The 57671-nt window shown below is 36.6% G+C and carries 45 protein-coding genes, 2 tRNA genes, 3 pseudogenes and 1 riboswitch (1 of these 51 running past the window's edge); of the genes and pseudogenes, 26 read left to right on the forward strand and 24 right to left on the reverse strand.

Annotated features, from left to right (window positions below):
* Positions 1-251 precede the first annotated feature (251 nt).
* The gene (locus F6K54_RS02995) at positions 252-1583 is read right to left on the reverse strand and encodes a Rieske 2Fe-2S domain-containing protein (RefSeq protein ID WP_293074248.1); all 1332 of its coding nucleotides are present in this window, start codon (positions 1581-1583) and stop codon (positions 252-254) included.
* A 38-nt stretch (positions 1584-1621) separates the two neighbouring features.
* On the reverse strand, positions 1622-1762 hold the full coding sequence (locus F6K54_RS03000; RefSeq protein ID WP_293074249.1) for a hypothetical protein: 141 nt from the start codon (positions 1760-1762) through the stop codon (positions 1622-1624).
* 463 nt (positions 1763-2225) lie between these two features.
* On the opposite strand from F6K54_RS03000, the gene F6K54_RS03005 reads away from it, so the two are divergent.
* Entirely contained in the window at positions 2226-2465 is a 240-nt protein-coding gene (locus F6K54_RS03005) for a hypothetical protein (protein ID WP_293074252.1), read from the forward strand.
* A 14-nt stretch (positions 2466-2479) separates the two neighbouring features.
* Entirely contained in the window at positions 2480-3637 is a 1158-nt protein-coding gene (locus F6K54_RS03010) for an aromatic ring-hydroxylating dioxygenase subunit alpha (protein ID WP_293074255.1), read from the forward strand.
* Between the two features lie 207 nt (positions 3638-3844).
* Here F6K54_RS03010 and F6K54_RS03015 read toward each other — a convergent pair whose 3' ends face one another.
* Positions 3845-4201: a helix-turn-helix domain-containing protein gene (locus tag F6K54_RS03015; protein WP_293074258.1), complete on the reverse strand. Its 357-nt coding sequence runs from the start codon at positions 4199-4201 to the stop codon at positions 3845-3847.
* A 1292-nt stretch (positions 4202-5493) separates the two neighbouring features.
* On the opposite strand from F6K54_RS03015, the gene F6K54_RS03020 reads away from it, so the two are divergent.
* Entirely contained in the window at positions 5494-6369 is an 876-nt protein-coding gene (locus tag F6K54_RS03020) for a DUF4437 domain-containing protein (RefSeq protein ID WP_293074385.1), read from the forward strand.
* Positions 6370-6557: 188 nt separating this feature from the next.
* Entirely contained in the window at positions 6558-7577 is a 1020-nt protein-coding gene (locus F6K54_RS03025; RefSeq protein ID WP_293074261.1) for a zinc-binding alcohol dehydrogenase family protein, read from the forward strand.
* 442 nt (positions 7578-8019) lie between these two features.
* Here F6K54_RS03025 and trpE read toward each other — a convergent pair whose 3' ends face one another.
* Positions 8020-9555 carry an anthranilate synthase component I gene (gene trpE, locus F6K54_RS03030; protein WP_293074264.1) on the reverse strand — a complete coding sequence of 512 codons (1536 nt, stop codon included), beginning with the start codon at positions 9553-9555 and terminating at the stop codon, positions 8020-8022.
* Between the two features lie 80 nt (positions 9556-9635).
* On the opposite strand from trpE, the gene F6K54_RS03035 reads away from it, so the two are divergent.
* The gene (locus F6K54_RS03035; RefSeq protein ID WP_293074267.1) at positions 9636-9908 is read left to right on the forward strand and encodes a hypothetical protein; all 273 of its coding nucleotides are present in this window, start codon (positions 9636-9638) and stop codon (positions 9906-9908) included.
* 7 nt (positions 9909-9915) lie between these two features.
* Here the strand turns inward: F6K54_RS03035 and F6K54_RS03040 are convergent, their stop codons facing one another.
* A complete protein-coding gene (locus F6K54_RS03040; protein ID WP_293074269.1) occupies positions 9916-10344 on the reverse strand; it encodes a photosystem I reaction center subunit II PsaD in 429 nt (142 codons plus the stop codon).
* A 1979-nt stretch (positions 10345-12323) separates the two neighbouring features.
* Here F6K54_RS03040 and F6K54_RS03045 point away from each other — a divergent pair.
* Complete coding sequence (locus F6K54_RS03045) at positions 12324-12653, forward strand: STAS domain-containing protein (RefSeq protein ID WP_293074272.1); 330 nt, start codon at positions 12324-12326, stop codon at positions 12651-12653.
* A gap of 16 nt (positions 12654-12669) precedes the next feature.
* Here the strand turns inward: F6K54_RS03045 and F6K54_RS03050 are convergent, their stop codons facing one another.
* The 3 genes from F6K54_RS03050 to F6K54_RS03060 all read right to left on the reverse strand — a co-directional run bounded on the left by F6K54_RS03050 (position 12670) and on the right by F6K54_RS03060 (position 16573).
* A complete protein-coding gene (locus F6K54_RS03050) occupies positions 12670-14748 on the reverse strand; it encodes a DICT sensory domain-containing protein (protein ID WP_293074275.1) in 2079 nt (692 codons plus the stop codon).
* A 445-nt stretch (positions 14749-15193) separates the two neighbouring features.
* Positions 15194-15511 carry a DUF2973 domain-containing protein gene (locus F6K54_RS03055; RefSeq protein ID WP_293074278.1) on the reverse strand — a complete coding sequence of 106 codons (318 nt, stop codon included), beginning with the start codon at positions 15509-15511 and terminating at the stop codon, positions 15194-15196.
* Between the two features lie 705 nt (positions 15512-16216).
* On the reverse strand, positions 16217-16573 hold the full coding sequence (locus F6K54_RS03060) for a DUF2605 domain-containing protein (protein WP_293074281.1): 357 nt from the start codon (positions 16571-16573) through the stop codon (positions 16217-16219).
* 349 nt (positions 16574-16922) lie between these two features.
* Between F6K54_RS03060 and F6K54_RS03065 the strand changes: the two genes are divergently transcribed.
* Positions 16923-17078 carry a hypothetical protein gene (locus F6K54_RS03065; protein ID WP_293074284.1) on the forward strand — a complete coding sequence of 52 codons (156 nt, stop codon included), beginning with the start codon at positions 16923-16925 and terminating at the stop codon, positions 17076-17078.
* A 131-nt stretch (positions 17079-17209) separates the two neighbouring features.
* Here the strand turns inward: F6K54_RS03065 and gloB are convergent, their stop codons facing one another.
* Complete coding sequence (gloB, locus tag F6K54_RS03070; RefSeq protein WP_293074287.1) at positions 17210-17983, reverse strand: hydroxyacylglutathione hydrolase; 774 nt, start codon at positions 17981-17983, stop codon at positions 17210-17212.
* 523 nt (positions 17984-18506) lie between these two features.
* On the opposite strand from gloB, the pseudogene iscB reads away from it, so the two are divergent.
* From iscB to F6K54_RS03095, 5 genes and pseudogenes are all read left to right on the forward strand, one after another.
* Positions 18507-19756 (forward strand): annotated as a pseudogene (iscB, locus tag F6K54_RS43695) (RNA-guided endonuclease IscB); the annotation flags it as partial.
* A gap of 332 nt (positions 19757-20088) precedes the next feature.
* Positions 20089-20496: a transposase gene (locus tag F6K54_RS03080; RefSeq protein ID WP_375341949.1), complete on the forward strand. Its 408-nt coding sequence runs from the start codon at positions 20089-20091 to the stop codon at positions 20494-20496.
* On the forward strand, positions 20483-20770 hold the full coding sequence (locus F6K54_RS03085) for a hypothetical protein (RefSeq protein ID WP_293074292.1): 288 nt from the start codon (positions 20483-20485) through the stop codon (positions 20768-20770). Before F6K54_RS03080 ends, F6K54_RS03085 begins: the two co-directional genes overlap by 14 nt.
* Positions 20771-21344: 574 nt before the next feature.
* Complete coding sequence (locus tag F6K54_RS03090; protein ID WP_293074295.1) at positions 21345-21557, forward strand: hypothetical protein; 213 nt, start codon at positions 21345-21347, stop codon at positions 21555-21557.
* 267 nt (positions 21558-21824) lie between these two features.
* Positions 21825-22661, forward strand: a pseudogene (locus F6K54_RS03095) (polyprenol monophosphomannose synthase); the annotation flags it as partial.
* A 419-nt stretch (positions 22662-23080) separates the two neighbouring features.
* On the opposite strand, the gene F6K54_RS03100 reads toward F6K54_RS03095, so the two are convergent.
* Positions 23081-23425: a hypothetical protein gene (locus tag F6K54_RS03100; RefSeq protein WP_293074298.1), complete on the reverse strand. Its 345-nt coding sequence runs from the start codon at positions 23423-23425 to the stop codon at positions 23081-23083.
* A 1280-nt stretch (positions 23426-24705) separates the two neighbouring features.
* On the opposite strand from F6K54_RS03100, the gene F6K54_RS03105 reads away from it, so the two are divergent.
* The 4 genes from F6K54_RS03105 (at position 24706) to F6K54_RS03120 (ending at position 31634) form a co-directional block, all read left to right on the forward strand.
* A tRNA-Met gene (locus tag F6K54_RS03105) sits at positions 24706-24778 on the forward strand.
* Positions 24779-26227: 1449 nt separating this feature from the next.
* The gene (locus F6K54_RS03110) at positions 26228-26836 is read left to right on the forward strand and encodes a peroxiredoxin (protein WP_293074301.1); all 609 of its coding nucleotides are present in this window, start codon (positions 26228-26230) and stop codon (positions 26834-26836) included.
* A gap of 631 nt (positions 26837-27467) precedes the next feature.
* Entirely contained in the window at positions 27468-28013 is a 546-nt protein-coding gene (locus F6K54_RS03115) for a redoxin domain-containing protein (protein ID WP_293074304.1), read from the forward strand.
* A gap of 1188 nt (positions 28014-29201) precedes the next feature.
* Positions 29202-31634, forward strand: coding sequence for a diguanylate cyclase (locus F6K54_RS03120; RefSeq protein ID WP_293074307.1), 2433 nt, complete (start codon positions 29202-29204; stop codon positions 31632-31634).
* A gap of 759 nt (positions 31635-32393) precedes the next feature.
* On the opposite strand, the gene F6K54_RS03125 is transcribed toward F6K54_RS03120, so the two are convergent.
* The 5 genes from F6K54_RS03125 to F6K54_RS03145 form a co-directional block, all read right to left on the reverse strand.
* The gene (locus F6K54_RS03125) at positions 32394-32579 is read right to left on the reverse strand and encodes a hypothetical protein (RefSeq protein ID WP_293074310.1); all 186 of its coding nucleotides are present in this window, start codon (positions 32577-32579) and stop codon (positions 32394-32396) included.
* Positions 32580-32680: 101 nt separating this feature from the next.
* Positions 32681-33043, reverse strand: coding sequence for a hypothetical protein (locus F6K54_RS03130; protein WP_293074313.1), 363 nt, complete (start codon positions 33041-33043; stop codon positions 32681-32683).
* Positions 33044-33106: 63 nt separating this feature from the next.
* Positions 33107-35851: an adenylate/guanylate cyclase domain-containing protein gene (locus tag F6K54_RS03135; protein WP_293074316.1), complete on the reverse strand. Its 2745-nt coding sequence runs from the start codon at positions 35849-35851 to the stop codon at positions 33107-33109.
* Positions 35852-36471: 620 nt separating this feature from the next.
* Entirely contained in the window at positions 36472-38232 is a 1761-nt protein-coding gene (gene recN / locus F6K54_RS03140) for a DNA repair protein RecN (protein WP_293074319.1), read from the reverse strand.
* A 231-nt stretch (positions 38233-38463) separates the two neighbouring features.
* Positions 38464-39675 carry a transposase gene (locus F6K54_RS03145; protein ID WP_293074321.1) on the reverse strand — a complete coding sequence of 404 codons (1212 nt, stop codon included), beginning with the start codon at positions 39673-39675 and terminating at the stop codon, positions 38464-38466.
* Between the two features lie 936 nt (positions 39676-40611).
* Between F6K54_RS03145 and F6K54_RS03150 the strand changes: the two genes are divergently transcribed.
* A complete protein-coding gene (locus tag F6K54_RS03150; RefSeq protein ID WP_293074324.1) occupies positions 40612-41949 on the forward strand; it encodes a hypothetical protein in 1338 nt (445 codons plus the stop codon).
* Positions 41950-41984: 35 nt separating this feature from the next.
* Here the strand turns inward: F6K54_RS03150 and F6K54_RS03155 are convergent, their stop codons facing one another.
* A complete protein-coding gene (locus tag F6K54_RS03155; RefSeq protein WP_293074327.1) occupies positions 41985-42209 on the reverse strand; it encodes a hypothetical protein in 225 nt (74 codons plus the stop codon).
* Between the two features lie 106 nt (positions 42210-42315).
* Between F6K54_RS03155 and F6K54_RS03160 the strand changes: the two genes are divergently transcribed.
* Positions 42316-42492 (forward strand): hypothetical protein, encoded by a 177-nt coding sequence (locus F6K54_RS03160; RefSeq protein WP_293074329.1) that lies wholly within the window; start codon positions 42316-42318, stop codon positions 42490-42492.
* Positions 42493-43795: 1303 nt separating this feature from the next.
* On the opposite strand, the gene F6K54_RS03165 is transcribed toward F6K54_RS03160, so the two are convergent.
* Entirely contained in the window at positions 43796-44962 is a 1167-nt protein-coding gene (locus F6K54_RS03165) for a SpoIID/LytB domain-containing protein (protein WP_293074332.1), read from the reverse strand.
* 289 nt (positions 44963-45251) lie between these two features.
* Between F6K54_RS03165 and F6K54_RS03170 the strand changes: the two genes are divergently transcribed.
* From F6K54_RS03170 to F6K54_RS03180, 3 genes are all read left to right on the forward strand, one after another.
* Positions 45252-46196 (forward strand): ribonuclease Z, encoded by a 945-nt coding sequence (locus F6K54_RS03170; RefSeq protein WP_293074388.1) that lies wholly within the window; start codon positions 45252-45254, stop codon positions 46194-46196.
* A gap of 218 nt (positions 46197-46414) precedes the next feature.
* Positions 46415-47029 carry a hypothetical protein gene (locus F6K54_RS03175; RefSeq protein ID WP_293074335.1) on the forward strand — a complete coding sequence of 205 codons (615 nt, stop codon included), beginning with the start codon at positions 46415-46417 and terminating at the stop codon, positions 47027-47029.
* A gap of 310 nt (positions 47030-47339) precedes the next feature.
* Positions 47340-47801 carry an MORN repeat-containing protein gene (locus F6K54_RS03180; protein WP_293074338.1) on the forward strand — a complete coding sequence of 154 codons (462 nt, stop codon included), beginning with the start codon at positions 47340-47342 and terminating at the stop codon, positions 47799-47801.
* Positions 47802-48112: 311 nt separating this feature from the next.
* Here the strand turns inward: F6K54_RS03180 and F6K54_RS03185 are convergent.
* Positions 48113-48196: transfer RNA gene (locus tag F6K54_RS03185), tRNA-Leu, on the reverse strand.
* Positions 48197-48900: 704 nt separating this feature from the next.
* Between F6K54_RS03185 and F6K54_RS03190 the strand changes: the two are divergent.
* Positions 48901-49287: pseudogene (locus F6K54_RS03190) on the forward strand (transposase); the annotation flags it as partial.
* A gap of 20 nt (positions 49288-49307) precedes the next feature.
* Here the strand turns inward: F6K54_RS03190 and F6K54_RS03195 are convergent.
* The 3 genes from F6K54_RS03195 to F6K54_RS03205 all read right to left on the reverse strand — a co-directional run bounded on the left by F6K54_RS03195 (position 49308) and on the right by F6K54_RS03205 (position 52317).
* Positions 49308-51242, reverse strand: coding sequence for a VCBS repeat-containing protein (locus F6K54_RS03195; RefSeq protein ID WP_293074341.1), 1935 nt, complete (start codon positions 51240-51242; stop codon positions 49308-49310).
* Between the two features lie 242 nt (positions 51243-51484).
* On the reverse strand, positions 51485-51898 hold the full coding sequence (locus tag F6K54_RS03200; RefSeq protein ID WP_293074343.1) for an Imm30 family immunity protein: 414 nt from the start codon (positions 51896-51898) through the stop codon (positions 51485-51487).
* A gap of 53 nt (positions 51899-51951) precedes the next feature.
* Positions 51952-52317 carry a type II toxin-antitoxin system HigA family antitoxin gene (locus F6K54_RS03205; protein WP_293074345.1) on the reverse strand — a complete coding sequence of 122 codons (366 nt, stop codon included), beginning with the start codon at positions 52315-52317 and terminating at the stop codon, positions 51952-51954.
* A 186-nt stretch (positions 52318-52503) separates the two neighbouring features.
* Here F6K54_RS03205 and F6K54_RS03210 point away from each other — a divergent pair, with 186 nt between their 5' ends.
* Positions 52504-52728: a DUF4926 domain-containing protein gene (locus tag F6K54_RS03210; protein WP_293074348.1), complete on the forward strand. Its 225-nt coding sequence runs from the start codon at positions 52504-52506 to the stop codon at positions 52726-52728.
* A gap of 49 nt (positions 52729-52777) precedes the next feature.
* On the opposite strand, the gene F6K54_RS03215 is transcribed toward F6K54_RS03210, so the two are convergent.
* A complete protein-coding gene (locus tag F6K54_RS03215) occupies positions 52778-52963 on the reverse strand; it encodes an Imm30 family immunity protein (protein WP_293074351.1) in 186 nt (61 codons plus the stop codon).
* Positions 52964-53195: 232 nt separating this feature from the next.
* On the opposite strand from F6K54_RS03215, the gene F6K54_RS42650 reads away from it, so the two are divergent.
* Together F6K54_RS42650 and F6K54_RS03220 are read left to right on the forward strand one after the other, a co-directional pair.
* On the forward strand, positions 53196-53366 hold the full coding sequence (locus F6K54_RS42650; protein ID WP_366558042.1) for a DUF6883 domain-containing protein: 171 nt from the start codon (positions 53196-53198) through the stop codon (positions 53364-53366).
* A 3-nt stretch (positions 53367-53369) separates the two neighbouring features.
* Positions 53370-53594, forward strand: a complete 225-nt coding sequence (locus F6K54_RS03220; RefSeq protein ID WP_293074354.1) for a DUF4926 domain-containing protein — start codon at positions 53370-53372, stop codon at positions 53592-53594.
* 27 nt (positions 53595-53621) lie between these two features.
* Here the strand turns inward: F6K54_RS03220 and F6K54_RS03225 are convergent, their stop codons facing one another.
* Together F6K54_RS03225 and F6K54_RS03230 are read right to left on the reverse strand one after the other, a co-directional pair.
* On the reverse strand, positions 53622-54764 hold the full coding sequence (locus F6K54_RS03225; protein WP_293074355.1) for a VCBS repeat-containing protein: 1143 nt from the start codon (positions 54762-54764) through the stop codon (positions 53622-53624).
* Positions 54765-55000: 236 nt separating this feature from the next.
* Entirely contained in the window at positions 55001-57178 is a 2178-nt protein-coding gene (locus F6K54_RS03230; RefSeq protein ID WP_293074358.1) for a VCBS repeat-containing protein, read from the reverse strand.
* A gap of 381 nt (positions 57179-57559) precedes the next feature.
* Positions 57560-57656, forward strand: a riboswitch (TPP riboswitch).
* A gap of 8 nt (positions 57657-57664) precedes the next feature.
* Here F6K54_RS03230 and thiC point away from each other — a divergent pair.
* Positions 57665-57671, forward strand: partial view of a phosphomethylpyrimidine synthase gene (thiC, locus tag F6K54_RS03235; RefSeq protein ID WP_293074360.1) — the 5' portion only. It continues 1454 nt past the right edge of the window; the window shows 7 of its 1461 coding nt (coding positions 1-7); the start codon lies at positions 57665-57667; its stop codon lies beyond the right edge, outside the window.

Here is a 57671-nt window from a genome sequence, read left to right on the forward strand (position 1 = left end):
CATGTCCGGATAATCAGTGATAAAAAAACCTTTTCCTTTCTAATCTTTTCTTTCCTTCTGCCTCCTGCCTCCAGCATAGCTGCCTTACCTCCTCCAAAGTGTAAGTATTCAACCGGACATGATATAACTCCTGTCTCCTGTCTCCTGTCTCCTGTCTCCTACTCCAGTAAAAAAACTTTATTCAGCAAACCCTAATTAATAATTAATAATTAATTGTTGAACACAGATTGTTGCATACTTTTGAAAGCAATTCATTTTTTAGCATGGATATAATCAACAAAGTAAAATTGAGGAATTAACCACAATTTCAACCAAGCATAAATTCCCATTCCTAAAAGTGCTGTAATTACTAAAGGTAAACCTATTTTAATCCGCAAATAATCTGGAAAAATAGCTACTCCAGACACAATAATTATGAAATAAGTTATAAGTAAAATTTGTAATCTTTGTAGATTTTTCAATGCCTGCCGACAACTACTACAATGCTGAGTATGTTGTTTGTAACGATCCAATAGGAAGGTATGATTATTATTTATTAGATAATTATTGGAATCACTAATTCCTACTTCACTCCAAGGTAATTTACTATTACAATATTTATCAAACCAATTTCTAAACTCAATTACTGAACGGTCTGCATTTGTAGGCAATTTATAAGCTGTTTTCCAACTTTCACTTGATTGTTTTTGTTGCAGTAAATGCTCCTGTTGATTTAGTAAAACCATATCCCCATCAAAAACCAAGTTGCGAATTCTAATGTGTTCCAACCAACGTGGTGTTAATCGATGAATTGTTTTCCCAAAGTTTCTAGAAAACTGAGCAATAACTCTAGACTTACCAGGAAATACTGGTAAAGCATAAATCACAAGTCCTAGTTTTTTTTCAGCATTACCGAAACTAATTTCATATTCTAAACGACAAGGTGGTTCAAAAGTAATTTTTACAGGTAAACTTCCGGGGCAAAAAACTTCAATTAAATTGATTGTTGATTCTAAAATATCTATAACTTTTGCTATAGCTCTGTTTCTATTACCTTGTACTCCGTGATGAGCAAAAGGAACATGACTAGGATCTATGACATTTTCTATGAGAATTTGCCAATCATATTCCAGATCGCGAACATAAGAAGACCACACAAAACCTTTTTCAGCATCTATTTGTGGTGATAATGGTAGAGATGTTGTAGCTGCTAGTTCTGGTGTTTTCGCATCAGGCCAAACCCAGAGTAAATCATTTTCCTGTCGCACTGGTAATGAAGTAACACAGAAATTTTGTTGATTTTTTGCTATAATTCCAGGATTTTCAGCTTGGGGAATATGAGTACAGATTCCTTGAGCATCAAATTGCCAACCATGATAACTACACATTAAATTACCAGTCTTTTCATCAACACGACCTTCGCTTAAAGGAGCTAGACGGTGAGGACAAACATCTAAAAATACTCGGTAATTCTCAGAATATCTTGGCTTCCAGATGACTAGACGTATTCCCAACAGAGTTACGGGAGTTGGGATTTCTGGATCGAGGTCTTCAATGGGAGAAAGAGGATACCAGTGCTGAAAAAAATTAAATTCCGTTTGCATTGTATTTCAGGTAGTAGGTTTTAGGTCAAGTTAATTAGTTATATCATGTCCGGATAATCAGTTATAAAAAAACCTTCTCCCTTTAAACTTTTCTTTCCCTCCTGCCTTCTGCCTTCTGCCCTCTGCCTTCCCTTCAAACCATTCAAAAATTGTTGCTGAATTTTTGCCAATGCAGTCATAACCAGCAACTCTCTATTTTTCCAGATCTAGCCAAAGCAACTTTTATTTTACCTCATTTCTGTCCCAACTTTAATTGAATTGAAATTATACCAATTCCCATGCATTAATGCTATACTTCCAATAGGACTTCAGTTATTAAGTAATAATAATGATTCAGTAATGAATGTAGAGGATTATCGGCATTAATCCAAAATATCTTATGCCTTTAAACCCTACTCCCTACTCCCTACTCCCTACTGCCTACTCCCAAGTAAATGTAGAAAAACTTTTGATAAATGGTATTACTATAAATGACACTCTTTAATATTTTTCTTGCGTTTAATGAAGCAACAATATCTAATTAATGCTAATATTTTGTTATGAAAAATCTAAAGAAAAAGTCATCAAAAGAAGAATTGCTAGATGCAGCAGCCGTCATACTGGTTGATAATTCCAGTACTTCTTTATTAACGAGGCAAAATAATGAACAAAATTAAATGGCGCACTATTCTCGGATTAATTTTGGTATGGGTTGGCACAATTTTAAATTGGGAGTGGATGTGGGGTATTTTATTTCTGATCTGGGTTATTTCTGACTTCTTTACTGGTGTAACTTACTTCATTGAGCCGATTACCAAAAAAGATAATCCTCTTCTCTATTGGCTAATTATGATTTCTTGGGTTGCTCTTAGTGTTTTAAGCATTGCTACTATTTTCAACTAAAATAAAATTGTCTCATGAACACAAACAAAACTATGCCCGTTCTTCCTATCGAAGCCTATACTTCTCAAGAATGGTTTAATAAAGAACAAAAATATATTTTTAGTAATACATGGCAGTTTGCAGGTTTTATCGAAGATTTAAACGAACCAGGAGACTATCTCACAGTTCAAGCAGGACTAAATAATATTCTGGTTATCTATGGTGAAGATCAGCAATTAAAAGCCTTTCACAATGTTTGTCGTCATCGGGGAACTCAACTATTACGAGCAGTTGGTAAGAGTAAGAAATTTATTACTTGTCCATATCATGACTGGACATACACTCTTGATGGTGAATTATCGGCTGTTCCCGAACGCAAAACTCAATTTCCAGATTTGGACATGAGCTTACTCTGTCTCCATAAAGCTTCTGTAGGAGTTTGGCGAGGAATGATTTTTGTCCATCCTGATGCCAATGCAGAATCTCTAAGTAATTGGTTTGGCGGTATTGAACCTTATTTGGGAGCTCATCAACCAGAAAAACTTGTGGAATATGAAGGGGCCAGAACCCGTCATGAAATCAATGCTAATTGGAAAATTGTGGTAGAAAACTACATTGATGGCTATCATCTAGCTCATCTCCACTCAGAAACTCTGTTTATGTATGACCATAGAAAACAACAAACAGGTTTTGTAGGCAACCATTTTTATTTTTATGAGCCTTTAGCAAAAGATTATGGTGCAGATATTCAAAATAATTCACCTTACCCTCTAATCGATCATATCCCTCCAGAAAAAATTGGAGCTTATGTACCGATGTTATTTCCTAATTTAGGATTATCAGAAACAGAATCAACTTGGTCGATTTTCCATATCATTCCCATCGCACCAGATAAATGTGTTGTGGAAATTAGAAGTAAAATCATGCCCGTTTCTAGTTGGGATTTTGCAGCTCAAGAATGGAAATCTTGGAATTATTTTAAATCTCGCCAAGGAGATAAGTATAAAACAAAAGATAAAAATGATCCCATGGCATCGGGTGATTTTATGGCAGAGGATATTTATGTTTGTGAACAACAACAGAAGTCATTGCAATCACCGTACTTTTCTGTTGGAGCAATTGCTAAAGATTTAGAGAAATCTGTTTATCAATATCAGAGAAATGTACAAAATTATATTGAGAAGCAATCCTAGTGCTGCTACCAGGAAGTCAAAATTCAAAAGTCAAAAGTCAAAAGTCAAAAGTATTGATTGGTAAAGCTTTTATGATTTTGTAACTGGTCAGTTATTTCCGCCATTCTGCACTATAGTCATTCCAGTTAAGATTGAGACAAGGGTTTCTTACTTTGAAAGAGTGTCAGCTGAAAAAGTGTTCCAGTCTTATTCAGAATGACTATAGTTTTATAAAGATGAGGACTCATCAGATTTTAAATTCATATGCTCGGCTCCCCAGTCTCTCATGGAAATCATAATTGGCTCCAGAGTACGACCATAATTTGTCAGGGAATATTCTACGTGTGGTGGGACTTCAGCATAGACTTTTCGCGCGACAATATTATCTTTTTCCAATTCACGTAATTGATTAACAAGCATACGCTGCGTAATGCCTTTAATTTTTTTCTTCAATTCGCCGAAGCGTAAGACATCATTCTGTAAGAGATTAAAAATAATCACAGGTTTCCACCGTCCACCAATCACCGATAATGTGGCTTCGACAGAACACCCATAGGGGCGATCGTAATTATTTTTCTGCGTCATAATTCTTTAAACCTTTCAATAGTTACTTTTTACTCACTATATAAAAAAAATGTACGTACTTGTCATTATTTGCATTTTTATTATACTTTTAATCATATAACTCATAAACGAAGGCAGAGGGCAGAAGGAACAATTGGTTTTAGTTCGCGGACACTTATGTAGCAATGAACACTGGTATATTTACAAATTGCAGGAGGGGCTAATATCAAATCCGGTAGCATCGGTGTAATAAGATAGTGAATTCAGAATCCAGAATCCAGCAATTCTGCAATCCAGAATTTAGAATCCAGAATTTAGAAGGGAAGAGAACTCAGAACTCTTTCCACTCTGGGTGAAGATGGAATATTTTTTTATACCGAATTAAACGGATTTGATATAATATCATGTCCGGTTGAACAGTTATAAATAAACACTCAGAATTCAGCAATTCTGCAATTGCTGAATTCAGGAGGGAAGAAAGAACAAAAGAAGGAGAAAGTTTTTTATCACGCTATTATCCGGACATGATATTACGCAAAAACTCTAATTGCAGGGTGTGTTGCAACGCACCATATATTAAGGCTATGGGATAATAGATAATTTTGCGTAAGTCTTCTGATGACAAAAAAAATCAAGTCTCAAGCCTCCCCTTTGAAGAGGATAAAAAAGAAAGTTTCCTATTTCAAGCCTCCAGTTTAAGCCGGAGGTACTGATAGCGTAGCTCCTCTGTCAAGAGGTTAATATCATGTTCGGTTGAACAGTTATAAATAAACTACTCAGAATTCAGAATTCAGGAGGGAAGAAAAAAGAAAAGAAGGAGAAAGTTTTTTTGATCACGCTCTTATCCGGACATGATATAAATAGCTAAAAGTCTTATATTATCAGCAAGCGGATTCGATTAATGCTTGTAAGCAGGCTGTTTATGCTTCAATCGACAAGCCAATTGAAGAGGCGCTGAAGGAAGAAGCTTACTGGCTTTATCAGGCAACAAGCAAAACACCAGCGATTAAGCGTTTCCAAATCGCAGATGACAAAAGTTTTCAAAATGATATGGAGAATCAGCGTAACTGGGAGCAAGGAGTTATTGCTATTCAGGAAATTGAATAATGAGTACTGAACATAATTTTCTTAAGCTGAGGAGAAGGAGAGTAGAGGAGCAAATAACCACTAATCCATCCCAGTGAGGAAACTTTCTCAATACGGCAATAAACTAATGTTTTATGATTACATTTTTGCAAAAATACTTACCATTTTTAGCTATTGTAATGGTGATTGGGTAGTCTCACGCTCTTGGAGAAATTAACATGATTAAAATGAAGAACATAAGAACATTTCTATTACTCGCACTACCACTTATAAGCATCGTAATAGCCGTCACTTGCACTAACTCCCAGGTCACATCCCAAAGTATCGAGCCAGAATCAGCAACCAAGCCAACCTCCGAGGTCGTCTTGAGGTCCGAAGTCCAGTGGGGACCGCTGAACCCCGCCCGTGGCGACCAAAGCCCGAGGGCTGGTACTCTTTGGGGCGATCGCACTGGCTCCGGGCCTTCAGGCTTCCTCGTAGAGTTTGTGGACGGCTTCTCGTCCCCACCTCACATTCACAATATCACCTACCGTGGAGTGGCCATTAGCGGCACAGTTCACAACGATGACCCGAATGCGGAGAAGATGTGGCTGCCGACGGGTTCTTTCTGGACGCAGCCAGCCGGAGGTGTACACATTACTGCTGCCGAGGGTAGCAACAACCTGGCATACATAGAGATCGATGAAGGGCCGTATCTTGTCCTTCCCACTGAGGAGGCGTTTTCTAGCGATGACAAGCCGATTAATGTGGACCCATCGAACATCGTTTGGATTGACCAGCCCGGAATACCAGCTTCTGCCAATGGACCAAAGGTAGCCTTTCTTTGGGGCAACCCGCAGGACGATCAATTATACGGGAGTTTTGTCAAGCTACCTGCTGGATTTACTGGAAAGATACTTAGCCATGGCTCGACATTCCACGCTGTGGTAATCCAAGGTCAACCACAGTACCAAGTAACGAGTGAGACCGATCTCAAGACCTTAGTGCCGGGCAGTTATTTCAGCTTGAAGGAAGAGTCGGTGCATCAAGTCTCGTCTAAAGCAACAGAGGAAAGCATCATCTATGTACGCACGAATGGCAAATTTGATGTCATTCCGGCGTAGCTCAAGAAGTAACCTCGCCCGATCCTAATAAGCTAGCTAATATAGCACTACGCATTAAGGTTAGGATATTTCCCAATCCTGTTCGCGGAGCGTTTCCGCAGGAAAAACCCTTTGACAGTTCTACTATTCCCTATTCCCTATTCCCTAGCGCGTAGCGCCATAATATTTAAAATTTGGAGGTAAAAACTATGAAAGCAGTAGGCTTAACTCAATATTTACCAATTAACAATGAAAATAGTCTGTTAGACGTTGAAATTCCTAAACCCACAGCTAAAGGCAAAGATTTATTGGTACAGGTTAAAGCAATTTCTGTTAACCCAGTAGATACTAAAGTCCGCTCTCCTCAAGACAAGGTTGAATCTGAACCCCGCATTCTTGGTTGGGATGCAGCAGGTGTAGTGGTAGAAATTGGAAAAGAAGTAACAGAATTTCAGCCGGGAGACGAGGTTTATTATGCAGGAGATATTACTCGTCCTGGTAGCAACAGCGAATTTCATTTAGTGGATGCCAGAATTGTTAGTCGCAAACCCCAGAATTTAGATTTTGCTCATGCAGCAGCTTTTCCTCTTACTGGTATCACTGCTTGGGAAGCTCTGTTTGAAAGATTGAATATTGATAAAACAGGAGCAAATGCAGGCAAATCAATTTTAATTATCAATGGTGCAGGGGGAGTTGGTTCTATTGCGATTCAAATAGCGAAAAAGCTAGCCAAGTTGAATGTTATTGCTACAGCATCTCGTCCTGAAACTATCGCTTGGTGTCAAAAATTTGGTGCCGATGAAGTGGTCAATCATCGCAATAATCTTGCGGAGGAAATCGAGAAAATTGGTTATCAAAATGTCGATTATATTCTGTGCTTGAACGACACCGATGGTCACTGGGAAGCTATGACTAGAGCTGTTAAACCCCAAGGCACGATCTGTTCTATTGTCGAAAACGAACAACCGTTAGACATGGAAACTTTAAAGAGTAAAAGTGCTGGCTTTGTTTGGGAATTTATGTTTACTCGCTCGATGTATCAAACAGAAGATATGGCAGAGCAAAGTAATTTACTTAATGAGTTAAGTCAACTGATCGAAGATGGTGTAATTGTTACAACTTGCAATGAGGTAGTCAAACCGATCAATGCTAAAAACTTACGGGATGTTCATCAACGCCTTGAAAAGGGTAGAACGATTGGAAAAATTGTTTTAGCTGAATGGAGTTAATCTTTAACTCGCTATCAGCTATTAGCTATCAGGTATAATATCATGTCCGGTTAAATAGTTATAAATATAATGATGGAGGAGTCAGGAGTCATATCATGTCCGGTTGAATAATTAGACTTTGGTGGAAGGAAGGCAGGAGGCAGGAGGCAGGAGGCAGAAGGTTTTCTACCATTGTCACCTTAATTTTATACACGCTCCGATGCTACCGGACATGATATCAGGAGGGAAGAAAGAAGTAATAACCAAGAAAAAAGAGGAGGAAAAGGAGAAAGTTTTTTTTATCACTAATTATCCGGACATAATATAACCACCAGATATAGTAGGGGGTTAACGGCCGTTAACCCTTACAAATGGTGTATAATTTTGTCTTTTGCGTCAGCCCTGTTTCTAATTATTTTTTGTGCAACAAAGCCATTGTCAAACTAACTTTTCACCAAAATTTTTAACTATTTTTCAAACACCGAATTGCCTCCAACAAACCTCTAGCTTTATTAATACTTTCCTCATACTCTGTTTCCGGCACAGAATCAGCAACTAAACCAGCTCCCGCTTGCACAGTTACCGTGTGTTTACCATCATTTTTCGGCCGAACCACCATAGTTCTAATCGTAATCGCACTATCCAACTGACCCTCAAAATCATAATGTCCATAAACCCCAGAATAAGCACCCCGACGACAAGATTCTAATTCATTAATAATTTCCATCGCCCGAATTTTCGGCGCACCGCTAACAGTACCCGCAGGAAAACAAGCCTTCAATAAATCCCAAGCAGTTTTATCATCTGCCAATTCTCCCACCACATTACTAACAATGTGCATCACATGAGAATAACGTTCAATTATCATTAATTCATCAACTTTTACCGTTCCCACTCTGCAAACACGCCCCAAATCATTTCGACCTAGATCTACTAACATAATATGTTCCGCTCTTTCTTTCGGATCTTGCAACAACTCCTCAGCTAAAGCATTATCCTCTGCATAAGTTTTGCCACGGGGACGAGTGCCAGCAATTGGTCTAACCGTAGCAAGACGTTTGCCATCAGGGGTATTTTCTGCTTTCACCATAACTTCCGGACTCGAACCGATGATTTGCCAATCACCAAAATTAAAATAAGCCATGTAGGGAGAAGGGTTAATTAGTCGTAGGGAACGATAAAGATCGAATGGCTCCCCTGTATATTCAGTTGAAAGTTGTTGCGAAATAACTACTTGAAAAATATCTCCTGCTTTGACATAGTCTTTAGCTTTTTCAACGTTGGCACAAAATTGCTCGCGGGGTGTATTACTGCTATAGATGTCTCCAACTTCTCGATCTTTTCCACCAGGTGGTTGCCATTCTAGTAAACTATTCTGTTGCGATAGAGGAGATTGCAATTTATCTACTAACTGAGAAACTCGGTCGCACGCTTGTTGATAAGCTGCCTCTAAATCTATTTCTGGAGAACGGATGTCAGCGTAGGCGATCGCCCAAATCTTCCGTTTTACCTGGTCAAAAACCAAAAGATTATCGACCTGCATCCACAAACCATCAGGTAAATCATTTTCAGTATATGGGTAAACAGGTACACGAGGTTCTATCCACCGAATCAACTCATAACCCCAAAAACCAAATAAGCCACCAATATCAGGTGGTAGTTGAGGTAGTTTGACAGGTTTATAGCTTTGCAGACAGTTATCTAGAGTATCAAAAGGGTCTCCCTCAAAAATTTTCACCGTTCCATCCCGGTAGGTTTGGGTAGTGCGATCGCCTCTTGCTTCCAATGTCCACAATGGGTCACAGCCAAGAAAACTATAGCGTCCAATTTTCTCTCCACCTTCAACTGACTCTAGTAAAAAACTGTATGGTTGACCCGCACAGACACGATACCAAGCAGAAACAGGAGTATCGAGGTCTGCTACCCATTCTTGGTAGACAGGAACAAAGTTACCTTGTTTTGCTAGTTGAGAAAATTGGGAGAAGTCTGGGAATATCATAAATTTTGAAGTCTTAATAGTGCTACACGCTAGGGAACAGGGAATAGCAAACTGTAAAAAGGTTTTAGGATTGAAAAATCGTGCCCAATTCTTGTAGTGCTATAGATTTGAGATTCAGCAACGACTCTGATAAAATTAAAACCTCAGCCTCAGATGAAATGTCTGGAAGCCAAGGTATTGATATTGAAACGATCGGAATTCATACTCTTACCGCTAACACAAAAAAGCACACAATGCAAGAAATAAGTGAACGCTACGCGGTTTATTTGTTGGTCGGCAATTCCCCTCCCATTAACATTCGTATAACAGGAGACCCCTTGCCGACATCAAAGTTGGAGAGGTCTACTGATTAATCACAACTTATTCGTCGTATGGTTTCTTACCAGTAAACTTGAGAGCCGCAGGTTCTGGGTTACTGCCAATGTTGCGGTCGATCTTACCTACATAAGGACGTCCTTCATTAACCTTTTCAGGGAAGACTCCATCTTTCGGATGTAGGTATTCGGTGGAACCATCAGGGAAAATCCGATAGATTTTGAAGTCCTCAATTTTGGGCCTAAATTTAGTTCTTAGTTGAGTGCCGAGGGCCAAGCATTGCTCTTTGCGAGCTAAGTATAGTAGATTTTCACCTGCATTCATAATAGCTGCACCACCTGTAGGCATTTCAAATACCTGCTCTTTTGAGCTAGTCCAGGTAATAGCGTACTTTTCTTCAACTTCGGCCTTGGTCAGTAAGCCACCAGTACTGCCACCGAAAATAGGGGGTTGACCTGTTAGTTCGTCTGCCATAGATTTTTTATATGAACCTTTTTATGGAATCCTATCACCACAGTTACCCAGGTTTAAGAAATTGTAAGGTTCTGTTACATAAGGATAATTATATAAGAATCTGGCCATACTACAGGCCACTAAATACTAATTGCCATTGACTCAAGAGAGTATCGTTCTTTTTTGTCGGTGATATTTGAGGTAAAAAAAAAAGAGGGTAATTGCAATAGTCCTCTTGAATTTTACTATGATTTAATTTTAGTCTAGACAAATAATTGAATAATAAGTAAGCATTCAGCCGTCAGCTATTAGCTATCAGCTATTAATTTTGGGTCTGCGTAAAAGCAACCTTTGAAATTGAAAAAGAATAAAAAGTTACCGCCAGTCCCTGGACAAAACCTTAGAAGTAATTATTCATTACTAATTGCTGTTAACGTAGTTCCTCCGGAGGAGGCTAGCTGACTGCTGATAGCTGAATGCTTACAATAATAAAACTATATTGATTGTTAATTACTCTCAATAGAATAACCCTAAATTATCTGTGAAAAATTAATGACTTTCTAGTCACAGTTTAAGCTGTTCTCTAAAGGTCTAAAATATCTCACAAGTAAGCATTCAGCCGTCAGTCATCAGCTATAAGCTATTGCTTTTAGTTTAGGATAAAAGCTTGATTAATTGTCTTACTACAAAAGTTGACTCCCTTGCTCTTAAAGTCTATTTTAATTTAGACACTGTCCTTAAGGAGAGAGTCTTGTTGCTGAAGTCCGCAGTTTCTCTGCAAGAGGCTAGCTGACAGCTAATAGCTGAATAGACATCTCCAGAAAAGAGGGAGTAGGGAGTAGGGAACCCACCCCTCGCCCCTCCCCCTCCGGTGGAGGGGAATAATTGATAATTTATTTGGGATAATTGATTTTATTTTTTATTATTGGATATGTATAATGCTTACTCTCACAACTTAAATTAAGATTGCTACATACAGCATTTTTTGAGTATTATTGCCTTTTGCCTTTTTCAAAATATTTTGATATAAAATTTTGATATAACCTAATTATAATTGCTATAGATATTTTTTGTAGAATAAAAAACCGTAACTTTTTTGTTTATTGTAAATACTATAGTAACTAATTTTTGGTGAAAGCTGGTAATTATTAGTTACCAATTACTAATTACTCTTTAATTAGCAATTTTTAATATTAGTGCAGGATGGTGGAAATAACTGACCAGTTACAAAATCCTAAAACAATTACAAATTAATACTTTTGACTTTTGACTTTTGATTTTTGACTTCTGCGTAACGGCACTAGACCTCTTGTATAAATCAATCTTAGGGAAGAAATAAGAGATTGCTACTCTGTGAGAAAGTTTTCCTTACGGAATGCTATCGCAAACGCCTACAGCTGTCTTAGTCCTTTGACTTAAGAGTTAACGCTCTGATTGCCACTTCGCAATTACATCTCATACGATGTCCAGTTGAATAGTTATAAATAACAACAGAGGAGTCAGGAGATCCCCCCTAACCCCCCGATGAATTGGGGGGAACTGGAAGTCCCCCTTTTTAAGGGGGATGCGCGGGGGATCATTCATTGATGTACTTCACGCCTTATGAAAACTATTATATTGAGGAGGAATAAGTTTTTTTATCACTAATTATCCGGACATGATATCAGATCAAAAATTTCCGGATTTTCCTAACTTATGCAAGAAAGCTACTATCAAACTCAAAGCTATTTTTAATTAGGGTTTGCTGAAAAAGTCTTTTTGCTGGGGTGGGATACAGGAGACAGGAGACAGGAGACAGGAGGGACGGGGAATTTAGAGGAGGTAGTCGGAAAAATTGTCCCTTAATTTTTCTGTCATAATCATCCCAAAATACTAGCTTTTTGAGCTTTTTCTACCGAAAAGTTGGTACTTTTTTCAACCAAAAAACCCTCAATCCAATAGCAGTCAATACTTTGATAATTAATCAGCAAGCCCTAATTAAATAAATTAAAATTAACTATATGGAAGCAATTTTATTTCGCCCTCAAGGCAACTTAGATTTAAAGAGAAGTTATCAACTCAAACAAATAGTAGACAAACTCATCAACAAAACAAGAAATTTCTATTGCATAATAGATATGGGATTAGTAAATCAAATTAATAATTTTGGATTAACTAATTTAGTTATTGTCCGCAAAATTTCTGAAAAAAGAGGATGTTTATTATATCTGTTCAATATCCAAGATGATATTCAACTGATTTTTCAATTGACTGGATTAGACAAAAAATTTAATTTTTTAGAGGACGAATCATTTCTTTATTCATTAAAACCTAAACTACTACTTTGCTAGGTGCTAAATCAATGAACTAGATTTGTTTCTTCTTTTTTGATTTTCCTTCTCTATTTTGTTCGCTATTACTAACAATTGGAATTGTAAAATGAAACTGACTACCACAATTTTTACCCTCTGACTCTGCCCAAATTTTTCCTCCCAAACGAGTAATAATCTGCCGACAAATAGCTAAACCTAAACCTGTACCACCAACACTTCGCCTTAAAGCACCTTCTTCTTGATAAAAACGATCAAATACAGCTTCTAGACGCTTAGGTTCAATCCCACGACCAGTATCAGAGACCGTTACTTCTAACATATTATTTCCGTTAGAAGTAGCTCCAATCATTACTGTTCCTTCAGACTGGGTAAACTTACAGGCATTATCCAGGAGTTTTGACAATACTTCCACTAGCCATTCTCCATCAGCTAATACTAAAGGTAGTTCTGTCGATACCTCAGTAGTAATATTCGGTAAATCTTTTTGTGAATGATGGGCACGAATACTACTCAGAGCCAAATCAACACATTCTAATAGAGGCAGATATTCTACATTCCACTCAACCGTACCACTTTCTAAATGAGACAATGTTAAGAAATCTTGCACAAGATGGCGCATTCTATCTGCATCTGCTAAGGCAGTTTCTAACATAACTTGACGTAACTCTGCAGGCATATCTGGTTCTTGACTCAAACTTTCCAGACAAACTTGAATAGTAGATAAAGGTGTCCGTAGTTCATGGCCAGTAATTGCAATTAAATTACTACGAGTCCGGTCCAGGGCCTCTAATTGTTGATTTAATTCTTCCAAGTGGGCATAAGTTTCAGCCTGAATCAAAGTTATACCTAATTGAGTAGCGATCGCTTCTACTAAATCTATTTTGTCATCAGACCAATTATGAGGACACGATCTACAGTCGTGTAACTCCACCATACCTAAAAGTTTTCCTTGATAAAGCAAAGGCACCATTAACCAGCTCTTAATTTCCCATTGAGATATTAATGTTTCGATACAGTTTTTGGCCCGAACTTTAGAGCCTTGTGGTGTTTCTGTCAAACAATAATCAGGTAGCAAGCTAGTATCTTCTATAGAGACTTGCTCTTGAGTTTGAACAACCCTTTGAAATAATGGATTATCTTGTAAAGGCCATTCTTGATTAACCACGGATGTAATTGACGGACTTAAATATTCATGTGTAATAGTTGCGGTGACATCCAAAGCTCGACATTGATAAATTAAGCATCGGCAAGCTAAAAGTGCTTCTCCCAATTCTTGCACTGCTACTTTAATAATCTCATCAGAGTCTAGCGATCGCCTCATAGCATTAGAAATAATATTAATCAGGCGCTGTTTTTGTTCCTGAGCGGCGATCGAGCGATATGTTTTAAGTAACTTATATTGACTTGCCTGCAAATAAGTCACCAAACGTTGGGCAAAAGGATCGTTAAATTGAGGGTTTTGAGTAAGGACTTTTGAGGCTTTCTTTTGATAACGACGATTAGAGCTAGATTTGATTTTGCCAGATTTTCTTCCCATCCCGACATCCACATTGATGCCATAAATCTCTCGTGCTGCTTGTACCTTTTCTGCTAATTCTGGTCTATACTTCAGGATTCTATTCAGTAACAATATAGCAGCTTGGACACATACCTGACGGTCAAAAGTCCAGATACCTTCAAACCGACGTGCCTGATCCATAGCAATCAACTTGTATGTTTCATCATTGCCAGAATTAACACACTCATTACAAATCAAACAACTTGAATACTGTTGACTTAGTACCAGTAAATTCCATTCCTTACTGAGAATCTCTTGAGTACTGAAAGCTATTGTTTCGTAATACTCAGAAGAATTTTTAAATGCTGTTTCTGGTGCTGCTAGTACGTATACTTGGGATGTTAGGTTAGCAATTCGTCGATAACGATGAGCTTCCTGTCGATAAAAACGCTCTTGCTGAAAAGTTGCAATTACCAGAGGTTGATCGGAGCTTGCTAAAACCTGGTCTTCCATTGCATGAGATAGAGCAGTTAGGGATGTCTTAAAGTAAATTTGTGGTCTCAACTGCGGAATCTCTTGCACCACTTCTGCCAATACGGATTTAGGGATGGTCATCTGGCGGTTAATCTTTACCCTACTGCACTACTATAGCGCTACGCGCAAGTCATAAGTTATAAGTCAAGAAGTAATCCCTGACTAAGTTTGAGCATTTATCAACGTCCAAACCTATTTGCGTAGTGCTATAATATCAAATATACATTGTTAGTGTTAACACTGTAGAGGGTTTTATTCTCTAGTTTTATTTGATCCCTTGTTTATAGTCGGGTATTTTGTATAAGTATAAATTATTTTATCTCAAATATTTAGTATTTTAAAATTATAAAAATAACTTGCTATTATTAGTTTTTTTGAAACAAAGCAATAGCAAGTTTTTAAGTTTTTATCAATTTTCTGTTACAGCAATTATCAATATGATTTTACAGAAAATGTATGATAATTTAAAGAATTAAGAGATTTAGACTTTATAGTGTCAAAAATTTTGCATTGCTTGCTGTGGTTTTTATTTATCCTTCTCATCTCTAGTTTCACTACTAGATTCAAGTTCAGAATTATAAATAGCATCCAACTGTTGACGAGCTTCCTGTACATTAACGGAACGCATCACCAATAAAGGTTCATCGATAAAATTCCCAGATTCATCTAATAGTTCCGGATGTGGAATTCTACGAGACTTAGAATCAGAATCACGAAAAGGCCGTCCTTGGTTTGAGGGGGAAGATTGAGACTCAAGGCCCACCGTTAATAGACTACGAATTAAATTACGAACAGCCAAAACAGCAACAGTGGTAAAGGCTAGGATATAAAGCAAATGTAACATAGTTTTCTCCAGGGCCAGATAGGCACTTAGCAAATTTTAAAAAAGTTTAAACAATTTTTCTTATTTTATCTCTAACTTAACTCTATATGAGCTTGATGGCCATAAATTATCAAAATAATTAGGTCTAAAACCCCGACTTTTAGGGCGAAATGTTTTTGGAGGGTTGCTCTAATCCCCGTTACAAAAACAACTTCTGACTTCGTTAACCGGGTTACTCATCATCATTTCCAGAGAAGATAGTGCTTTTACAGTAAATTAACAGTTATCAAATCATTAACTTTTATTGTTAAAAGTTTACCGAAAAATTGGGTTTAAAGCCTCCCCCTTTTAGGGGGACTTTATGTTATGCTTAAAAAAGCGGAAAGGTATTCAACCGCTCTAAAAACCTATAGCTACCGTTCCTTGTAGCGTTTGCACCTTGACTCCTAGAGTTATGGGGTTTTGTACACCGAATGCTTGTACTTAGGAATTGCTCTAAGCAACAAGTATCAGAGAACCAAAGTTTTTTAAGGTTTGAACTGTACCGTAGGGCATAGGTCCACAGGCTCTTGAAATAGAGCAAACGCGCAGGCGTGAGAACCATCTCTGGGTTAGATGCCACAAGGTGTTTAATTTAAGTGGACTCGTTGAACCAAGAATCCTGGTTTCAGGAGAATATCCGCGCCTTTAGGCCGGAGAGTATGTCAATCAATCTGATTTATTGATTCAGGACTTGATACCTAAGTTTGAGTCCAATGAGTAATTATGCTTAGATTGTTCTTTGCGGAATCGCATTGAAACTTGCCAACATTCAGTTAGTAAGTGATGCCAAGGCATAAGCACTGTAGTTTCTACCCCAACTTGACCTTCAGTTGCATGAAAAAGAGTTTGTGCTGTACTCACTTCCTCTTGGGCTTGCTTAACTCTGTTAAGTAGGTCACATTGTTCAGTGCTACTCAGAAAAGGAATTTTTTCTCTCTCCAATAACTGACGGGAACGCTCAAACCAATACTGAAAATCTTCTAACAAGGGTTGCAGTACTGCTTTTAGTAAATCTGGTTCTGGCAGTTTTGGATTTATCATTTCTCTAAATTTAATTTTTTATTTTAAATCTTATAAGAATATACTAACACTCTTTACAATTTTTAATATTTTCCCTAGTAAATGTTTTTTCAAGGGAGCTGATTGCTAGTATCATCTATGGCAATTTCCGGCAATAACTGAAAAAAAAGGGGATTTTTTTGGCTAAGTCAAAAAAATAGCTGACAATATGGTTGGAGGTGATTTGATTGTACGCCAAAAAATTGAAATTAAAACTCAGTAACCAAGAGCGCTCAAAAATGGCTCAATGTGCTGGCCCGTGCTCGTTTCGTTTACAACTATGGCCTTAGTATGGTTAATGGAACTTCTGCCATGACCAAAATTAACAAGGGTGGTCAGTAAAGTTAGCTTGAGTTACACATTACGCATTTTAGAAGCTAAAAAAGTCTTTACTAACTATGTAAAAAAGCAACCAGAAAAGGAACTCCTGAAACCCTGTAGATGGGGGGATGGGGAGATGGGGATAGAAAAGCCTCTAACTAAATAGGTTTACTCTCCTGAAATCTGCATTGAATTGCAAATACATAAATTGTCTATTTTGTCAATTTTTATGTTAAGAAAGATGTTTATAAAGCATAGACCATATATAGAGGGATAGGGAATTTTTGCGACATTAGGTTAAAATTGGTCTTTCTTTCCTCGTAAACGGGTAAAAGTTTGTACTGGATCTTGGCTTTTAACCGCTAACTGTAGATTAGGTATATCCCAACGCAGAAAAGGATTTGTGCGTTTTTCTACACCAATAATTGATGGCACAGTAGCCTCATTCCGACTGCGTGCTGCCTTAACCTCAGCAAAACGAGCTTGTAGATATGAATTTTGCTCATCGACTGTTATAGCAAACTGCAAATTCTTCAAAGTGTATTCATGGGCACACCAGACTCGTGTATTGTCCGGTAAATTACGCAGTTTACTCAAAGACTGTACCATCTGAGCTGGTGTTCCTTCAAATAAGCGGCCACAACCACCAGCAAATAAAGTATCACCACAAAATAATTCCCCTGCTTCTCCAGCAACTACAGGAGGAAAGTAATAAGCAATATGTCCACTTGTATGACCGGGCACAAATAAAACCTCTCCCTGTCGGTCAGAAAATTGGACTCGATCGCCTTCCTGTAAAAATACTTTTTGTCCAGGAATTCTACCTCGGTCTTCAAATCCGCCATATACTGTAAGTTGAGGAAACTCCTGAATTAACTTTTGATTAGCTCCTACATGATCTGAATGGTGGTGAGTGTTGAAAATAGCCACCAACTGAGCACCCAATGATTCTAGTTTTTCAGTTACTGGCCTAACCTCTGCTGGATCGACTACAGCCGCAATCTTTTGATTTGGGTCATGTAGTAAGAAGATATAGTTGTCTGAAAGTGCTGGCAGTCGATAAATCTTCATCGTAAAAATTCAGGTATTTGGAAAAGTACCAGTTTTAACAGCTGGATGAAAACAACAAGGGTGGGTTTTAACCCGTAGTTAGCTTAATATTCCTAGGTTTTTTCGCTATAAATGTACATTATACAGCGAAAATTGATTATGTATCTTACCCAAAAGAACAAAATTAGAAACCTGTCTAGCCAGGAGTTTAAAGCCTTAAGGCAATTGTGCAGATTGACCAAGAATATGTACAATGTAGAGCAATATTGTTGTACGACACCTTTGAAAAACCTAGGCAACCCTAGACATTTGTCTCGGTTGTCTCTCAAAGGTTGCAGATTAAGTCAATACTGACTACGTTGGCAGGTCACGACCAACATAAGTGAACTCCAGCTTATGTGCTGGTCGCTCTAAATTAAGGACAGCGTGTTTAGTGCGCCAATCGGAAGTGGGTTGAATACCGATAGTGTTTAGAGCATGAACAAGCCTGGCCAACATAATCGAGGAACACTTTACTGAAAAGGACTAGACACCACAATGTCTAATACTAATTACGTTTTCGCGACTAGATACAAACAAAAAACCATTACAACCTTGCAAACCAACTGTAGCTCGTAGGTTGTTAAATTCTGGTAAAGCTGCTGTCTGGCGGCGCTTTCCGTTTACTTTGATTCTCACGCAAAGCTGTTAAAGCTGTAGAAACAACTTTAACTCTAAAGATTGACCCAGGCTCAAAATTTACAGGGATCGCTTTATTAGAAGGAAACAAAGTTATATGGATGCTCTTAATTCAACACCGAGGTTCGTTAATTTCCGAAAAACTTAAAAAGCGTTCTCAACGCCGTCGAGCTAGGAGAACAAAAAACCTCAGATACCGTAAACCAGGTAACCCGAACAAAAAGAAGCCCACTGGTTGGTTAGCACCCTCTGTTATGCACAGAGTGGAAACTACTATGACTTGGGTCAAAAGATTAATTAAGTTTTCTCCTGTAGCATCAATCTCAATGGAACTGGTTCGCTTTGATACTCAATTGATACAAAATCCAGAAATTAAAGGAATAGAGTATCAACAGGGTGAATTAGCAGGATATGAATTGAGAGAATATTTGTTAGAAAAATGGGGTCGTCAATGTGCTTATTGTGGCCGAACTGATAAACCGCTAGAGGTTGAACATATCTACCCAAAGTCAAAAGGAGGTTCAGACCGAGTATCTAACTTAACTGTTGCCTGTAGTAAATGCAATCAGATTAAAAGTAATCAAGATGTCAAAGAATTCTTATCAGGAAAACCAGAATTATTAAAGCGAATACTAACCCAAGCAAGATCGCCTTTAAAAGATGCAGCAGCCGTTAATTCTTGTCGGTGGAAATTGTTCAATACCTTAAAGACTACTGGGTTGACCGTAATCACATAAGCGCGGGGGACAAACAAAATTTAACCGCAGAAAACAAAAATTACCTTCATCGCACTGCATAGATGCTGCTTGTGTAGGTAAAGTGAATCAGTTAAATTTCCACACCACCCAAGCTTTAGTTGCTATCTGCAAAGGCCAAGGAGGTAGACAGAAAGCAGCGGTCAATAAATATGGATACCCAATAAGGTACAACCCACTAAAACCAATCAAAGGTTGGAATAGTGGGGATTTAGCATTGAACATTGAAACTGGGGAAGTAGGTAGAGTTAATCCTCGCTCAAAATCAAATAGTTTTAATTTCACAGTGCCAGGACAAAAAGCTAAAAGTGTTCATGTAAGTAAATTAAAAGTTGTACATAAAAAAGACGGTTATACCTATACATTTTGTCCACAGTTGTCCATAAATGTCGAGGAAAATGCTGATCTATTACTTAACAGTTTTATTTTGCTGAGGGCGGATATCTCAGGTACGACTCAAATTACCATTACTGTAAGGATAACGAAAGCGTTTGCGTAGCATTCCGTAGGAAAGCTCCTCTGTAAGAGGCAAATTATCAACTACTTCAAACCGATATTGCACAGCAAATTTTAAAAGTTGTAGATAGGTCTTTTAATAATTAATAATTAATAATTAATAATTAATAATTAATAATTAATAATTAATAATTAATAATTAATAATTAGTAATTACCTCAGACCTAGGGTTAGACAATAAGCGCAACTTGTGTCTCAAATACTGGGCCATCGTTTATTTTGGACGGTAGAAAACTTAAATCAATCAACCAGTGGTACAAGAAAGAAAATTTTAGATTACAGTCATTAAAGGATAAACAAGGCATCAAAGGTTTAACCAAAAAACAAGTAAGCATTACAGTAAATCGGAACAATAAAGTTAGAGATTACCTGAATAAAACAGCTAGATATTTAATCAACTGGTGCAGAGAAAACAAAATATCTACTATTGTTGTAGGTGTTAACCCAGGAATGAAAAAAAATCTCAATTTAGGTAAAAAAAACAATCAAAAGTTTGTGCAAATACCTCACAATAATTTGAGATTAAAGCTAAAAAGTATGTGTCAGAGATATGGATTAACTTACACTGAAATTGAGAAATCTTAATACTTCCAAGGCTAGTTTTTTAGATAACGATCAAATACCTGTTTACAATGCTGATAATCCAAGAGAATATAGTTTTAGTGGCCAACGAATTAAGCGTGGTTTGTACAAAACTAAGCAAGGAAAATTGATCAATGCTGACTGTAATGGTGTTGCAAATATTGGAGCAAAAAGTAACCTGAATGGGTTTACCCCGGACATACTAGAGGCATCTTTGGCTATGCCGTTAAGGGTAAAATTTGATGTGACTTCAGTTCGGCAAATTTGTTACCCTTAAGAATCCACGCAACTTTAGTCCGTGGAGTGTCAAAGAAACTAAATTAATGCCTTATATACAAAATTTTTACTTAGAGATATTATTTTACTCTTAACTATTAAAATAACTTAGGATTGACATCCTTCTGACTGAAATTGAGTTTGAATAAGAAGTTAGTACCATGCGTCCCCTTCCCACATCTGAGAAGTAATTAGGGTTTGCGCTCAAAAGTCTTTTTTAAGGAGTAGGGGACCCACCCCTCGCCCCTCCCCATCCCAGGAGGGGAGTAGGGCAGTAGGGGAGTAGAGGAGCAGGAAAGTAATTTTTTTTTTGCCCAACGATGCGCCTAAAATGGTAAATTTTTGAGCATGAACAGCTGAAAACCAAGGTATTTCAGACCTAAAAAGGCACTTATCTTTATCTTTAAAGACGTTTAGGTTTAATCAGCAAGCCCTAATTATTCATTACTAATTGCTGTTTGCGTAGCATCCCGCAGGGAAGCGCTGACTGCTAATTGCTGTTTGCGCACCATTCCACAAGAAATGCTTATTATAATCAATATCAAAAGTTATTTATATAGAGGAGATAAAAGATTATGTTATGGAGCGAGCAAAATCAACCAAATGTGACAATTAATCAAATGGTGAACCGAGTTATTACATCAGGCAAACTTAGTCGCCGGGAACACCTACAACTTACTTCAGCAATATTATCTGGTAAACACATAACAGACGAAGAACAACATCAAATCAATCAAATATTTGACTTTCTTAAAATTGGTAAAATCAAGTTAATTGATGATAATTAGCACTCTATATTTAATAGTAAAAAATATCGACAAATACCTGATATTTATTATTTCTAATAAAAAGTAAAAAATATAATATTTTATGGAATATAAAACAGGAAAAAGAAAGTATAATGTATCAAAAAAATTAAAGAGATACACTGGCAAATTCAATTAATAAAGTACAGTAAGTAATAATTGGCAACTTGATATAAATATAAACCTGATCATATTCTGATTTCTGTTAAATACACAATTAACTAATACCTCAGATAGAGAAAATTGATAATGAGTGCAACTAAACCAAATTCACTACTAACAGTACCAACAGGTTTATTACAAGTTCCTGCTGTAGTAAAAAATACTATAAAACCAGATAGTCCAGAAATCAAACTTTCTCTGGTTATTCCCACATTTAAAGAAAGTAAAAATATCCCAAAGATTGTCCAAAGACTAACTCAGTTACTAGATGCTCAAATTCCCGATGCTTATGAATTAATTGTGGTAGATGACAATAGTCCCGACTTAACTTGGGAGACAGCTCAGAATATGACACCAGAATATCCTCAACTCCAGGTAATGCGTAGAGAAAAAGAAAGAGGACTTTCCACTGCAGTTATTCGTGGTTGGCAAGTAGCAAAAGGAGAAATATTAGGAGTAATAGATGCAGACTTACAACATCCTCCAGAAACTCTCTTAAAACTATTGACAAAAATGGAACAAGGTGCTGACTTAGCAGTAGCTAGTCGTCACTTTGAGGAAGGAGGTGTCAGTGAGTGGAATATTATGAGAAGACTATTGTCTCGTGGCGCTCAAGTTTTGGGGTTAATTATTTTACCGGGAGTCGTAGGGCGAGTTTCAGATCCCATGAGTGGCTATTTTATGGTCCGTCGAAAGGCGATCGCAGAAAAAATTCTTCGGCCAGTAGGGTACAAAATTTTGATTGAAGTTTTAGGCCGAGGCAGCATTCATTGGGTGAGAGAAGTGGGCTATATATTTAATGAACGTCTAGAAGGGGAAAGTAAAGTTACCTGGAAACAATATATAGAATATTTACACCACCTACTAAATTTAAGGTTAGCTAGATGGCCTAGTCGATTTATATGTTTCAATACAGTTGGTTTTATAGCCCTACGCGCTAGGGAATAGCGAACAGGGAGCAAGGAACAGGGGATAGCAAAGTACACTTGTACGGGGGAAGTTCAGATATTAGTTATCTCAACTTTGGTTGAAGACTTCCCTTAGACATCTCCAATAATAAAAAATCAAATCAATTATCCCAAATAAATTATCAATTCTTCCCCTCCGGTGGAGGGGTTATATCATGTTCGGATAATCAGTTATAAAAAAACTTTATCCCTTTTAACCCTTTCTTCCCTTCTGCCTCCTGCCTCCAGCTCCCGCTGCCTTCCTTCCTCCAAAGTGTAAGTATTCAACCGAACATGATATTAGGGGTGGGTTGCCTACTCCCTACTCCCTATGCATGGAGGAGATGTCTCTTGATAACTAACAGACTTTAAACCAGATGTAGTATATGTAGCTTTTCATCCCTGAAATACAGGGTATTCAAATTCCCAATTACTGTTGGGCAATGAATTGTGGTAGTCCCACCTTACCAAATCAGATTTTTCTTCGTTTTTAATTTCAACAATAGATACCAACATTGAATCACTCGAACGTACTACCATCTCTCCATTCAAAAGCGCCTGTCGCCATTGCTTTCCTGTCTTCCAAGCATAATATTTGACACCACTCCAACGAGGGTTAACTGGGTATCCTGCAAACCCAGAACGCAATGCAGGAATATAAGCACTTTTGAGTTGAGTCTGAACCAATATTCCTTCCTCTAGTTTAACTACTTTAAGATGTTGACGATCTTGCTTAAACATTGGACTCACCTCCTACTTTAGAATATGCTTAATGTTTCTTAACTTATCAGACTATGGCTATTATATCACTCACAATTTCAGATTTTTGATACTGAAGAAAATTTATCTAGGGTTTGCGTATGGAAAGTTTTTTGGTAAGGGTAGGAGCCAGAATTTCCGTTTGTCATGCTTCCCTACGGGATGCTACGCAAACGCAAACAGAATCGGTGAATTTCCTACGGAATGCTCCGCAAACAGGAGGAATGGGAATTATAGAAGAAGTAGTCAGANGTTCTACTAACTGCATTATCCCTCCTGTAAACATTTAACGAGCTGTTCTGCTTTCCTTTCTCAGTCTAAGATATTTTTAATTGTTTTCCTATGTTTTTCTATAAAATCAATAAAACTTTACAATACTGTAAGTGTGAACTATTGCTGTATACTTACTACCTTAGAGTGATGGTAATTCAGTTATTCCGAGCCATGTGAAAATCTTGGTTTTAACCCGATTGACAACTCCTAGTCAGGAATCTACGCCGATATATCCCGTGGAGTGTCAAAATTGGAATTATTTTATCTCAACGTTGCTTGAAGAACCGCGCTCTCCCGAAGGGGAGCGGAGGGATGGGAAAACCAATCAATCTTGCAGTTTTACAGATAATTTGTTAAAATAAAATTTTCAACCAAAAACCAAGGTTGAGATTACTATTGTTTTTTTCAAGTCCCGTCACCGAGGGGCACTGGTCGATTATTTATCGGACACAGAGGAAGCGTTAGGCTGGCATTGCCAGCATTTTCCAGTGAGGTGTCAACCCGCCCTGAGCCGTTCAGTCAGCGAGGGTCTGTTTGATTGGTGGATGGGAATCCCGCGCTGTCTCGCAGAGCAGCGTCGGGAGGATGTCAAATAGTACAGTTGTTTTTATCCCAATAAATATATGTAATGGGAAAAAATCAAAACCTCCAACCTGACTTTGAGTCATCCCTAATGGTTGCCTAGTCAAGAAAAAGAAAGGGCAAAATAAATACTCATGTGAGTTGGCCATAAATAAGTAAAAAAATAGCGCTTTGGGAATTGTTCTCAAAGCATTGCGTTAGCGAAGCGGCGCGTTAGCGCGATACCGCCTACGTTGATGGTTCTGCTGTCACGTTGCTATGAACAGTTTTCCCGATATTTTGCCGGGAATTGCCGGGATTGATGTATCTGCAAATTAAATCTAGTTTAATTTTTCTGAGAAAAAAATAGTAAAGGATTGAATAAATTACGGTATTCTGTGCTATACTTATAAATGTTTGAAAATTTAGGCTCAGTAGCTCAGTGGTTAGAGCAGGGGACTCATAAGCCCAAGGTCGCAGGTTCAAATCCCGCCTGAGCCATATATATAGTAATGGTGAAGATATATATTGTTTAATTTCCTTCTGTACTCTTCATAATTTCTCTAACATTACGACTGCACTACCAGCAAATTTTTATTGTGGCTATTTTAAAGCCCAGATTCCGCACGTCAAGTTGTAACACTAGAGTATTATAATAATTCGGTAGCTTAGTAAGTATTTATACTGTACGAATTATCTTTATTTAACTTTCTAACTCATCAAATTTTCAGGAAAATATTAAGCATAAATACTTACTAAATTGTTAACTTCTATTGACCAATACAATTTTTTTCTTAATGCATGACTTTTGACTGTCTTGAGTGCGTCTTATATCATGTCCGGATAATTAGTGATAAAAAAACTTTCTCCTTCAACTCCAGTTCTTCTTCTTTCTTCCCTCTTTCCTCCTGACTCCTGAGGACTGAGGACTGACTCCTCCGTAGTTATTTATTTATCACTGTTCAACCGGACATGATATTACATTCTGGAGGGGCTGTGTGCGGAATTACTTCCGCACTTTATACGCCCCGTAGGAAACCTCACCAATTAGCACTCGATGCATGACTTATATTTCTATGCTACATTTTGTCGTGCGGAATGTAGGATTTAAGTCAGCATTAACTAATAAACCTTTACCTGTTTGGTACATCCCACTATTGCTAAACCATTTCAGTTTTTACCATTAACTGGAATGGGAAACAGTTAACAGATGATGACTACAGCATATTTCACTATTATCTCAAAAATTGGATCGAGAATTACTTTTATGCTACTTTCTCTAACTTGTTTCTATTACTTGAGTATGCTTCTATTTATCAACTTTAGAGGGATAAAAAGCCTGAAAGAACTCTTTGTATACTGTTGTGGATAATCCAATTTTACCCAATAGTTGTTAACCTGCACCAAGTTTATTTTTTCAGTGTCGGGGTAAAGCAAAAATTTTTTTTGATCTTCAAGTTCTATCTATAGCAATATCTGAGCTGAAAATGAGGGAACTACTAAAGCTAGACAGGTTTAGCTTTTCTGTGGTATCATGAAAGATAGTGAGTATAAATAAGGTTAAGTTCAGTGACTCTTTGCTGATACAACTACTAAAAATTATCTGTAGTTTAGTCAGAGGAAACATTCAAATAAAATGAACGCCGAAAATAAAAAAGATGCATAAAAATAGACTTAATTAGCAACTGATTAACTGCATAAATAAAACTTTGATTTGTACGTCCACCTAGATATTTGAGAATCAGAATAGAATGATAGACCAAGTCAGAAAATATTTAATTGACTGAATTTGGTCTAGCAAAGTCTGAAAGGATAAATTCTAGGGTGTTTTTTTGTCATTGTAATTAAGGTCTAGTATGAAGAGGCAATATGAAAGAATTAAATAATCTCAAACCATAAATTTTCTTTTAGTTTTGAGTGTCAACAAGTTATTTTAAGGAGAATTAAATCATGACAGACGAATACCTGCGTGTGGGCCAAGAAGCTCCAGATTTCGCTGCTACAGCTGTGGTGGATCAGGAATTCGAGACAATTAAACTGTCTGATTATCGTGGTAAATATATAGTTTTATTCTTCTATCCCCTGGACTTTACTTTTGTTTGTCCAACAGAAATTACGGCATTTAGCGATCGCTACAAACAGTTTGAGTCACTTAATACTGAAATTTTAGGAGTTTCAGTAGACAGTGAATTTTCACATTTAGCTTGGATTCAAACAGATCGTAAATCTGGTGGAGTTGGAGATCTTAACTATCCACTATTATCTGACATTAAGAAAGAAATTAGTTCTGCCTACAATGTCTTAGATCCAGAAGCAGGTATTGCTCTGCGGGGACTGTTTATTATTGATAGAGAAGGTATTATTCAACACGCCACGATTAATAATCTTGCTTTTGGCCGTAATGTTGATGAAACCTTGCGTACTCTACAAGCTATTCAGTATGTACAGGCCAACCCAGATGAAGTTTGCCCTGCAGGTTGGAAACCAGGAGATAAAACTATGAATCCCGATCCAATCAAATCTAAGGAATTCTTTGCAGCTGTTCAAGAAATTGATTGAGGCAATCTATAAAGGTAAGCACTCAGCTATTAGCTGTCAGCTAGTCTCCTGAGTCGGAACTACGGACTTCAGCAACAAGACTCTCTCCTTAAGTACAGTGTTTAAATTAACAACTGACTTTAAGGACAAGGGAGCTAACTTTTGTAGTAAGACAATTAAATATTGCTTTTATCCTAAATTAAAAGCAATAGCTGATAGCTGATGGCTGTTTGCGCAGCATTCCGGAGGAAATGCTTACCTATAAAGTACCTAATAATTAGGGTTTGCTGAATAAAGTCTTTTGGTAGGGGGTAGAATCCAGCAATCCTGCAATCGGTGAATTCAGGAGGAATGGGAATTATAGAAGAAGTAGTCAGAAGAATCGTCCCAAGATTGTTCTGCCATAACCATCCCAAAATACTAGCTTTTTGAGATTGAGCGACCGAAAATATGCGCACTTTTTTCGACCAAAAAAGGCTAAAACCAATATCAGTTAATGCTTTGATACTTAATCAGCAAGCCCTAATTAAAAAAAATGTCAACTCCAACACTTTCATAGATATTCTGGATCTAAAAGTGTTGGAGTTGTAAATTTAAAGGAGATTTAAACACATTAAAGTTTAGAGTTTTAACTTTTAAATTAATCAAGATTATGCTAACTTCCTATGATTTTAGAGGTTTAATAAATCAACGTTTTGTTCAAAATTTATTACCTATTCCACCTATTAATAGTTTGGATAACGGAAAAAGAACGCCAGATTTTGAATTGCCAGATATCACAAATGGTAGATTAGTTCGTTTATCAGATTATTGGGAGGTAAAACCTGTAATAGTTGCTTTGACTCGTATCTTTACTGAGAAACAGTATTGTCCATTTTGTTTTCCTCATATTTTAGCTTTAAATAATAATTATGAAAAATTTTTAGAGCGGGGGATAGAAATATTAATGATTACGAGTACAGATAGAGAACAAAGTAAGGTTGTTGTCAGCGATCTAAGTTTAAAAATGCCTTTACTCAGTGATTCTAGTTGTCAGGTATTTAAAAATTATCGAGTTGGTCAAGCTTTAGGAGCACCTCTGCCAGGACAATTTGTATTAGATAAACAAGGTAGACTTAGCTATAAACACTTGTTTTCTTTTCTAGATCATAATGCTAGTGTCGAGGATTTATTTGATGTTTTAGATAGATATATATAGGGTTTGCTGAATAAAATCTTTTGCTAGGGATAGGAGTCAGTCCTCAGTCCTCAGTCCTCAGGAGAAATGGGGAGTTTAGAGGAGGTATAAGTAAGAATTGTCCCTCAATTTTTCTGTCCTTGATTTGCCTTTTATGCTAACTTTTTGAACGTTTTAGACTAAAACAAGTTCACTTTTTGGGAATCTCAGAAGGCTCAAACCTTTATATAGTAACTCTATTTTTTATAGACTAATCTCGGAGGTAAATTTAGCTTGTGGCGTTGAAATATAGTTTGATAGCCTGTTATCCAATTTTGATAAATGTTTGTTACAAATACAAATAGTAGAATTAAGAAACAGGGAAGACCGAAGTTGGAAAAATAAGTAGGGTTTGCTAAATAAAGTCTTTTTACTGGGGTAGGGGCGAGGGGTGGGTTGACTCCTGACTCCTCCGTAGTTATTTATTTATCACTGTTCAACCGGACATGATATAACAGTGATTTTTCGGCTGTGTGCAGGGCGTGAAAATCCTCACTTTTTTAACAATAGCTTGTGAAAAGTTCATACTTTTTCCAGGCATAAATTGCCTAAAACCAATATCAGTCAATGCGCGCGATATTTAATCAGCAAGCCCTAAGTATTTCTGTTCAAAATACACTTTTTATAGCATTCTTTTTTTTACTGGTATTAGTTATATACCCAAATTTTAACTGCAAATTTTGCCAATTTTCATTATGGTTAAGTATCTTAAGTTTTTCTGCAAAATAAGAGGGTGCATCTCATATTTGCAAAAATACTTTTCTCCTATATATTCCCTGTTCCCAGCTCCGGTGTTCCCTAAAAGCGATAAATTTTTGGCTTTATTCACGCATTGAGATGCACCCAAATAAGATATAGCAATATGATTTGAGTTGTGAGATATTGAAGGTTTTTGTTTTAGGGAATAGGGAATAGGGAAGAAACGAAGAGATAAGAATAAGATAACTGCTATATTCTATGCTTTAAAGGAACACCTCAATTCTCAGATTAGTATATATTAAATTGTAAGATATTGACTTTCTTTACACAAGGCTTTGCTAAATCCTAAAAATATAAATATTTTGTCTATACTAATATATATTTTTGACAAAATAAATATGGATTTAGCTATTTTTAACTAGGTTCAATAAATCATAAAAAATCATTATAAATTTAAGAGATATTGATATTATGCACCCAAATTTTTTATCTGACTCAGAATTAATATCTGAAAAGAAATTTTCTAAAATTTTGGCAGAAATATCTCTCAAAATTCGCCAATCATTGGAGTTAGACTATATCCTCAATACTGCTGTAGCAGTAGTACGAGATTTACTCAATGTTGACCGTGTTTTTATATATAAATTTCAACCAGATGGTAGTGGTATTGTTGAGGTAGAATCAGTTAGCTATCAATCAAGAACTATAATTAATGAAGTTCTGTACGATCCATGTTTTAAAGAAGATTTGATCGATCTTTATAAACATGGTCGTGTGAGTTCAGCCACAGATATTACTAACAGTAATCTACCAACTTGTTATGTAGAATTATTACTCAGATTTCAAGTACGATCTATATTAGTAGTACCTATTTTACAAGGTGACGATCTATGGGGATTATTAATTGCTCATCACTGTATTGATGCTAGAGAATGGCAAAATTCAGAAATTGAATTACTACAACAATTATCAGTGCAAATGGCAATTGCTATTCAACAAGCAGAACTTTATCAACAACTGCAAGAAGAATTGAAGCAACGTCAGCAGGCACAAACTAAACTAAAAGAAGTTAATAAACAATTAAAAGCAAAACTTACAGAAAATAAAATATACGCAGATATAGTTAAAAATATGCAGGTTGGTTTGCACGTTTGGCAGATGGAAGACCTGAATGATGTTAGTAGTTTTAGATTAAAAGCGACTAATCCTGCCGTTACTCATTTGACTGGATATCAAGAAAAAGAAATAATGGGTAAGCGAATTAGTGAATGTTTTCCTCACTTATTAAAGACTGATTTACCAGAAATTTATGCTGAAGTTATTCATTCGGGAAAAAATAGAGATTTGGGGGAAATTGAGTATTTTGAACAACGAATTCCTCATAGTATTTTTGCAGTAAAAGCCTTTCCTTTGCTTAATAATTGTGTGGGTATATTATTTGAAAATGTGACAGTTCGTCAAGAAACAGAAAATGAGCTTAAAAGACAAAAAAAGGTCATGCAAATGTTGACTACAATGAATCCTGATGGAATTTTAATTGTTGATACAGAGGGTGTAATTCAATTTGTTAATCCTGCGGGAGCATTGCTTTTTGGTCGTACAGAAGATGAACTAATTGGAAAAGCTTTTGGGTTTCCTTTAGTTGTGGGAGAAAGAGTAGAAATAGATATAGTCAGACCATTGGATGAATTGTGTGTAGAAATAGGAATGGCTGAAATGCGACTTGGCAATATAATTTGGGAAGGAAAAGAAGCTTATCTTGCTTCTTTTAGAGATATTACTGAACGAAAACGTACAGAGAAAACTTTACGAGAAATGAATGAAGCGATCGCTCAAGAAATTCAGGAAAGAGAACAAGCACAAAATCAATCTCAAGAAGCTAATAAAAAATTAACAAATTGGATCGAAGCTTTAGAAAGTCGGAATCAAGAAATTACTTTACTAAATAATATGATTGACTTACTTCAAGCTTGCTTTACTGTTGAGGAAGCTTGTCAAGTTATTCTGCCATTAATTCAAAATTTATTTCCTAATACTTATGGTTCGGTCTTTAAAATTAGTGATTCAAGAATGTTAGTTGAAGCAATTGCAAATTGGGGAGAAAAAATACCAGAAGAAACACTTTTTGCCCCCCATGAATGTATTGCTTTACGTCGGGGAGAAGTTCATTTTGTAGAGGATACTCAAACAGCTTTAACTTGTAAACATCTGCCACAACCATTACCTAAAACAACATTATGTATTCCGATTATGGCACAAGGCCAAGCAATTGGAGTTATTTCATTTTATTATCAAGAAAAAACTAAAATTACAAAAGAAGAACATCAATTAGCAATAACATTAGCTAAACAATTTGGACTAGCTTTAGCAAATCTAAAATTACAGGAAACTTTGAAAATTCAAAGCATTCGTGATCCTCTAACCGGATTATTTAATCGGCGTTACTTAGAAGAATTTCTGAATCGAGAAACTTATCGAGCTATTAGAACTGAAAAGCCTATTGGTATAATTATGATTGATGTAGATCATTTTAAAAAGTTTAATGATGAATTTGGTCATGCTGCTGGAGATATTATTCTCAAAAGTTTAGGATCTTTTTTAAAACAGAAAGTTCGAGATTATGATATTGCTTGTCGTTATGGTGGGGAAGAACTAATTATGATATTACCAGGAAGTTCTTTAGAAAATACCGCAAGAAGAGCTGAACAAATAAGGAAAGAAATCAAACAATTATCTGTAGAATATGATGGTATACTGCTAAGTTCTATTACTGTTTCTTTAGGAGTTGCCTGCTTTCCTGAACATGGCAAAACTGGGGAAAAGGTGATTCAAGCTGCTGATGCTGCTCTTTATCAGGCTAAATATGAAGGACGTAATCGAGTTGCAGTAGCTCCAAAGTATTGAACCTACATTCCGCACGACAAAACGTAGCATAAAAATATAAGTCAAAAGTCAAAAGTAAGAAGTCAAAAGTCAAAAGTCAAAAGTCAAAAGTAAGAAGTAAGAAGTAAGAAGTAAGAAGTAAGAAGTAAATTATAGTGGTCAATAGGAATCAATAATTCAGTAAGTAGGGCTTGCTGATTAAATATCAAAGCATTGACTGATATTGCTTTCAGCCTTTTTTGAGCGAAAAAAGTGCAAGGTTTTTTGGCTGTTGTAGCCTCAAAATGCTAATACTTTTCCCCTGAGTATCAAAAAATTTGGCCGTAGCAGATAGTCTAAACTGTTCCCTGTTCCCAGATCCGGTGTTCCCTATCATCACAATCAGACTTTTTCAGCAGACCCTAAGTATTTATGCTTAATATTTAACTGAAAATTTGACTTTTGAGAAGTAATTTATACAGTATAAATATTTACCAAATAATATAAATCGTATACTACTTTTAATGTTACAAATTGACGTGCGGAATGTGGGATCAAAAGTTTAAAACTACAACGCAAAATTTTTCGCTCCCTCCGTTCTTCCTTCTTCCTTCTACTATAAAATTGACTACTAGGTAGGTTTTAGAGAAAAAAATTTCTAATCGAAAAATACAAAAATCCACTATAAATTTCCTTATGAATCATCATAGTTACTGCTTTATGAAAAAATCTACCACGTCGCAGTATCCTTGAAAAATTGAGAAAAATTGAAACTAAAGTTCTTAGAAATCTTGTTGGAAATCATTCATACTCAGACAATTCATAAGAGGTTTGAGGAATCACATTTATATTACGATGAGAATAACGAGTAATGGCCAATAAAGGTAATGTCAGAGTCAGTACAGCGATCGCTGTTCCCAAAATATTTGCAATTCTTTGAGGAGGTTCATCGTCTGAGTAACTGACAGGTTGACTATCTGATTCCATATTGAGAAAGCTTCTAAAAAACTTAAAATTGTTAGTAGTAATACTTAGTAACAATACAAGTTGTATTATAAATACTTGGGGATTAGCCTCAACTTTTATTGTTAAGAACTATGATTTTTTTCAGTAACTTTGTCCTTAATCTCTTTAGCTGTTTGTGCCAGTACAAGAGACCTTTGACCCATACTTACAGGTAGTCTAGGTATATCTGCCAAAGAAGCACGAGATAAATCCAACAAAAGTTGACGGACTTTCCCTACCCATTCTAACGAATCTGGAGGAATAACTTGACCATCAGCTTTTTCTTGAATAATTTTTGCTTTCTGTGCTAGTGGTAGAGCTCTTTCTGCAAGTTCTTCTGGTAGTTTAGGCTTATCCGACAAGGAACTACGGACAATCTCAAACAATAATTGATGAACCTGATCTATCCACTCAGTATCTGAGTAGTGGGAATTAAAATTAGTCATAACTAGGGCTAGTTTGTTTCAAAATGAGAGCTAAAATTCTATTTTTATTTAGATAGAAATTGTTTACTTTTCAGTTAAATTCCAGACTCCATCCCAATTTTTTGGAGGAAGCTCGGTCTGGAATAGCTGACAACGACCAAGGTGCATCTTAGCCGCTTTGTTATTTGGATCGATTTTGATGACTTCTTTAAATTCAGCTGCAGCCATTGCAAAAGCTTCTTTTATAGAGAGGTCTGTTAAATTTTTTTCTTTAGATGGTCTTGAGTAATACTCTCGTCCTTGATGATAATGTTCAACTATAAGGTGTTGTTGCTCCGTTAACTCTTGCTTCAGCTCGCCTTCCTTAAAGCCTAACAATTCGTATATTCTCACGGGTTTACTTTTTCCCTTCACCGTAATTAGGTCTAGTTCCCGAACCCAAAGCATATCTTTATAAGGTTGATAAGTATTATCACTGATGACCAGGTCTGTACCATACTGTTTGCTTGTACCTTCAAGGCGAGAAGCAAGATTAACCCCATCTCCAATAGAAGTTAGCTCCATACGCTTACTAGAGCCAATATTACCACTAACTACTTCGTCTGAGTGAATGCCCATACCAATCTTGATGGCCATTTTGTTCTGAGCTACACGTTCTTCATTGAAAATTTTCAGGCGTTGGCGCATTTCTACAGCACTTTGCATGGCACACAAAGGATGATTTTCTAGAGGAGCAGGGGAACCAAATACTGCCATCAGGGCATCTCCTATATATTTGTCAAGAGTACCTTTGTATTTGAATACAGCATCTACCATCTCTTCAAAATACTCGTTGAGCATAGTAACAACCTCTTCAGCTTCCATACCTTCTGTCAAAGTAGTGTAGCTACGAATATCACTGAAAAGCACAGAAACCTGTTGACGTTTTCCTCCTAAACCAGTATCACCAGTTGCTAATAATTGTTCTGCAACTTCTGGTGTCATGTAGCGATACATCAAGTTTTTCACTTGTTTTTCTCCAGTAATGTCCTCCATCACTACTAAAACGCCATTAACTTTCTCAAGGTCGCAAACATCAATCATAGAGTTAATTGACAAATTAATACTTTGAGGAGGCAAATTTCCCAGGGGTAACAAAGTTTGATCTGGATAATACTGTTGATACTCTTTGCTATAGTTCGGAGAAAGGGCTAAATCTAGCCACTTAGAAAAATCACCTTCCTTGAGGCGTACTAATTCACTTACATATTTACCTGCTAATATCTCTGTGTCACTGATGCCTAGTAAATGCCTAGCACTTTCATTTGTAGCAATAACTTTGCCTTTTTGATCTGTAGATATTACCCCGTTTGTGAGACTCCGTAGAATATCCCTTTGTCTCTGTTGCTCTTGTTTAACTGTATCAAATAATTTAGCATTTTGGAGTGCCACACCTGCTTGGATATTAAAGGCCTTCATAAACTCTAAATCGTTGCGATTAAAACTGGCTTTCCACTGCTCCGGTGCTTCAGGCCAGTTGGCATGGTCATAGGGTGAATAATCTCCTTGTTTCTTCTTATTAATTAGCTGAGTTACACCAATTAATTCATTGTCAGCATTAAAAACAGGCATACACAATAAACTACAGGTACGATAACCTGTTTTTTCATCTGTTTCCTTGGCTGTAACTGAGTGGGTATCTTTATAAACGTCAAAAGGAATAAGTAGTGGCTCGCCAGATGTGGCCACCATGCCAGCAAAGCCTTTATCTTTAGCAATCCTGATTTCTGTTAGCTGGCCATTAATGGGGATTTTTGTCCATAGTTGACTTTTCTCGTTATCTATGAGCCACAAGGTACTGCGGTCTGCATTCATCAGTTCCTTGGCCTGCTCCATAACTTTTCCTAGAGTATCTTCTAAGTCTAGACTACTTTTGCTGAGGGAGTCTACAGCTTTCATTAGAGCTTCTGCTGCTCTCTGTCTTTGAGTTGCTGCATAAAATGATTTAGAAGATTCTAGAATTAGACTAATGGAAGGGGCAAATTCACGAAATACTCTTTCATCATCTTCGGTAAACCCATTGACATCTATTTTGTCTCCTAGTTGTTCATATTTTTCGTGGTCTGGTTTGAACTTGTTTAGGAGTTGGACAACTGCGATTAAATCCCCTGTTTCTTCTTGCAGTAATGGCATTACTACCATAGTGTAGGTACGATATCCATTCTGTTTGTCAAATTTCTGTGCTGAAGCGGAACGTGGATCGTCATAGAAATCGTAGGGTATGTTGATTACTTTTTTATCCTGAGCTGATTCTCCTGCTATTCCTACATTGGCTGGAATTCTTAATTCTAAGAGCTTCCCATCTGCTCCTTTAGCTACTGTTGACCAAAGTTCATTTTTTTCTTCATCTAATAACCAAATTGTTGTCCGGTCTGCGTTCAATAATTCTCCTGTTTTGAGAGTAATTGAGCGCAACATTTCGTGTAGAATTGCATCAAATCCTTGAGCCTCTAACAAATTGTTGAGCATTCCCAGGGTTTGGTTAACTGTCTTGAGCTTTTCTTCAACATCTTTAACCGCTTCCACAAAGGTTTCTTTTGTTAGGGGAGCTAGATAGCTTGAGAAACTAGACCCAGGATGAACTAATGCGCTAGTTTCGTTGACTTTTGAGTAGCTTTTGGGGTTATCTCCATTACTAAGATTAATTTTTGGATTATTATAAGTATCATTATTATTACCAGAGTAACTATGAGGGTTAGAAACCTCATGGTTAGGACCCTCTATAACTTCCACATCCTCTTTTGGGATTGTGTACTCTGTTGCTATTTGATTTGGAGATGCAGATGTCATAACGTTTTTATTAAATATTTGGATGCTCTTTCTATTAAGGCTTTTCAGTAGTTATAGCTCAGTTTGTTAATTAATATTAAGATAGAAGGTGAATAATTTTTTTAATCATCCATACCTGTAGTTTAGTCTAACATAATTAAATTTTTATTCTTCTCTCAATAAATTTATTATAAATATTTTTTTAGATAATGTTTGCTACAAAAGTTATAGGTATGAGCTTAGGGAGCATCTGTGTCTGGGAATATTTTTTTTTCTTTATCCCCCATTAATTGAATGCTTTTTCTTCAATAAGTATATTAGTTTTATAGTAGAGAAAGTTATTTTTTGCCCTTGTTAAATCTTTAATTAATAATTGTGAAAAACATCATTAATCAAAGTTTCATATTTATTTGCTACACCTTTGTATAGAAATAGAAGTAAGCAAGCTTTGATCTGTTCAAGTTATGCCCTCAAGTTTGATATTCATAATCTAACACAAAAAATCGCTATTGATACTATGGATAGTGTTATATCTAAGTTGATAATTCAACATAATCCACATGATTTTTTTGTGCCCTTTGTTAAAGTCAATTATTAATGTTATTTTATATCGTATTTTTAATAGAAGCAATCTTATGGACTTAAGATTCTCCTCTAGAACTAGAAATAGGTATAGTCAAATTTTGACTACGTTTAGTAGCAGCTTCAGTTAAAAGAGATTCTGCAAAAGCTATAGCCTCTTGAGCTGGCCTACCACTAGCTAGTTGTGCCAACTCCTCCCGCCGTTGATAATTATTGAGATTTTTAACTCTAACAATAGTCCGTACTTCAGAGTTTTGATTAGGTATTTCCTCAACTACTTGTTTACTGACATTAAAGTGATTATCAGCCATTGCAGCTACTATCGGTTGATGGGTTACGCAGAGGACTTGATGTTTCCGACTAAGTTGATGTAGTTTTTCTGAAATAGCTGCTGCTACTCTTCCTGAAACTCCAACATCTATTTCATCAAATACTAAAGTACCAGACCCTTCTATTTGAGAAAAACAAGCTTTCAATGCCAATAAAAATCGACTCATTTCCCCACCAGAAGCTATTGAATTTAGAGGTTGTAGTGGTTCACCAGGGTTTGGACTGAAGCAGAATGTAATCTGGTCAGCTCCTGTAATTGTTGGGTTAGTAGGAGTAATTTGTACCTGAAATTTCACTTTTTCCATAGCGAGAGGTTTTAATTCCTCTACTAAATGTGTCTCTAATTTAGCAGCCGCACTATGACGTTTTAAGCTAAGTTCGCTACATTTATCTTGTAATTGTTTTTGAGTTTCTAGATATACTTTTTCAAGTGCTTCAACAGACTCTCCACCATCTTGTAGTTCTTTGAGTTCTGCTTGTATTTTGTAATAATAATTAATAGCTTCTTCTAGGGTTGGACCATACTTGCGACAAATTTGTTTAAGCTCTTGAATTCTTTCTTCAACATCCTGTAATCTTTGGGGATCGGCTTCTAATTCTTCGCCATAGCTACTAATTTGTCGGCTAGCTTCAACAACTTGAGATAAAGCCTCATTAATCATTTCTAATATAGGTTGTAATGTGGAGTCGTAGTTTACCATATCGTTTAATATAGTTTCTGCTTCTCCAAGGAGGTCTGCTGCGGCTGAATTATCTCCTTCATTTTGATATAAAGCTTGATATATTTGATAGCTTTGATGTTGAAGTTCAACTGCATGACTAAGACGTTGACTTTCTTGTGTTAGTTGTTCTAATTCTTGAGGTTCAGTAAGATTAGATTTATCTAGTTCTTGTACTTGGTATTCTAATAAATCTATTCTTTGTAAACGTTCCTGTTCTGACTGACGACGATTTTCTAATGCTGCTTTGGCTTTTTGAGCTTTTTGGTAGGCAATACTTACTGCTTCTCGGCATTTTAGTAGGGGATGACTACCATATAGATCGAGCCATTCCCTTTGGAGATTGGGATTTCCTAATTGTAGAGTTTGGCCTTGGGCTGTAATTTCTAATAGGCGATCGCGCAGTTGGTCCATTATTTTGCGATTGACCAGAATACCATTGAGACGAGACCTAGTACGGAGAGAAGTTTGGGCATAAGTAATTTCACGACTACAGACCACTAATGTACCATCCACTAAATCTATTTCTTGGTTTCCTAACCATTTAGCCAGGGATGAGTTTAGCTCAAAGGTTGCTTCTAAGATAGCTCGTTTAGTTCCTGTTCGGATTACACGACGGTCTACTTTACCGCCCAGAGTTGCATCAAGAGCATCTAGGATAATGGACTTACCAGCACCTGTTTCTCCTGTGAATACATTTAGGCCAGAGCTTAATTCTAGGTCTAGATGGTCTATAAGAGCAAAGTTATTAATGCGAAGGGATATAAGCATTTATTCAAGGAAGAAGGAAGAAGAAAGAAGGAAGAAGGAAGAAGTGAAGATTAAATGTTTGCACTTTACTTTTATCCTGTTTCGGTCAAAAATAATTTTTGAGTTTATGGCTTGAATCTCTGAGTGACATACTCCCAGACTGATTCTTGTAATCAGTGTAGGCTTCTGAGCGACTCTACTATGTAGACATTAACTGAGCTAGCACGGGATGCCCCTCCGCTCCAATTGATTTTAGAACAGGCTCAATTGTGCGCCTCGATCTTCTTCAAACTCTGCTGCTAGTATCAAATCTTTTACTAACACCTCAGCTCGATTTTTAATATTAATTGCAGCATTCAAATCACGTCCAATTGATAAATTGCATTTAGAACAATTATGCTGTCTTTGACCCAAAAGTTTCTTGACTTTATGACCACATCTAGAACATTCTGTACTTGTACCATGAGGTTTAACTTCAGCTACTAACTGACCAGCTCTTTCAGCCTTGCTAGTTAATATTGTCTTGAAATTACCCCATCCAGCATCATGTACAGATTTAGCTAATCTAGACTTAATCATACCTTTAATATTCAACTTTTCTACTGCAATAATGTCATATTTAGATAACAATTGATTAGCAGTTTTATGATGGAAATCTTTGCGAGTATCAGCTACTTTATTGTGTTTTTTAGCTAGTTGTTTTATAGCTTTGAGTCTACCTTTAGAACCTTTCTTTCTCCTAGATACTTTCCTCTGTGCTGATTTCAGTTTATATTCAGCTTTTCTCAAATATTTAGGAGCTGGAACAGACTCATCATCCGAAGTTACGAAAAAATCAATTAAACCTACATCAATACCAACTATATTTCCACGTTTTATATCTGGTTTGATTGTTGGTACTGATTTATCTTCTACACTCAAAGTCACAAAATAACCACTAGCTTTTTGAGTAATTGATACTGTTTTGATCGTAAATCCATCTGGAATAGGTCTATGAACAATTACCTTAACATCACCTATTTTTGATAGGTTAACTTTATTATTAACAAAATGATATTGTTTAAACTGAGCATAAGTGAATGTTTTATATTGATTTTTTCCTTTGAATCTAGGTTTACCTAATCGTTTACCTTTTGAATCTCCTTTAATCCATCTATCAAAAGCTAATTCAACTCTTTTTGGCACTTCTTGCAATACTTGAGAATGTATTTCTTTGTACCACGGTCTATCTATTTTTAGTTGTACAAGGGATTGTTTTTGATTATAGTAAGTTGGTCGGTTTTTTAATTCAGGAAGATGACAAATTAAAGGACAAGCATTGATTGAGCAACGATTTTGTTCCCACCAATTAAATCTTTGTGCCAACATATAGTTATATTGCCACCTTAACATTTCCAGAATCTTATCTATTTTGTCTGATTGTTCTTTTGTCGGGCGTAATTTGTATTGATAAGCTAGTCTCATTTTTCGACCCTAAAAACCTACAAATTTACAGCGTAGCGTTCCCTATTGACCATGTATCTATTATAATAGTTTGCGTACACATTGGTCGCCTACATGATGAAAGTACCATAATATTTTCGGATAAGTAAAGAAAGATTAGATAAACTGAGATTATATGCAATCCAAAAGCAAAAAACGATGACTCAGGTAAGGGCGTGATTTCATAGATGATTTACCTGAAGACATTGAAGATCGACGAAATATAATTGATAGATATAGTAGAAAAATAACGCATTCATACTACACTGACTCTCGCGTTTTCAGTGTGGGATTTCTTTTATCTCAAGTTAATCACAAAGATACCAAATGAGTTCTATAAATATCCTAAATAGTAAAATAGTAAAGGTATATAAAGGAAAGTTTTGCTAAATTTTAGATGGATATTCTCAGATTAACATTTTTTTCACAACCTATTTAAGGTTACTATAACAGTCCTAAATTATTTGTAAAAAATTTCAAATATAGACCGAAATATTTAAGTTCAATAATTCCTATAGGATATCGTATTATCGATGCTGTATTTGTGGCAAAATTACAATTACAGAAGACAGAATAGAAAGCAGATAAATAGCGGGAATTTGTTAACTATTTTTACTTTTTATCTTGAGGTGTAAGCAATGATTTATCGGCAATTAGCTGATGATTAAATGAAGTCGGAATCAAGATTTAGTGACTAATAAAGGATTAAAGGTATGAATAAAAGCGCATCAAACTAGATTTTCTCTACCTGGTAATTTATACATTTTTTGAGTAAAATTTGTATGAACTAATGTTCCAAATTAGTCTAGAATTTTTATTGCTAACTACTAATGGCTGATAGCTAAATGCTTACTCCTACATAGATGATTTTTTGTCTATAATTTTAATAGATAAGTAAATTAGGTTAGAGGTAATGTTATGACTCCAAATCCTGTAATAATGACAGCCGTAGAGAATTTGGACTACCGTGTTACTGTGGGAGATGTGGCGGCTAAAGCTGGATTAGATGTGAAAGTGGCAGAACAAGGATTATTAGCTTTAGCTACAGATGCTGGTGGTCATTTACAAGTATCAGAAGCAGGGGAAATTGCTTATTTATTTCCTAAGAATTTTAGAGGTATTTTAAGGAATAAATTCTGGCGGTTAAGATGGCGAGAATGGTGGGAGAAAGTTTGGCGAGTATTGTTTTATTTAATCCGAATTTCTTTTGGTATTTTGTTGATACTTTCTCTTGTAATTATACTTGTAGCTATTGCGATTATTGTGATTTCTCTGAATTCTAGTGGTGATAGAAATGACTCAGGTGGTAGGAGTAATAATTCTGGTGGCGGGATGATTTTTTTCCCTGGGTTTTGGTTTAATCCTAATTGGTTTTTGTGGTTTGATTGGGGTTATTATGATCGCCCCTACAGATATCAACGTCAAAGACAAAAATATAATTCTCAAGGTCAAAAAAATGGGATGAATTTTTTTGAAGCTGTGTTTTCTTTTTTGTTTGGAGATGGTAACCCAAATTATAATCTAGATGAGCGACGTTGGCAGGCGATCGCTACTGTGATTAAAAATAATCAAGGGGCGGTAGTTGCCGAACAAATTGCTCCTTATTTAGATGATTTGGGTAAAGGATATGCTTTGGAATATGAAGAGTATGTTTTACCAGTATTAACTCGTTTTAATGGTCGTCCAGAAGTTAGCCCTGAAGGTCAAATTGTCTATCATTTTCCTGAGTTACAAACAACGGTAAAAGAGTGGAATTCTCAACCTGTTTCTGCATTTTTAAAGGAAAAACTTTGGCGCTTTAGTGAAGCAAATTCCGGTCAAATAATGTTAGCAACTGGGTTGGGTGCTGTGAATTTTGTTGGTGCTTTAGTTTTGGGTTCTTTGCTAGAAGATGGTACGGTGGCAGCTCAGATAGGAGGATTTATTTCTTTTGTTGAAGTTATTTATCCTCTTTTACTGGTTTATGGTGTTGGTTTTTTAGTTTTACCTTTAATTCGTTATTTTTGGGTACAATGGCGTAATGGTAAAGTAGAGACAAGGAATCAACAAAGGCAAAAAAGAGTTATTACTTTGAATCAAGCAGATCGTCAGTTAAAACAGAAAATTGAATATGCTAAAAAATTTGCTAGTGAAACTATTATTGGTCGTGAAAGTTTAGCATATACAACTGAAAAGAGTATTCTAGAGCAGGAAGCTGAACAAGCAGATAAAATTGATGGTGAATGGCAAAAAAGATTGAATCAATCAGATGGTTAAGATATTAACTGAAGTGCTTAAATATCGATAATTTATTATGTAATTTTAGGGCGTTTAAATATGAAGTAATTATTATCATTTTTTGAGTCATGGCGAATAGCTACTAATTCCCATCCTTCATTGCCTAAGTAATTAACTAACTCGTGTAATTCTCTGTCTTTCCAGTCTCGCCATTCTTGACCGTTGATATATATGCTAATCAGTTTATCTCCAAAAGGATAAGGACTAGCATCTACTAATATATATTCCCATTTTTGCATTTGTTATCTAAAAATATAAAGTATAGAACCATTTTTTTTCTGCGAGAACTTTCTAGAGGTTTGAAGGCAGAATTAACATTATAAATCAGGTTTACTGATGTTTCTTATGAAAAGAAGGTACATGGAAATAGGTGAAAATTATCATCTCTTTTTTTCTACACAACTTAGTATTATTTTAGATATTCCTATAGATGTCATTTCAGTTATCAGTTATCAGTTATCAGTTATCAGTTATCAGTTATCAGTTATCAGTTCCTCTGGCTGTTTGCGCAGCATTCCGTAGGAAAGCCAGAGGCTTGAAATACTGAAATTTATTTTTTTTGATCCCCTTGAAAGGGGAGGCTTGAGACCTTATTTTTTAGTCAGGATGTTAGTCACTATATCCATTTAATTATCAAGAACTCGAAAAATAGAATAAGGTAAAAAGGTTGAAATTTACCCTCATATTCACCATCTCTCCATCTCTCTTAATTTACAGTAAATTAAACCAGGTGTGGGGTACACCCATCGCGGGCAAGATGCCCGCACTGGGAACGTCTAATTATTAATATCTGTACTTTATATATCACTGAATCTGCTGTAAGTACATAAATAGGGTTTGCGTATGGAAAGTCTTTTTGCTCTTTGTAGGGAGTAGGGACCCACCCCTCGCCCCTCCCCCTCCCAGGACTATCCCTTATAAGGAACTCCTCAGACACGAGGACACGGAGACGCACCAGACACGGGGACACGGAGAGAAGGGGAGCAGGGGAGAAGGGAGAAATAGTCATACTGTATAAGTGAAACTACTTAATCTGCCAAAAATAATGTACTTTTAAATACATTTTCTATCTATAAAAAAGCTTTTAAAGTCTTGAACATAATTTGTCTATGCGTGTCAATTTTTATGTTAAGAAAGATGTTTATAAAGCATAGCTTCCAGGAGGGGAAAAGGGAGTAGTTAGGAGTTAGAATAAATGGGGATTACAGATTCAGTTACCAAAACAATAGTAAGAGTGATTTTTTTGCCATACCTAGCCGAAAATACTCACATGCATGAATTTTTTAGACCTAACTTCTTATACTTTTTCCAGATTTAAAAAGGCTAAAACCTTTACCTACCAATGTTTTTAGATTTAATCAGCAAGCCCTAAATAGAAATCTCTAATCATCAAAAATAAAATCAATTTTTGTACTCTTATTCATCAATTATTTCCACCTATTCTGTATGGATATACAACGTCCCTACCCCTTACTTTCTCTTTTGGAGGATATGCTTATATAGCTCCAAAATATATCCTATATAGAGTAAAGAAACTTTGGTTTAAAGGAAGAAGTTATATACTTCATTAAACTAAAATTACCTGTGACTATAGAATTATCATAAGAATTATCATCTCAACCTAATCTGAAAAAAAGTTGTTTTAAAATGAGCTAATCAATAAAATTCTAGTTCTACCTAAATCAGGATTATTTTTGTATTTCAACAGCTTTAATTAAACCAATCTAACTCTTTCATTTTTAGTAAAATCTGACTTTTTGAAATTTATTTCGTTAACAGTAGAATTTATTTACTTAGATTTAGAAAGAATGCCCAAATTCTAGTTTTAGCGTACATCAATTCTCGCTAAATTTGCACCCTGGTAATAGTACAACAAAATCTGCTGGTAATTATATCCGTTTCGAGCTAAATTATAAGCTCCCCATTGACTCATTCCGACAGCGTGACCAAAACCTTTTCCAGTAATTTTGAAACTGCTGGGAATTTGTTGGCCTTCATTTTTATTAGGACTAACTATAAATCTGGTACTTTTTAATCCCAGAGCTGCTGTAACATCCGTACCTTTAAGAGTTTTAACCCCTGCATCCCCTAAAACTTTGATAGTAATAACACTATTGTGAGGAGTAGTAGTCTGAGGTGTCATAGATATGATATTTCCTACACCTGATATTCGTTGTTTCAATTCTGCTTGAGTAAATGATTCTGTCCATTCATAAACTGGAGCATCTTGATCGAAGTCGGGAACCGCGCGGAGATAAGGAAGTGGGTTTGACCAAACATCCTCTACATTTTCTGTGTGGCCTCCAGAGGAGGAATGGAATAAAGCTAAAATAATTTGACCATTGTAGGTAAGCACTTGACCTTTAGTGGCATCAACAGCAGCATAAGTACCTGGAGACTCTGTTTTAATTCCTTGGTATACTTGCCATAATTGGTCATTGCCTAAGTCGTAGAAATTATTACTATTTTCTTGACGCTTATTCAAAGCATAGGAGCGGGCCGCAACTGCTTGGGCTTTTAAAGCTGCTTGAGGCCAATTGCCATTCATTTCTGCTCCAATAACACTGTATAGGTATTGTTCTATATCAACGTAATTGATAGCTGTAATTCCTGATTTGCTAGGGATAATGTGAGTACGTCCACGATACCAGCGATCGCCTATCCATACATAACCTTCTCCTTTGGGTTCGATCCACATTTGACCAGATACCCAGTTGGACAAAGCAACTTTTCCCGATCTTAATTCGGCGGCAAAGCCTTTGGTTGGCTGTAGTTCGCCAATAGCTCTACCAGCACCATCTCTTACTATAGCGCTTGTAGAACTACCAACTTTAACTTCTTTTGCCCCTTCTTGAATGGCAATTCGCAGGACTAGAGAAGCTTGAGCAGGGGTGATCGCTAGTAACCAGAATAGAATGGATGTCCAAAAATAGTGTTTTAGTGGTTTAATGGAACGATTAATAACAGAAATAAATAGCAATCCAGAACTCATCAGATTTTATATTTTATATTTTAGATTTTATATTTAACTAAATGTAGGCAAAAGCCTTAACGAAGTCAGAAGTCAGAAGTCAGAAGTCAGAAGTCTGCCCACCCCTAACCCCTCCCAGGAGGGGAACTAGGGGATTTGAGCAAACCTCCAAAAATATTGCGCCTTAAAAGGCAGGGTTTTCGACCCACATTATTTTGATAATAAATTTCACAGGGTAAAATTAAAGAATAATTATCACTTGTGGATATAATTATCATATTTTTTGAGTTTACTGAGGAATTTTGAAGTTTTGCAGGTAACTTTTCTAGGAACTAGCTCTGGTGTCCCGACGCGATCGCGTAATGTTTCAAGTGTTGCTTTACGCTTGCCTCAACGGGGTGAATTATGGTTGTTTGACTGTGGGGAAGGAACTCAACATCAGTTTCTCCGCAGTGAACTTAAGGTTAGTCAACTGACTCGTATTTTTATTACTCATATGCACGGCGACCATATTTTTGGTCTGATGGGGTTATTAGCTAGTTGTGGTTTGGGGGGAAATGTTAAAAGCATCGATATATATGGTCCCCCTGCTCTGGAGGATTACTTGCAAGGTTGTATTCGATATTCTCAAACTCGCTTGGCTTATCCTTTGAAGATTTATCAATCTAGACCTGGTGTAATTTATGAGGATGATGAATATGTTGTTAGCTGTGGTTATTTAAAACATCGGGTTCCTGCTGTTGGTTATCGGGTAACGGAAAAAGACCGACCAGGACATTTTGATGTGGAAAAGGCTAAGGCTTTGGGTATTCCTCCTGGTCCTATATATGGCAAGTTAAAACGGGGTGAGTGGATTACTTTATCTGATGGACGGAGAATTAGTGGGGCAGATTTATGTGGAACACCTCAGATTGGCCGGAAGTTTGTTTATTGTACTGATACTGTTTTTTGTGATGGGGCGGTGGAACTGGCGCAGGATGCTGATTTACTTGTTCACGAGGCTACTTTTTCTCATCGGGATGCTGATATGGCTTTTCAAAGATTACATTCTACTTCGACTATGGCTGCACAGGTGGCTTTGGCCGCAGGTGCTAAACGTTTGATGATGACTCATTTTAGTCCTAGATATGCTCCTGGGAATCCGATTTTGTTGGATGATTTGCTACAGGAGGCGCGGGCTATTTTCCCTAATACTGATATGGCTTATGATTTTTTGAGTTATGAAATTCCTAATCAGCGAGTTTTGCGGAATTAATTCTTCAAACTTTGGTGTTTATGTAGTGAATCTGACCTTAAAAAGCTAATTCAAAGTTAAAACAACTTTTCATTTTAGCTTTCACATAGCATAGAGTGCATCAGTTTTCTCTATCATAGTCCCTAGTTAGACCTATCCAAAAAAACTACCAAACCCTTATGTAGTTGTCCCCAAATTGTTGTTTTTGGATATGTCTATAGTTTCAGGAGAAAAATTCAATGAAAATAAACTTTTTGGTCCGCAGATTTAGGGTTCTGCTGATTACGGTTGTATCTTTTGCTTTGGTTTTATCCTTAGCGCAGCTATCAAATGCAGCATTTCCTGATGTAGATATCGATTTTCTCTACAAACCCAAGCCCATGCCAGTCGCTATAGTGCCCGATATTAGAGATATTGAGCAAGCATATCAGGCAATTAGTGATATTCCTGGTAGCAGACAAATGAGGGTTCCAATCCCAAGTGAAAATCCTAGAGAAAGAATTTTTGCTGAGGGAACTGTTAATCGACGAACAAACCGGGCGAATCCAATTACTGTTGAAAATTCAAGGGATATGTTTAGGCGAGAGGTAGCTCTTCGGATGAGGAGGGGCACTCAAAGAAGCTTGAATACTTTAGACCAATCTACATTAGTTGCCAGCATGGATTTATCAAATATTGCTCAGTACGAACGCTGTGTTTATGTTGATTCTTATGGAAAAGTACATGATAAATGCGTTGTTGATTTAGTAATTCGTGACGCAGTGTCTAATCAAAGATGGATTTTACCTAATGTTTTAATAGATAAGTTTTGCGTATATGTAATGAAGGCATCTATAAAAAAAACTTGGTTCTAACAATCAAATCTTTCAACTTTGGATGATGTTATATTTCAAGTCTAGCTAGTTTAAATACAACATATTTAAGACAAATGATGTACAAGACGTGAATAGTAAAAATCTTGTATTGCAGGCATCTTGCCCGTTAAATGTTTATCTTATAGCAGCGGGAAGTGCTGTATAAATTATCCAAACTTTTGTGTTATCCACTAAACCTCTCTAAAAATGAAAATCAGGTTGAAAACCTTATAAAGTCAAGACAAAAATTGAGTTTTTGGAGAGGTCTATTAGGTTTAAATAATCTTTCCTTTTATAACAATGTAAAGTAATGAGAGAAGAAAACAATAAAGTTCATTGGCTTGTCTCGATTGTTGTTACCATTATTGCAGCTTCTATTTCAGGAATCTTTAGTCCTTTTTTAGAAAAGCACTTAGCAGAAGACCATACCCCTGATATAAGTCCTGAGCCAATTCCTTCAAGTCAACCTAATCCTCCTCAAAGCAGCATAGTAGTCCAAGAATATTCAGATGGTAGTAGATATGAAGGTGAAGTAAAAAACGGATTGCGTGATGGGAGAGGCGAATATTTTGCCCTAAATGGAGATAGATATGTAGGAGAATGGCTTAATGATAGGCGCCACGGTGTAGGGTCGTACATTTGGTTAAATGGAGACATTTATAGGGGTGAATGGCGTAATAACCTTAAACACGGAAGAGGTGAGTTTATTGGACACGATGGTCTCCAAAAGAAAGGAATTTGGGAAAACGACAGGCTAATTCGTGAAGACTGATATGGCTTATGATTTTCTAAGTTATGAAATTCTAGATTTGACGAAGTTTCTCGATTAGGGGTGAATAGTAAATCTTAGGGAATATTCATTCTGTGAAGCACCCCAGGCAAATAAACTTAGAAGTAGCTTTTGTTTTGTTTGGTTTAAGGTTTGAAGATTTTTTTTGATGGCCCAGTTCGATTGACATTTATCAAAATAATTGTGTCGCGCAACCTCCCCTTTTAAGGCCAAATATTTTTGGAGCGAAGCTCAAACCCCATTACAAAAATAACTTCTGACTTCTGACTTCTAACTTCTAACTTCGTTAAGAATGGGGGTGGTGGGACTTGAACCCACACGACTGTTAAGGTCAACGGATTTTAAGTCCGTAGCGTCTACCATTCCGCCACACCCCCGTTTTTGTGTCGAGTGTTGAACTAACTGCATTTGCATAACAAAGCTCATTCCTTTATATAATCACAATGTTCAAATTTTTGCAAGTCTTTTGAAAAAAAAATTTGAAATTTCTTGTAAACCTAAAAGTAGAGAGTGAGAGTTAGCCCTTGATTAAAATCAAGGGTCGCCCTTCTGCTATGGGTTTTAACCCGTCATTATTATTAACTAAGAAATACCAAATTTTGTGTTAAGATAAAAATCAAGGAGGTGATGCAAATTGTACGGATGTCAACAACATTTAATTAATGAATCCCCTGAGGTAATAGCATTTCTTGAATATATCTGTTCAGAAGCTAATAAGTTAACGAATTGTGGGATTTATTATTGCCGTCAAATGCTATTTAAAGCCGGAATATTTTTAACAAGAGGTGAACTAGACAAGGAGTTAAAAAGCAACATTCACTTCAAAGCAATGCGTTCAGCTTGCGCTCAACAAATATTGCATGGTGTGATTGAGTCTTTTAATTCCTACAAGGAGTTATTAAAGCTATACAAACAGGAAAAATTACACTTTAGGCCCAAGCCACCATCCTATCGGAAAAAAGGTGGGATGGCAGTCGTAAGTTATCCGGCTCGATGGGTCAAATTAATTGATGGGGATTTAAAATTCACTTTAGGAAATCAGGTCAAAGCATGGTTTGGGATTGACCATTTTCTTTTACCCATGCCTTCAAATCTCGAATTTAACTCAATCAAAGAATACCGAATTCTTCCTCGAAATGGATTTTTCTATATTGAGTTTGTTTATCAACAAAAAGAGGCAAAAAAAGTTGAAGCGAAGGGAAATGTGTTGGGAATTGACCCCGGATTAAATAATTGGATAACGGGGGTATCTAACACCGGAAAATCATTCATTATTGACGGAAAAAAGGTTAAGTCTCAGAACCAGTGGTATAACAAAAAAATTGCCAAAATCAAGACAGGAAAACCCCAAGGATACTGGGATGAAGAACTGGCAGAGTTAACGGAAAAGCGTAACCGTCAAATGAGAGACAACATCAATAAAGCCGCAAGGTTTATGATTAATTGGTGTCTGGCTAATGATGTTAGTAATATTGTCTTTGGTTGGAATCAATTTAATAAAGACGGGATTAACATTGGGAAAAAGAACAACCAAGAATTAGTTAAACTCACATCTTTGCTACTGGAATCCTCAAAGACTTGCTCAGAATCAGTGAATTTGCCCTTACCATCGTTTAACCAAACTTTATTGGGCTGCTTATTATCATTAGTAACAAAAGCATCCATGTCGCCATCTCCATCTACATCTCCTAAACTTACAGCTGAACTAAAGTCCTTCTCAAAATCGTCTTGCTCAGATTCAGTGAAATTGCCGCTACCGTCGTTTAACAAAACTTGGTTTATACGTTGATTAGCAACAAAAGCATCAATGTCACTATCTCCATCCACATCTCCTAAACTTACACCATAGCTATTGGAATTTCCCAAATTTTGCTGTGAGTCAGTGAAATTGCCACTACCATCATTTAACCAAACTTTATTGTCCTCCATTTGATTAGCAACAAAAGCATCAATGTCACCGTCTCCATCCACATCTCCTAAACTCACATCTTTACTATAAGTATCCCCAAAATCTTTTTGCTCAGAATCAGTGAAATTGCCTCTACCATCGTTTAACCAAACTTTGTTAGGGACTTTATAATTAGCAGTAAAAGCATCAATGTCACCATCTCCATCCACATCTCCTAAACTTACACCAAAGCTCCAGAAATCCCCCAAAGCTTGCCCGGAGTCAGTGAACTCAACAATAATCGGAGTAACATTGTCATAAAGGTTGATATACTGCTCTAGATTGTTTAACCAAACTTTGTTTTCACCACGATTAGCAACAAAAGCATCCCTGTCGCCATCTCCATCCACATCTGCTAAACTTATACCAAAGCTATAGGAATTCCCCAAAGCTTGCTGTGAGTCAATAAAATTGCCACTACCATCATTTAACCAAACTTTATTGGGCTGATTCTGATTAGCAACAGAAGCATCAATGTCGCCATCTCCATCCACATCTGCTAAACTTACATACCAGCTACTAGAATCCCCTAAATCTTGCTGTGAGTCAGTAAAATTGCCACTACCATCATTTAACCAAACTTTATTGGGCTGATTGTAATTAGCAACAAAAGCATCCGTGTCGCCATCTCCATCCACATCTACTAAACTTACATCTCTGCTTTTAGAATTCCCCAAGGCTTGCTGTGAGTCAGTGAAATTGCCACTACCATCATTTAACCAAACTTTATTAGGAGCGTTAGAACTAAATTTGGAATTAGCAACAAAAGCATCAATGTCACCATCTCCATCCACATCTGCCAAACTTACACGATAGCTACTGGTATTCCCAAAGGCTTGCTGTGAGTCAGTGAAATTGCCAGTACCATCATTTAACCAAACTTTATTGGACTGATTGTTATAATTAACAACAAAAGCATCAATGTCGCTATCTCCATCCACATCTGCTAAACTTACACCCCAGCTATTGGAATTTCCCAAATTTTGCTGTGAGTCAGTGAATTTACCACTACCATCATTTAACCAAACTTTGTCAGGCTGATTGTAATTAGCAACAAAAGCATCCGTGTCGCCATCTCCATCTACATCTGCTAAACTCACAAAATTGCTCTTGGAATCCCCCAAATCTTGGTTAGAGTCAGTGAAATTGCCGCTACCATCATTTAACCAAACTTTATTAGGCTCACCATAATTAGCAACAAAAGCATCCGTGTCGCCATCTCCATCTACATCTGCTAAACTTACATTCCGACTTTCGGAATTACCTAAAGCTTGGCCAGAGTCAGTAAACTCAATAGTTGAAGTAGCATTGACTGTTTGTATGGGCATAACAAACATTCCAACTGCTATTACCACTGCCAGCACAACCCGAAAGCATTTACCCAAAGTTTGTTTCAGTCGTGGCGAAGGATTAAATTCATCCTCTATTCTTGTTTGGGCTACATTTGTTTTCTGTACCCATCTTGAATGCATCATGATAGAAATTATTCTCCTTTACTTTTTTTCTCTATCGCTAGGTAAAGTAAACCAAAAGTTCTATCGAGCTGCCAAATTTAATAATTTGTTTATAAATCAAAAGGTAATTTGTCTCATAACTCAGTTTTCTCCTGATTCTTTAAAACCTACTTTATTTCTACTTAAATTAATTAATTAAATGACAGATACTAGAATATCATTTTAGCTTCTAGATATCATAAATAATTTTAGGTTAACATGACCTATGAGAATGAATTCAGATTATTTTTAACACTTTCTAGTAAAAGTTGATATAAAAAATGAGGTGTCTTTTGATTAGCTAATTCCAGACTATTTTGATAAAGTTTACAAGCAGATTCATCATTAATAATTCGATAGTGAATAATTTTTGTCCATTCTGGTGCAGCGTTCATTAATTGAGGAATAACTTCAATAAAAGCTTGTATTTGTTTTTGTAGATCGAAATCTTCTAAAAAATGAACTAAACTAAACATAATTTCAGGATATTCACAATTATCATCCAAGATAAGATGTAAGTCTTTTAAATTTTCATCATTAGGGTGTTTAGCAATTTTTTCTAAAGTTTCCTCAAATATCTTGATTTCTTGAGGTGTTTTCATTAAACGATTTTCTTGTAAGGTTTTTATTAAATTCATAAGTTTATGACTCCTTTCTCAAAAAAGGTTAGCCAAAAGAAAAATCCTACCTACTACATATCTGTAAATAAAGAAGGAGAAATATGGAAAAAATTACCCAGCTCTTGAATTTGATTTTCTGAAAGTTTGTAACTTCCATTTAATACTTCTAAAACAATAGATTCATTGCCCAAAATAGGAATTAAATCTTGAGGAGAAAGCTGAGATTCTTCTAATAAAGCTTTCAGAAGTTCAGCACCACGAAGAGTAGGAATTGGTTCGTGTTTTTCTTCATATTCATAGACTAACATTCCTAATATTTTTAGATAATCGCGGTCGTCTTTTGTGAGGGAACCTTTGTCTAAAATAGAATTAATCCGATTTTGAGTAGCTATTAATTCAGCTTCGTTAGTTATAGGGCGAGGGGGGAATGTGTTCATTAATGGATAATGGATAATGGATAATTGATAATTACCTCATGAAACAGCAACCAGAAGATGATAACCACGAGTATGATGAAATTATTAATTAATTGCTTGATTTTACTAATACCCAAAATCCCATCAAATTTTGCGGAAAAATACACAATGTTTGTTGCTTTATTTCCTGCACAGGAGAGATAAAAAATGATATTTACTCTATTTTCTGAATTCCAATTAACTCAAGATATTCCTGAGCTTAATCTCAAAAAAGGTAGTATTGGGGTAATTGTTGAATATTATCCTATGTCTCAAGAAGAAGATGGCTACAGTGTAGAAGGTTTAATTGCTCAAGATACAGTAGAAGTTACTGAATCTCAAATTCAATTAATTAATGCTGAAAAAATACAAGAAGTAACATTTTTGAATTGATGACAGATAATAGAATATCATTTTTGCTTCTAGATATCATACAATAATTCTAGGTTAACATGACCTCTGAAGGTGAATTGAGATGATTTTTAACACTTTCTAGTAAAAGTTGATATAAAAAATGAGGTGTCTTTTGATTAGCTAATTCCAGACTGTTTTGATAAAGTTTACAAGCAGATTCATCATTAATGATTCGATAGTGAATTATTTTTGTCCATTCTGGTGCAGCGTTCATATATGATGATATTTAGTGATAGTTTTATGGTTTGATAGTAAGGTGAGTTTCTCTAGTTTGTTTTTAGAATTTTAGTTAAATCTATTTGAATCCGAATGCCATAATTTATCCCAATAAACTTACGCAATATCTATTAATTCCTTTATCCAAGGATGATCAATCTCAATATTTTGCTCAGGGAGGTTACACTTTAGATAATTGGGAACAATTAGAGAAGGATTGACGAGAACAAATCTTAACTTTAGAAGCACAACCTACTTTGAAAACAAAATATGGGCAAAAATATCAGATTATTGGTTCGTTAAATTGTCCTAATGGTTTTATTTTAAATATAAAAACGATTTGGATAGTGACTGAAAAAATCACTAAATTTGTTACTTTATTTCCTGCACAGGAGAGATAAAAGATGACATTTCCTCTATTTTCTCAAGTTCAATTAATTCAAGATATTCCTGAATTTAATCTCAAAAAAGGTAGTATTGGGGTAATTGTTGAATATTATGCTATGTCTGAAGGAGAAGATGGCTACAGTGTAGAAGGTTTAATTGCTCAAGATACAGTAGAAGTTGCTGAATCTCAAATTCAATTAATTAATTCTGAATTCTTGAGCAAACCTTGTACATTTATTTAGGCGATCGCTAGTTAACATCAGTTCTGGTTACGGAATGAGGTTATTTAACCAAACTTTGTTACGACCAGAATTAGCAACAAAAGCATCTATATCACCATCTCCATCCACATCTGCTAAACTTACACTATTGCTACTGGAATTTCCAAAATCTTGCTGTGAGTCAGTGAAATTGCCACTACCGTCATTCAACCAAACTTTGTTACGACCAGAATTAGCAACAAAAGCATCTATATCACTATCTCCATCCACATCTGCTAAACTCACACCAAAGCTAATGAAATTCCCTAAATCTTGCCCAGAGTCAGTGAAACTGCCACTACCGTCATTTAACCAAATTTTGTTTTCACGCTTATTAGCAACAAAAGCATCTATATCACTATCTCCATCCACATCTGCTAAACTCACATCATAGCTACGGGAATACTCCAAAGCTTGCCCAGAGTCAGTAAAATTACCACTACCGTCATTTAACCAAACTTTGTTAGGATCACCTAAATTAGCAACAAAAGCATCAAGATCACCATCTCCATCCACATCTGCTAAACTCACACCTGTGCTATAGGAATTCCCCAAAGCTTGCAGTGAGTCAGTGAAATTGCCACTACCATCGTTTAACCAAACTTTGTTAAGCTGATTATTACCATTAGCAACAAAAGCATCAAGATCACCATCTCCATCCACATCCGCTAAACTCACATCTTCGCTAACGAGACCTCCCCAAGCTTGCTGTGAGTCAGTGAAATTGCCACTACCGCTATTTAACGAAACTTTGTTCGGCTGACCATTCCAATTAACAACAAAAGCATCTTTGTCACCGTCTCCATCCACATCTGCTAAACTTACACCAAAGCTACTGGAATTCCCCAAAGTTTGCTGTGAGTCAGTAAAATTACCACTACCGTCATTTAACCAAACTTTGTTAGGCTGATTAATATTAGCAACAAAAGCATCCGTGTCGCCATCTCCATCTACATCTGCTAAACTTACACCAAAGCTACTGGAATTCCCCAAAGCTTGCTGTGAGTCAGTGAACAACTCAATCACTGGAGGACTGGGTGGAGGACTATTGACTGTTTGTATCAGTACAACAAGCAGGGCAACTGCTATTACCACTGCTGAAAAAACCACAAAGGGTTTCCTCAAAGTCTTTAGCCATCTTGGAAGTCCCATGATAGAAATTTCTCCTTTGCTATTTTTTTTCTCTACTATGCATTAGGGTAAACTAAAATTCTCTAAATTACCAAGTTTAATAATTCCCGATAGACAAGAGTTTTCATCTACAAATTTCCTAAATGATGAGGTGCAATTTTAGGCTAATGTCTTTAGCCAAGCTAAAAAAAACAGGCAGAGCTAACTAGCTGGTTTTTTTCATTGAAAAGGCGATCGCTAGTTAACGTCAGTTCGGGTTATGGAACAAGGGTATTTAACCAAACCCTGTTAGGCTCAAAAATATTAGCAACAAAAGCATCAATGTCACCATCTCCATCCACATCTGCTAAACTCACACCTGTGCTATTGGAACTCCCTAAATATTGCCCAGAGTCAGTGAAATTGCCACTGCCGTCATTTAACCAAACTTTGTTAGGATAACCTAAATTAGCAACAAAAGCATCAATGTCGCCATCTCCATCCACATCTGCTAAACTCACACCATAGCTATTGGAATCTCCCAAATCTTGCTCTGAGTCAGTGAAATTGCCACTACCGTCATTTAACCAAACTTTGTTACGAGCACCGAAATCAGAAATATTAGCAACAAAAGCATCAATGTCACCATCTCCATCCACATCTGCTAAACTCACACCTGCGCTCTTGGAACCCCTCAAAGCTTGTTGTGAGTCAGTGAATTTACCACTACCGTCATTTAACCAAACTTTGTTAGGATAACCTAAATTAGCAACAAAAGCATCAATGTCGCCATCTCCATCCACATCTGCTAAACTCACACCTAAGCTATCGGAATCCCCCAAAGCTTGCTGTGAGTCAGTGAAATTGCCACTGCCGTCATTTAACCAAACTTTGTTCGGCTGATTTCTATTAGCAACAAAAGCATCAAGATCACCATCTCCATCCACATCTGCTAAACTCACACCTCTGCTACTGGAATTCCCCAAAGCTTGCTGTGAGTCAGTGAAATTGCCACTACCGTCATTTAACCAAACTTGGTTAGGCTGATCCTCGCCATTAGCAACAAAAGCATCAATGTCACCATCTCCATCCACATCTACTAAACTCACACCTGTGCTATAGGAATTCCCCAAAGCTTGCTGTGAGTCAGTGAAATTGCCTCTACCGTCATTTAACCAAACTTTGTCAGGAGCGCCATTATTAGCAACAAAAGCATCAATGTCACCATCTCTATCCACATCTGCTAAACTCACATCTAAGCTATTGGAAGTCCCCAAAGTTTGATGTAAGTTAGTGAAATTGCCACTACCGTCATTTAACCAAACTTTGTTAGGCGGACCATTATTCTGAGCACCAAAAGCATTATTAGCAACAAAAGCATCTTTGTCACCGTCTCCATCCACATCCCCTAAACTCACACCATAGCTACCGGACTTCCAAAAAGCTTGCTGTGAGTCAGTGAATTTACCACTACCGTCATTTAACCAAACTTTGTTAGGCTGAACACTATTAGCAACAAAAGCATCAATGTCGCCATCTCCATCCACATCTGCTAAACTCACACCGCTGCTAAGGGACTTCCCTAAAGCTTGCCCAGGGTCAGTGAATTTACCACTACCGTCATTTAACCAAACTTTGTTACGACCAGAATTAGCAACAAAAGCATCAATGTCACCATCTCCATCCACATCTGCTAAACTCACACCTTCGCTACCGGACTTCCCTAAAGCTTGCTGTGAGTCAGTGAAATTGCCACTACCATCATTTAACCAAACTTTGTTAGGCTCATATTCGTTAGCAACAAAAGCATCAATGTCACCATCTCCATCCACATCTGCTAAACTTACACCTCTGCTACTGGAATCCCCCAAAGCTTGCCCAGGGTCAGTGAATTTGCCTCTACCGTCATTTAACCAAACTTTGTTACGACCAGAATTAGCAACAAAAGCATCAATGTCGCCATCTCCATCCACATCTGCTAAACTCACACCGCTGCTAAGGGAATCCCCTAAATCTTGCCTAGAATCAGTGAAATTGCCCCGACCGTTATTTAACCAAACTTTGTTAGGCTGATTAATATTAGCAACAAAAGCATCAATGTCACCATCTCCATCCACATCTGCTAAACTTACACCACTGCTATCGGAATTCCCCAAAGCTGGCTGTGAATCAGTGAAATTGCCACTACCGTCATTTAACCAAACTTTGTTACGACCAGAATTAGCAACAAAAGCATCAATATCACCATCTCCATCTACATCTCCTAAACTCACACCTGCGCTATTGGAGTTCCCCAAAGCTTGCTGTGAGTCAGTGAACAACTCAATCACTGGAGGACTGGGTGGAGGACTATTGACTGTTTGTATCAGTACAACAAGCAGGGCAACTGCTATTACCACTGCTGGAAAAACCACAAAGGGTTTCCTCAAAGTCTTTAGCCATCTTGGAAGTGCCATGATAGAAATTTCTCCTTTGCTATTTTTTTATCTACTATCAGTAGGGTAAACCAAAGCCTCCCACCGAAATATTTGCGATAGGTTAGGACAGACGGTGCGTTATATTTCGTTAATGCACCCTAGCAGATTAACTAACAATTATTATATAGAACCCATTAACTGGACTTTTGAGGAAGTTGAGGTTTTGGAGGTCTCAGTTCAGATTTGGGACCTCTAAAATCTGACTTTTAACTTTCCCACTAAATAAGGTTTGGGACTTCTCAGTTAACAAAAAAGTGCTATAGTAAAAATTTGTAGAGTCAAGCCAAAAGTTAGGACATAGCCAAAAGCTAAAACGAGCATCAGAAATTACTTCTGACTTCTGACTTCTGACTTCTGACTTACACAAGCTAGGGGTGCCTAGAATATTCAGGCTGAGAAATACCCTTAGAACCTGAGACTGGTTAATACCAGCGGAGGGAAGCTGTTTATTTAAGGAATGAATATATGCGGA

Origin of the sequence: Okeania sp. SIO3B5, from assembly GCF_010692555.1 — a bacterium.
GTDB lineage: Bacteria > Cyanobacteriota > Cyanobacteriia > Cyanobacteriales > Microcoleaceae > Okeania.

What these genes read in the sequence shown, in the direction of transcription:
- F6K54_RS02995 (WP_293074248.1), bottom strand. Translation starts at nt 1,583, where the DNA reads ATGCAAACGGAATTTAATTTTTTTCAGCACTGGTATCCTCTTTCTCCC.
- F6K54_RS03000 (WP_293074249.1), bottom strand. Translation starts at nt 1,762, where the DNA reads ATGACTGCATTGGCAAAAATTCAGCAACAATTTTTGAATGGTTTGAAG.
- F6K54_RS03005 (WP_293074252.1), top strand. Translation starts at nt 2,226, where the DNA reads ATGAACAAAATTAAATGGCGCACTATTCTCGGATTAATTTTGGTATGG.
- F6K54_RS03010 (WP_293074255.1), top strand. Translation starts at nt 2,480, where the DNA reads ATGAACACAAACAAAACTATGCCCGTTCTTCCTATCGAAGCCTATACT.
- F6K54_RS03015 (WP_293074258.1), bottom strand. Translation starts at nt 4,201, where the DNA reads ATGACGCAGAAAAATAATTACGATCGCCCCTATGGGTGTTCTGTCGAA.
- F6K54_RS03020 (WP_293074385.1), top strand. Translation starts at nt 5,494, where the DNA reads ATGAAGAACATAAGAACATTTCTATTACTCGCACTACCACTTATAAGC.
- F6K54_RS03025 (WP_293074261.1), top strand. Translation starts at nt 6,558, where the DNA reads ATGAAAGCAGTAGGCTTAACTCAATATTTACCAATTAACAATGAAAAT.
- trpE (WP_293074264.1), bottom strand. Translation starts at nt 9,555, where the DNA reads ATGATATTCCCAGACTTCTCCCAATTTTCTCAACTAGCAAAACAAGGT.
- F6K54_RS03040 (WP_293074269.1), bottom strand. Translation starts at nt 10,344, where the DNA reads ATGGCAGACGAACTAACAGGTCAACCCCCTATTTTCGGTGGCAGTACT.
- F6K54_RS03045 (WP_293074272.1), top strand. Translation starts at nt 12,324, where the DNA reads ATGGAAGCAATTTTATTTCGCCCTCAAGGCAACTTAGATTTAAAGAGA.
- F6K54_RS03050 (WP_293074275.1), bottom strand. Translation starts at nt 14,748, where the DNA reads ATGACCATCCCTAAATCCGTATTGGCAGAAGTGGTGCAAGAGATTCCG.
- F6K54_RS03055 (WP_293074278.1), bottom strand. Translation starts at nt 15,511, where the DNA reads ATGTTACATTTGCTTTATATCCTAGCCTTTACCACTGTTGCTGTTTTG.
- F6K54_RS03060 (WP_293074281.1), bottom strand. Translation starts at nt 16,573, where the DNA reads ATGATAAATCCAAAACTGCCAGAACCAGATTTACTAAAAGCAGTACTG.
- gloB (WP_293074287.1), bottom strand. Translation starts at nt 17,983, where the DNA reads ATGAAGATTTATCGACTGCCAGCACTTTCAGACAACTATATCTTCTTA.
- F6K54_RS03090 (WP_293074295.1), top strand. Translation starts at nt 21,345, where the DNA reads ATGTTATGGAGCGAGCAAAATCAACCAAATGTGACAATTAATCAAATG.
- F6K54_RS03100 (WP_293074298.1), bottom strand. Translation starts at nt 23,425, where the DNA reads ATGTTTAAGCAAGATCGTCAACATCTTAAAGTAGTTAAACTAGAGGAA.
- F6K54_RS03110 (WP_293074301.1), top strand. Translation starts at nt 26,228, where the DNA reads ATGACAGACGAATACCTGCGTGTGGGCCAAGAAGCTCCAGATTTCGCT.
- F6K54_RS03115 (WP_293074304.1), top strand. Translation starts at nt 27,468, where the DNA reads ATGCTAACTTCCTATGATTTTAGAGGTTTAATAAATCAACGTTTTGTT.
- F6K54_RS03120 (WP_293074307.1), top strand. Translation starts at nt 29,202, where the DNA reads ATGCACCCAAATTTTTTATCTGACTCAGAATTAATATCTGAAAAGAAA.
- F6K54_RS03125 (WP_293074310.1), bottom strand. Translation starts at nt 32,579, where the DNA reads ATGGAATCAGATAGTCAACCTGTCAGTTACTCAGACGATGAACCTCCT.
- F6K54_RS03130 (WP_293074313.1), bottom strand. Translation starts at nt 33,043, where the DNA reads ATGACTAATTTTAATTCCCACTACTCAGATACTGAGTGGATAGATCAG.
- F6K54_RS03135 (WP_293074316.1), bottom strand. Translation starts at nt 35,851, where the DNA reads ATGACATCTGCATCTCCAAATCAAATAGCAACAGAGTACACAATCCCA.
- recN (WP_293074319.1), bottom strand. Translation starts at nt 38,232, where the DNA reads ATGCTTATATCCCTTCGCATTAATAACTTTGCTCTTATAGACCATCTA.
- F6K54_RS03145 (WP_293074321.1), bottom strand. Translation starts at nt 39,675, where the DNA reads ATGAGACTAGCTTATCAATACAAATTACGCCCGACAAAAGAACAATCA.
- F6K54_RS03150 (WP_293074324.1), top strand. Translation starts at nt 40,612, where the DNA reads ATGACTCCAAATCCTGTAATAATGACAGCCGTAGAGAATTTGGACTAC.
- F6K54_RS03155 (WP_293074327.1), bottom strand. Translation starts at nt 42,209, where the DNA reads ATGCAAAAATGGGAATATATATTAGTAGATGCTAGTCCTTATCCTTTT.
- F6K54_RS03160 (WP_293074329.1), top strand. Translation starts at nt 42,316, where the DNA reads ATGAAAAGAAGGTACATGGAAATAGGTGAAAATTATCATCTCTTTTTT.
- F6K54_RS03165 (WP_293074332.1), bottom strand. Translation starts at nt 44,962, where the DNA reads ATGAGTTCTGGATTGCTATTTATTTCTGTTATTAATCGTTCCATTAAA.
- F6K54_RS03175 (WP_293074335.1), top strand. Translation starts at nt 46,415, where the DNA reads ATGAAAATAAACTTTTTGGTCCGCAGATTTAGGGTTCTGCTGATTACG.
- F6K54_RS03180 (WP_293074338.1), top strand. Translation starts at nt 47,340, where the DNA reads ATGAGAGAAGAAAACAATAAAGTTCATTGGCTTGTCTCGATTGTTGTT.
- F6K54_RS03195 (WP_293074341.1), bottom strand. Translation starts at nt 51,242, where the DNA reads ATGATGCATTCAAGATGGGTACAGAAAACAAATGTAGCCCAAACAAGA.
- F6K54_RS03200 (WP_293074343.1), bottom strand. Translation starts at nt 51,898, where the DNA reads ATGAATTTAATAAAAACCTTACAAGAAAATCGTTTAATGAAAACACCT.
- F6K54_RS03205 (WP_293074345.1), bottom strand. Translation starts at nt 52,317, where the DNA reads ATGAACACATTCCCCCCTCGCCCTATAACTAACGAAGCTGAATTAATA.
- F6K54_RS03210 (WP_293074348.1), top strand. Translation starts at nt 52,504, where the DNA reads ATGATATTTACTCTATTTTCTGAATTCCAATTAACTCAAGATATTCCT.
- F6K54_RS03215 (WP_293074351.1), bottom strand. Translation starts at nt 52,963, where the DNA reads ATGAACGCTGCACCAGAATGGACAAAAATAATTCACTATCGAATCATT.
- F6K54_RS03220 (WP_293074354.1), top strand. Translation starts at nt 53,370, where the DNA reads ATGACATTTCCTCTATTTTCTCAAGTTCAATTAATTCAAGATATTCCT.
- F6K54_RS03225 (WP_293074355.1), bottom strand. Translation starts at nt 54,764, where the DNA reads ATGGGACTTCCAAGATGGCTAAAGACTTTGAGGAAACCCTTTGTGGTT.
- F6K54_RS03230 (WP_293074358.1), bottom strand. Translation starts at nt 57,178, where the DNA reads ATGGCACTTCCAAGATGGCTAAAGACTTTGAGGAAACCCTTTGTGGTT.